Raw genomic sequence first — 57,671 nt, 5'->3', positions numbered from 1 at the left:
GCTTTTTGCGCATCAATTCCTGATGCAAGAGCACCTTTTTTATAATCGATGTAGAGACGAAGTGCCTCTTTCTCCGTTGCTTTATCATTAAGAGCTGCAATAATCATCGATTGCGCTTGTTCAAGTGTTAGGAGTTTACCTGTTTCGTCTTTGAGCATTTGACGGTTCATCTCATAATACTCATTCATCTCTTGTGCCGAAGGGGTAGAGGTGAGAGGTTTTTGCGTTACATAGCTGATTTCATAGCTCGGAGCCGTTTTAAACTCTTTTTGCTGTTTTTCCCAGAATGCTTTTATCTCCGTTTCATCAGCACTGAGTGCGATCATGTCCGGGGTGAGGAGTTTGTAGCTGATTTTATCCGAAACCCCAAGAGCACTGCCGAGGGCTTTCTCTTCAATCGCGATAGCATTTGAGCCGAGAAGATAAAGTGTTTTTTGGATTAACAGCTCTTTTTTCATCGACTCTTCGTACTCTTTAATGGTTAAGTGATTTTGTTTTAGCACTTCGGCATAGACCGTTTTATCAAAGGTGCCGTCTTTGGCAAAAGCAGGCTGTGATTTAATGATATTCAAGAGTTCTTCGTCGGTAACGATCAAACCGTAACTTTGCGCTAGATTGAGGACAAGCGCTTGATTGACCAGCTGGCGAAGGGCTTGGCGTTGAAGTCCGAATTGCTGTGCTTGTTTTTCGTCAAACTTTCCTTGGAAAAGCTGATTGTATTGGTTAAAAAGATTGGAATAGCTTTTTTGCAGTTCTGCCGAAGTGATCGAAACATCTCCCACTTTGGCTACGGCACCTGCTTTGTCTCCGTAGCTGTATTGTCCCCATCCGACGAATCCGGCTCCGATAAAGGCTATAGTGGAGATCCAGATCGTAATGACCAAGTATTTTCGATGGCGCTGCATCCAAGTAATCATATTAAACGATCCTATTGTAAAATTCAGATATTCTATTCAGTTTACCATTAAACTTGGATGAAAATGGCCTATGACTAACAAATGTTATCATATTATAACTCAATTTTAGAGGTTTTCAATGAATAATTCAGAGATGTCGGTGAGAGATTTGAACGTTTTGTGGCATCCGTGCACACAAATGAAAGATCACGAAACAATCCCCATCATTCCTATTGCAAAAGGGGAAGGGATATATCTTTACGATTTCGAGGGGAACCGTATTATCGATGCGATCAGCAGTTGGTGGGTTAATCTTTTCGGCCATTGCAACCCCTATATCAATCAAAAAATTAAAGAGCAGCTAGAGAAGCTCGAACACGTTATTTTGGCGGGCTTTACCCATGAAGGGATTGTTCGCCTTTCGGAGCGGTTGATAAAGCTTTCACCCGATGGGCTAACGCGCTGTTTTTATGCGGATAACGGTTCAAGTGCGATTGAAGTGGCTCTGAAGATGAGTTATCACGCGCATAAAAACAGAGGAAAAGAGAGACGGTTGTTTGTCTCTCTCACGGATAGCTACCATGGTGAAACCTTGGGTGCTCTGTCGGTCGGGGATGTGGCTCTTTACAAAGAGACGTACGAGCCGTTATTGATCCGCTCACTCCAAACGCCATCCCCCCGTAATCAGAGTGTCGAAGCCGCAATGGAGGCGGTTGAACTATTCGAAGAAATGCTGAAGGAGCGGGGGGAAGAAATTTCAGCCTTCATCGTTGAGCCTCTGGTGCAGTGCGCAGGGGGGATGAAAATGTACCATCCCCGCTTTTTGACTGAAGCGAAGCGTCTGTGCGAAGCGTATGGAGTCCATTTTATTGCTGATGAGATCGCCGTTGGATTCGGCCGTACCGGAACCTTGTTTGCGTGTGAACAGGCGAATATCACCCCTGATTTCATGATCCTCTCTAAAGGGCTTACCGGGGGCTATTTGCCGCTATCGGTGGTTTTGACGACTGAGGAAATATATGGGGTATTTTATTGCGATTATAATCCGGTTCGCTCTTTTTTACACTCACACAGTTATACGGGCAATGCTTTGGCATGTGCGGCGGCCAATGCTACCCTGGATCTTTTTGAATCGAATAATGTGATTGAAAATAACCGCATTACGATAGCCTTTATGGCGGAAGAGCTAAAACGCTTTGAGACGATGGAGAGAGTGAAAGAAGTTCGACAGTGCGGGATGATTGCGGCGATCGAGTTGGAGGGATTTGATCCCTCACAGCGTATTGGCCTGAAAATTCACCAACACTGTGTAAAAGAAGGGGTTCTGATAAGACCCTTGGGAAGCGTCATTTATATCATGACGCCGTATGTGATTCAAACCGATGAATTGAAAAGTGTTTTTAATGCGATAGAAGAGGCAATTCTCTTAATCGATGTCTAAACGGGCTTGCGAGTGGTCGAGCATTAAAATTCGGCAGCTCCGCTCCAAAATAGAGAGCTGTCGTACCATAGAATGGATATCACGGCTAAAAGCGTAGACACCGTACCCTCGTATCACCATGATGGTCGTATTGTTTTGCTGAAAATACTGGGGGATTTCACTGACGGCCCGTTCATACCAGTCATCAAATTTTTTGGGATCATAAATCGCAATTTTTCCAAATTCTTTAAATCCGAAATAATCTTTCGGGATGATAATGGAATGGTTCAGTGAAAATGCGGTCGTAAACGGGGGCATCGTAAACGTGATATATTTGGCATCGGAGATCTGACGATAAATTCCCTGATGGATCGAAGCATCAATACTGGCATCTTTCCAACGGTAGTCTTTGTTGTAGAACAGATCGATCAGGCTCTCTTCACTGATGGAATCGAAAACTGCGTTTTTCTTGTTGATTGTGAAGAGATTGGTATCGAGTTTTGCGGAAAATGCGCCATGATAAATGCCAAAAAAATCTTTTCGAAACATCGAAAGGGCAAAAGAAGCAAGCTGACGTTTGACATATTGTTTATCCATGAATAAGATTTTAACATACTTTTAAACAATATGTTAGTGAGGGTAAGCTATTATAGCTCTACTAAAATGCAAAGGCAGTTGTGTGCAAGAAACTCCTCATATCCCCGTTCTTTACCGAGAAGTGATCGAAGCCTTTTCTTCGTGTAAAGAGGGGATTGTCGTGGACTGCACAATGGGGTATGGGGGGCACTCCTCATTATTGCTGGAGAATAACCCTTCTTTATCCCTTGTCGGGATTGATCAAGATCCCACGGCAATCGCATTTTCGTCCAAACGTCTTGAACCGTATGGCAAGCGGGTAACGATTCGGCGGGGACGTTTTTCAGAGGTTGCCGCCGAAGTGATGGCTGAAAACGGGGAGAAAATTTGTGGGATCCTGGCTGATATCGGAGTTTCATCGCTTCAGCTTGATCAGCGTGAGCGGGGGTTTTCGTATGAGAGCGATAGACTCGATATGCGGATGAATCCCGATGCGCCTTTGAGTGCCGACGAAGTGGTAAACACCTATTCACAGAGTGCCTTAGAAACGATACTGCGTGAATACGGTGAAGTGACGAATGCCCGTAAAGTGGCCGAGACGATCGTTTCAAAGCGTCCGTTTTCCTCAGCCAAAGAGCTTTCCAACGCGATTTTTCATTTGATGCCGAAGGGGAAAAAGATTCATCCCTCGACTTTGGTGATGCAGGCGATTCGGATCGAGGTAAACGATGAACTCGGAGAACTGACACGATTGCTGGATGCGGTTGAATCATCAGCAATCAAACATATGCGGGTAGCTATCATTACGTTTCACTCACTGGAAGATCGGATAGTCAAGAATCGGTTTGCGCGCTGGGCGAAAAATTGTATCTGTCCTGATGAAGCGATGCGGTGCACGTGCGGTAACAATCACGCTATTGGCAAGGTGCTTACCAAAAAACCGCTGATTGCTCAGGAGGATGAGCTGCGGGAAAATTCCAGAAGCCGAAGTGCAAAATTACGGGTATTTGAGATCAAAAGGGACTTTTCAAAATGAAAAGGAACTTCTGCCTCAAAGAGGCAAGCTTTTCGAGGAAACATTGGCGATGCCAAGCGGTTCCCTTGTTTTGTGCCATAGCGGTAAGCGCAGGTACAGGGATAGTATTCCTGTACCGTTTAAAATGGAATCTGATATGAGCGAAAAGAACGATATTTTAGAAGAGACGCAACAGATCATCAGCCCCGATGATTCGATGGGGATTCGGTTTTTAGGAAGAATTGCGTTAGGGGTTACTTTTGTATTACTGGTCGTATTTCCGAAGATATTTATCAATACCCAAATTTATTTCAACAGTCGTGAAATCTCTACACTAAGCCATGAACATGATGCGTTAATGGAAGAAAATCGTCTTATCAAAGCAAAAGTTGAATTAATGAAATACAAAAGTCAGGTTGCAGATACTCTTTTTTGAATCTTTAGTCTTTTTTCTGCACGATCTTTTGTTTTTTGTCGCCTAAGAATTCAGATGGTATAATCGCCGACTTAAATTGATACTTTGGAGATACAATGTATAATTTGTTTAAAGACGAAGATACTGGTTTCCAAAGATCGCCGAAAAGCAAATTTTTGGATACTGATGAGATCGATATGATGGCTAAAAATCTTGATATCGTTTCTGTCGTAAATGTATTGACTCAAAACGAGTAGTTGTGAAAAATTTTTTCGTATTCTTGATTCTCGGGGCGCTTTCAATCATGGAGGCGTCTGCGTGGAGAGAATCGAAAAGTTTTACCCTCAAAAAAGATGAATTGGTTAAAATTTTAATCAAGAGTGAGGGACAAGAGCGGGTATTGAATTTTCGATGGACCCTTTATACGGATAAAGGATTGGTAGTTCATGAGAGTTTTGATCGGTTTGTAGGACAACATATTCTGTTTGCAACACATGCCAATCAAAGTTTTCGAAAACGTCTTTTGCCCCCCAAAAGAAGTCAAAAAGATGTCCCGTACGTGATCGTTGTTTTTAAAAAATTTGATGAAGCGAACGCTACGGCACAAATGGATCTTTTTTTGATCGACAAAGAGAACCGAATCGTGTTGGATTATTTAACAAAGAAGTGATTACCGGAATGTTGGAAAACGTAGAAAACCTTATTGCCAAACTGATCGATGAGGTCGAGTATCCTCAAGCCGCTGAACTGTTCCAAAAACTCTCGGGTGGAAAACGGTTACGTGCACGGCTGATCTTAACCATTGCCCCGGAAGCTGCTGACGCACCGTTGCTCGGTGCGATTGTCGAGCTGATTCATGCGGCGAGTCTGCTTCATGATGATGTGATCGATGAAGCCCAGCTCCGTCGCGGTGTTCCGTCTGTGAATGCGACACAGGGGTCTAAAACCGCTATTATGCTCGGCGATATTCTCTATTCCAAAGCATTTAGCTCTCTTACGGCATTTGATCCTGCTATTTCTCGCGCCGTTGCCGAGTCCGTTACCCGTCTCTCGGTTGGGGAGATGATGGACGTGGCGATGGCGGAGCGTTTCAATACCGACCGTGAACTCTACCTCAAAATGCTTTATCTCAAAACGGCCACCCTGATCGAAGCGTGTGGCTACAGTGCCGCGCTATTAGCGGGAAAAAATGAAGAGGCCCATGCCATCTACGGCAAAAACTTGGGATTGGCATTCCAAATCGTGGATGATATTCTTGACATCACTGCCGATGAAGCGACGTTGGGGAAACCATCGCTCAATGATTTTTCCGAGGGGAAAGTGACGCTGCCGTATATCGATTTGTATGAGCGGCTCAACAATGATGAAAAAGAGCGATTGGTTCGTAATCATGCGAAAGTGTTGAATGACGAAGAAAAAGGGTGGATCCGTTCTAAAATGGATGAATTCAGAATTATTGAGAGCTCTTATGCCCATGCCAGAGCATTGTGTGATGAAGCAATCCGCGTTATCGGTGATGATAGTGCTTTGCGCTCCATTATCGAAACCGTGATCCAAAGAAGTCATTGATGCATTTTTTAATCGTTAGTTTTTCGCACAAAAACTCGACGTTGGGGATACGGGAGAAACTTGCATTTGTGGATGAAGCGGCACAGCTGCGTGCGTTGAATACTCTGAATGCCCATACATGTATCAGCGAGTCCATGATTCTCTCCACCTGTAACCGTGTTGAAATTTTTTGCAGTTGTAACGATACGGAAACGGCAAGCGAGGTGCTTTTTTCTTTTTTAGCCAAACATTCGGGACTCACTGCGCACGAGTTGCACGAACGGGCTGATATTTTCGATGATGAGGGGGGAATTCACCACCTCTTCAGTGTTGCCAGTTCGCTAGATTCGATGGTGGTCGGAGAGACGCAGATCTCCGGTCAGCTCAAAGATGCCTTTAAACTCTCTCAAGACAACGGATATTCTGCCCAGAAAATTGCCCGTGCGATGAGCTATGCGTTTAAATGTGCCGCAGAGGTGCGTAATGCAACTAATATCTCCTCTAAACCGGTTTCGGTTGCGAGTGTCGCGATTGCTAAAGTCAAAGAGTCGGTCGGGGATGTAAAAGGTAAAAAAGCGCTCGTGATCGGTTCGGGTGAGATGTCGGTGATTGCTTGTAAACATCTGAGTGCCCAAGGGGTTGATGTTACGGTGATGAACCGAACCTTTGAGAAAGCCGAAGCGATTGCGAGAGAGTGCAATGCCCGCGTTCGATCGTATGAGGAAATGGCCTATGCAATCAATGAAAATGAACTTCTTTTTACCGCTACGGGTTCACTCACTCCGATTATTACCGATGAGATGATCAAACCGACGTCGTTTAATCGATATTGGTTTGATATGGCGGTCCCGAGAGATATCGAATGCGACAGTGATCTTTGGTCTATTCGCCTTTTTTATGTGGATGATCTTAAAGAGATTGTCAGTGAGAACATCGCGCTTCGCGAAGATGAGGCAAAACTCTCCTATGTGATTGTTCGCCGTCATGTCATCGGGTTTTTCGAATGGCTTAAAACTCTCTCGGTTGAGCCTTTGATCAAAAATATGTATCTGCGAGCTTCCGATGCCGCAATGAAAGAATCGATGCGTGTTATTGAAAATGGCTATATTCCGAAAGAGTATGAAAGTGCGGTTCAAAAAGCGACGCTGCAAGCCCTGAAACGCTTTTTGCACCCGTTTGCCGAGCGGATGCGCGACGGTTCGGATCCGATGCGTGTCGATGCCCTGATCGAATCAATGAGTTTTTTAATGAATCAGGAGGAGGGTTCTGACCTTTCCCAAAACTCCTGTACCTATTACCCTAAAGGAAAATAATGCGTTTTACCAAAGCCTATATCCCAACTACCAAAGAAGCACCGAAAGATGCTCAACTCCCTAGCCATATCTACCTTTCGCGTGCCGGATTTGTAACGCAGGTTGCGGCCGGATTGTACAATTTTTTACCGATGGGCAAACGGGTGCTTCGTAAAATAGAAAACATCATTAATGAAGAGATGGCGGCGTGCGATGCTCAAGAAGTCGATCTCAGCTTTGTTACCCCTGCCGAGTTGTGGGAAGAGAGCGGACGGATTGAGAAGTTCGGTAAAGAGTTGCTTCGTTTCCGTGACCGAAAAGAGAACCTTTTCGTCCTCGGGCCTACCCATGAAGAGATGATGGTAAACATCGTTCGTAACCGTGTAACGAGCTACAAACAGCTTCCAATCAATCTCTATCAGATTAAAACCAAATTCCGTGATGAAGCACGCCCGAGATTCGGTCTTATGCGCGGACGCGAATTTGTGATGAAAGACGGTTACAGCTTCCACTCCAGTACCGAAGATCTGGATCGTGAATTTGATGCGATGGAAGCGGCGTACAAACGGATTTTAGAGCGATTGGGTCTGGAATTTCGTATCGTTGAAGCCGACAGCGGAGCGATCGGCGGTACAGGATCGAAAGAGTTGATGGTGCTTGCCGGAAGCGGTGAAGATACCTTGGCGGTATGTGATACGTGCGAATACGGTGCGAATGTCGAAGCAGCCCGCCGTGCGCCTCGAAGTATCATCCCTGAAGCACCGAGTGCCGATTTTGCCCGTTTCAAAACGCCGAATATCAAATCGATCGAAGATTTGAGCAATTTCTTCCATGTGGATTCTTATTATACTCTCAAAGCGGTAGTACAGCGTGCCGTATACACGGAAGGTTCAGAACTGGTATGTTTCTTTATCCGTGGATGCGACGAGCTTCAAGAGGTAAAAGCACGTAACAGTGTCGGGGCGATCGATTTAGTCGATGCTACCGAAGCGGAACTCAGTGATATCGGTTTGGTTCCGGGATTTATCGGGCCGTTGGATCAAGATAAAATCCGCATCGTAATGGATAACGATACTCGGGGTGCTACCACAATGATTTGCGGTGCCAATGAAGCCGATTACCATTTTGTAGGTGTTGATCTGAGTGTGATGAATGAAGCCCATTTCGCCGATCTCGCAAGTGTCCAAGAGGGGGACGGGTGCCCACACTGTAACGGCAAAATTCTCCACACCAAAGGGATCGAAGTAGGGCATATCTTCAAACTCGGAACCGTTTACTCAGCCCCTTTGAAAGCCGAATTTCTGGATGAAAATGGACGAAGCCAACCGTTTATCATGGGAACCTACGGGATGGGTGTCAGCCGTCTTGTTGCTGCGGTGATCGAGCAGCACCACGATGAAAAAGGGTGTATCTGGACCCATGCAACGGCTCCGTATTTAGTCAATGTCATGGTCTCGAATATCAAAGAAGAGAGCCACATGGCGTACGCGGAAGAGCTTTATGCCTCATTGCAAGGGTGTGGGATCGAGACGATGCTGGACGATCGTAAAGAGCGTTTCGGATTTAAAATGTCCGATGCCGAATTGATCGGGTTTCCGTTTACCGTCATTGTGGGTAAAGAGCTTGAGAATGGATTGGTTCAAATCATGGTACGCTCTAGCAGAGAAATGATTACCGTGGACGCGGCGGACGTACTCGGTAAAATTCAGGAATTGTCCCGATGATCTATTTTCTGATCTACCTTTTTTTGGAAGTGATCCTCACGATTGAGATTGCTTCACGGATCGGGGGATTAGCCACCTTCTTAGAGATTGTAGCCAGTGCTATGATAGGAATTTTCATTTTGATGAATTTTCGACACACATTGTCTGAAAATCTTTCTGCCTTGCAGATGCGTCAAATCGATATGCAGGGATTCTCTAATCGAAATCTAATGGGATTATTGGGGGCGATTCTCCTGATTCTTCCGGGGTTTTTGGGCGATATCATCGGAATATTGATGCAATTTTCCCTTTTTGGTTCGCTCATCATTAACCGTTTTTCGCGAAAATACCACACACCAACTCAACCAAAGGATGATCATGTCATTGATGCCGAAATTATCGAGCATACTCCTACTCTCCGCTAGCCTCATGGCGGCAACCGATGCCGATGTTGTCTCATTTTTAAAAAAAGGGATTGGAAACAACCCGAATATCAGCAATTTGAAAATCGATGTGAGCGGTAAGAAAAATCTTCCTGCAATGAGCGGGTGGCAAGCTTACTTTGTTACGATTGAAGCGGATGTGAAACAAGGTGGCGATATCCGTCATATCAACCAAAACGGAACCTATTTTGTCAGCGGTAATATTTTAGCTCCTGAACTGGTTAATCTCAAAACGGGTGAACGGTATAACGATAGTGTAGCTCCTGATTTTAACGATGCATTTTATACGAAATCCAATCGAATCAGCGGAGAAGCAAATGCAACCTACAAAGTAGCGATTTTTTCCGATCCCCTTTGTCCGTTTTGCCGCCGTTATGTCCCCGAAGCACTCTCATACATGACAAAATATCCGAAAACGTTTGCCGTCTATTATTACCATCTTCCGCTTACAAGTCTTCACCCTGCCGCGGTCACTTTGACCAAAGCAGCGATTGCTGCAGAGCAAAATGGTATGGATGATGCCGTTTTAAAGCTTTACAAAGTAGAGGTGAATGCAAATGAAAAAGATGAGCAAAAAATTCTGAGTGCCTTTAATAAAACATTCGGGACGAAAATCGACAGTGATGATATCCGACGCTCTTCCGTGGTCAAGCAGTTTGAATTCGACCAAAAAGTCTCTCAGTCAATGATGGTTGCCGGAACCCCGACCGTCTTTTTTAATGGTAAAAAAGACCCTTCGAAAAACAAATACAAAGATGTAAAAATAAAATAACCAACCACAAAAGTTAGGATGACAATGAAAAAACTTACCATCGCAACCCGCGGAAGCAAACTTGCCCTTTGGCAGTCGAATCACATCAAATCGGTGATCGAATCGAATTTTAGTGATGTTCAGGTCGAACTCAAAATTATTATCACCTCTGGGGATAAGATTTTGGACGTGCCGCTCGCTAAAATCGGGGGTAAAGGGCTGTTTCTCAAAGAGATCGAAGAGTCAATGCTTCGCGGTGAAGCACAGATGGCAGTTCATTCGCTTAAAGATGTTCCGACCGTTATGCCGGAGGGGTTATTGCTTTCGGCAATCACATTACGCGAAGATGTTCGTGATGCAATGCTCAGTGAAAAATATTCGGACATTATCTCACTTCCCCAAGGTGCCATCGTCGGTACCTCTTCATTACGCCGACGTATGCAGCTGGTAAAACAACGTCCTGATCTGGTGATCAAAGATTTACGCGGTAATGTGGATACCCGTATTCGTAAGCTCAAAGAGGGGGAATTCGATGCCATTATCCTTGCTGCGGCAGGGATTAACCGTTTGGGATTTTCGGATTTGGTAGAGTATTTTTACCCAATTCCTCTCGATGAGATGCTTCCGGCTATGGGGCAGGGTGCTCTAGGGATTGAGACGGTCAATGAAGCGTGGGTTTTGGAAATCGCCAAATTTTTAGAAGATGAAAACAGTCGTATCGAAACGACGATTGAACGCGGTTTTGTCGATACACTTAACGGCGGATGTCAGGTTCCGATCGGTGTAAGTGCACGGGTTCAGGAAAACGGTGAGGTGATTGTCCGCTCAACGCTCGGGATGCCCGATGGGTCTGAAGTGATGGGAGATGAGATTGTTGTCTCTAAATCAGAAACTCAAGGTATCGGTGAAGCAATGGCGAAGCGTCTCATTGAGAAAGGAGCGATGGATTTGCTCCATCGTGCCGAAGTTATGGCAAACAAGGCATAACCGGTGACCTTACAAAAAACGATTGATTTATTAAAATCGAAAGATGAATTGCGTATTATTGATACCCCTTTGGATATTGCACTCGAAATCCCTCATTTGGCATACGCCGAAGTAAAAAAAACTGAGGGAGGAAAAGCGCTCCTTTTTACCCATCCGATCGATCGCAAGAGCGGTAAATCATTTGATATCCCTGTGGTGATGAATCTTTTTGGTTCGTATCGCCGTACGGAACTTCTTTTTGGACGTGAGGTGGAAGGGGTTGCGGCAGAGATTGAAAAACTTCTTCACATGAAGCCCCCGCAAGGATTCAAAGAAAAAATCGGGATGCTCGGCGATTTGTTTGCCATGAAAGATATTTTCCCTAAAAAACTTAAAACGCGCGGAAGCTGCCAAGAGGTGGTAAAGCAGGGCAATGAAGTGAACCTGTATGATCTACCGATTTTGACCACATGGGAAGAAGACGGAGGACCGTTTATCACGATGGGTCAGGTTTATACCCAAAGTCTGGATGGCGGACTGGTCAATCTGGGAATGTACCGTTTGCAGGTGTACGATAAAAACCATTTGGGAATGCATTGGCAAATTCACAAAGATTCTTCTCACTTTTTCGATCAGTATCAACGCGCCGGTAAAAAAATGCCGGTTTCCATCGCTATCGGCGGTGATCCCCTTTATACCTGGTGTGCGACCGCCCCATTACCCTATGGAGTTAACGAATTGCTGCTCTATGGGCTCATTAAAAAAGAGTCTCCTAAACTGGTGGAATCGATTACAACCCCTCTTTATATCCCCGGAGATGTTGATTTTGTTATCGAGGGGTGGGTCGATACCGAAAAACTGGCGCTTGAGGGGCCGTTTGGAGATCATACAGGATACTATACCCTTGCTGAGCATTATCCGGTATTGGAAGTGAGTGCGATCACACACCGCAAAAACCCTTATTATTTGGCAACCGTTGTCGGAAAACCCCCATTGGAAGATAAATACATGGGATGGGCGACGGAACGGGTGTTTTTGCCGCTTCTGAAAACTAACGCTGCTGATTTAATCGACTATCATATGCCGGAAAACGGAGTGTTTCACAACCTTATTCTGGCAAAAATGAAACCGCTTTATAAAGGACATGCGAAGCAGTTTATGCATATTTTTTGGGGTTCCGGGCAGATGAGTTTCGTGAAGCATGCCCTCTTTTTTGGAGAAGATGCTCCAAAACTCACCAATTATGAGGCATTAATCACCTATGCCCTGAACCGATTTATCCCTAAATGTCTTTTTATCTCCGAGGGGATTACCGATGCTCTCGATCATTCCAGCCCCGAGTCGTTAGTGGGAGGGAAACTGGGGATTGATTTTACCCCGTCGTATATGCCGATTGCTCCTGAATCGATCGACAGTTCTGTGCTGTTGGGACATGTCCGATCCCTTATCCCTGAAGTAACCGGGTTGACACAGTATATGCGCCACACCGCGAATCCGATTACGGTGATCAGTGTTCAAAAAAAACGCGCGCTTAAAGAGTGTTTTAATGCGTTAGAAGCATTAAAGGGCTATTTACGTATCGTTATTTTTGTGGATGAAGCTAAAAATGATATTCATAACCCTTATATGCTTATTTGGCGTGTAACTAATAATATGGATGCCGCTCGTGATCTATACCGTTCAGAATCCGTTGTGGCGATTGACGGTACCATGAAAACCGATGTGGATGGATTTGAACGTGAATGGCCGGGAGATGTTGAATGTACTCCGTCTGTTGTTGAACGTCTTAAATCACTTTCATTATGGGATTTGGAACTAAAATTAGAGAAGAAATACCAGTTGTAAGGTGTTGTCTCCCTTGTTTGAGGAGAATGACATTAAGGATTTTATTAGAATTAGTAATGTAAGATTGAAAGCTTAAATATTTTATAAATAGGGAAAATTAATTCCATGCGCATGTTTTATGCTACAGTAGCACTTACACTTTTAGCCGGTTCGACACTTCTCAATGCAGCCACATACAAAGGGCAGAAAATTTATATGGACTCTTGTAAAGAGTGTCATGGCGGCGGCCAAGAGTTAGCCGGATCGAAAAAGCAGCGTGTGTGGGAAAAGCTTATGGATGACAAAGGGGAAAAACTGGCCGATATCCACCTCTCGTCAAAAAAAGCGCAAGCATCATGGGAATATTTCAAAGGTCGCAGTTACACAAAAGGGGCAAAACATCTCGAAGATTTTTTGGTCGAGTATGCTGCCGATAGCGGTAACGTTCCCGCCTGTAATTAAATAAACCTCCATCCCTAAGGGGATGATTTTCTTCTAAACCAAACTTCGCTAAAATACCCCACTTTTACACTACTCGGAGATACCATGGAAAAGATGTGGTCCGGACGTTTCACACAAGATGCGTCAACCCTATTAGAAAAATTTAATGCCTCGATCATGTTTGATCAAAAACTTTACCGTGAAGATATCGAAGGTTCCATTGCACACGCACAAATGCTGGCCCATCAGGGAATTTTAACGGACGAAGAGCTTGCTGCTATTGAAGCGGGGATGGCTCAAGTTCTGAGTGAAATTGAATCGGGTGCGTTTGAATGGAAAATCGGCGATGAAGATTTACACATGGCGATTGAAAAACGGCTCACCGCCATTATCGGTGAAGCGGGAAAAAAACTTCATACCGCCCGCAGTCGTAACGATCAGGTAGCCCTTGATTTTCGCCGTTTTGTTCTTCGTAAAAATCGGGAAATTGTTGGACAAATTAAAGCACTTATGGAAGTCGTTGTCGATATTGCTCGCGAACATACGACGACACTGCTCCCGGGGATGACCCATTTGCAGCATGCTCAACCGATTAATTTTGCATTTCATCTGCTGGCGTACGCATCGATGTTCAAACGTGATTGTGAAAGATTTGAGAGCAGCGTCTCGCGCAACAATATCTCTCCGATCGGATGTGCCGCACTTGCCGGAACTCCGCATAATATCAACCGTGAAATGACCGCTAAAACATTGGGATTCGATTCGGTCAGTATTAATTGTCTTGATACCGTCAGTGATCGCGATTTTGCATTGGAAATTTTATTTAACATTTCTACGCTGATGATGCATATTTCCCGCCTTGCGGAGGAGATCATCCTCTGGTCGAGCTATGAGTTTCGTTTCGTTGAGCTGTCCGATCAATATTCGACCGGAAGCTCTATTATGCCGCAAAAGAAAAATCCTGATGTTCCTGAGCTCCTTCGCGGGAAAACGGGGCGTGTATTCGGGAATTTGATGGGGCTTTTGACGGTGATGAAAGGGTTGCCGCTTGCGTACAACAAAGATACCCAAGAGGATAAAGAGGGGGTATTTGACAGTGTGGAAACCGCTGAAATTTCTCTTGAAATTCTCCGTGAGGCACTAAAATCCATGACAATCAAGCCCCAAAATATGGCGCGTGCCTGTAAGCTCGGGCATTTAAGTGCAACCGATTTGGCCGATTATCTGGTTGAACATTGCGGGGTGCCGTTTCGCGAAGCACACCATATTACCGGGCGTGCGGTTGCCCGTGCCGAAGTGCTTGGAATCGATTTGAGCGATATCGATTATGCGGAACTTCATGCTATTGATAGCCGAATCAAAGAGGATGTCATCGCGTATTTGGCGATTGAGCATTCGATGAATGCCCGCGTATCTCAAGGGGGTACAGCTGAAGTACGCACACTAGAGCAGATTATCTATTTTGATCACTATTTAAAAGATATAAAATAAGCCATTTAAAAAGGATTTAAAACTATGAAAATTACCGTGAGTCATCAAAATGAGATGAAATTTGAGGCGAAAACTGAAAAAAGCAGTTTCATCATCGACTGTCCTCAAATTTCTCCGATCGAGTATTTTTTAAGCGGAATTATCACCTGCAGTGCAACGGATGTCGTAATGCTTCCGAAACAACAGGGATATGAGGTTAAAAACCTTGAAGTCTCCGGTGAAGTGGTACGTAATGAGTCTGCACCACGCAAATTTAACACCCTTCATCTCGAATACCGTTTTGACTCCAATGCGGACGATACGTTGGCGGCACGCTGGGTAATGGCAAGCTTGGAGACCTATTGTTCCACGATCAATACGATCCGTGACACTACGGCGATCAGCTATACGATTATCCATAACGGCAATGTGATTCGCGAGAATGAGAAGATGATCAGCGGCGGCGGAAGCAGCGTTGATTTCGGTACGCTTCAAGGGTGTAACGCCTAAAACCCCTCTGCTCTTTTTCCCTTCGAAGTGTGAAGATGGGCTTTGCCCGCTTTCCTCTCCTTTCTTTAAGTTCAATTTAACATTATGATGTTTAACCGGTACGCTACTGTTTTATCTTTAGGTTGTATCAAGGGGATTTTATGTATTCTTAACTGATGCTGTTTTTTATAAGTAAAAACAATGCATTGAGTCAGGTTATGTATAAGCTGCCGCTCAGGCGGTTAAACCACTTTATTTACGATTAGCCTGTTTATGGCAGAAGGAGACGTAAAATGCTTGAGACTATTGCAATTATTCTGATTATTCTGTGGCTTTTAGGGTTCGTTACCTCGTATACAATGGGGGGATTGATCCATATTCTCCTGGTCATCGCAGTCGTGGTGATTCTGATTCGCGTCATTCAGGGCCGGCGTCTGTAGCAATTCTTGGATATTCAGCCAGTTTTTAAAAGAGAGGTGAAAGTGCGATGAATGTGTCAAAAATAATAGGGATTGTGTTAGTGCTAGCGGGTGTCCTTGGATTGGTATATGGAGGTTTCAGTTACACGAAAGATACCCATGAAGCAACCATAGGAGCGATTGAGCTGTCGGTAAAAGAGCAAGAGCGCGTTAACATCCCGGTTTGGGCTGGCGTCGGTGCAATAGCATTGGGCGGTTTACTGCTTCTTTTGGGCAGCAGAAAAAGCTAACAGTCGGTAGCTTTTTAAAAGCAAGGTGAGTTCATGGTTGGAGATGCCCTAGAGGGGACATGCAGTCACCACGAACGGAATTTTATTTTGAATTAAAAGAAGTCTTTCGGATCGGCGTCGGCGAAATGTCCCCATTTGAGCTTCGCTCCGCCGAGGATATGAAAGTGGAGATGCCCCACCTCTTGTCCGCCGTTTTCCCCGATATTACTGATGATTCGGTATCCGCTTTCATCAATTCCGCATGTTTTGGCAATTTCTTGCATAAACGTTGACATTCTCCCCATTACCTCTCCCGGAATATCGTTAAAACTTTGATAATGCGCTTTGGGAATGGCTAAAACATGAACAGGGGCTTTCGGATTGATATCATGAAAGGCGTAAAATTCATCGTTTTCGGCAACGGTATTTGAAGGAATTTCTTTGTTGATAATTTTGCAGAAAATGCACATGCTAAACCTCTTTTTTTATGCTATTGTAACACATGCTTTGTCCCTTGAAGCTAATTATAAAAGAGATTTGACTACAATATCTCTCAAATTGAAAGCACTGTCAGAAATGGTATTAGCATGTTTTAAAGCTTTCAGAAAATCATCAATGGAGACTCTATTTTGCAAGAGTGGTATGACGCTATAAAATCGGCCGACTCGATTGATAAAATCGAAGAGATCCGAATCGCTATTTTCGGAAAAAAAGGGATAATGAACGCTGAGTTCGCCCGTATGAAAGATATCCCTGATACGGAAAAAGGGACATTTGCCAAAGAACTCAATATCCACAAAGAGGGATTGAATGCTCTCTTGGTGGATCGTAAGCTTTTCTTGGCGATGGAGCACTTACAAGCAACAATGAAATCCGAAGCGATTGATGTGAGTCTGTATTCAGCGACGAGTGAACGCGGATCGCTTCACCCCGTAATGGAAACCATGGACCGCATTGTAGAATACTTTATCGCCATGAACTTTTCGGTTCGTACAGGCCCGATGGTAGAAGATGATTTTCATAATTTCGAAGCGCTTAATCTTCCGAAGTACCATCCGGCACGTGATATGCAGGATACTTTTTATTTTAAAGATTCGATGCTGTTGCGTACCCACACCTCGCCGGTACAAATCCGCACCATGCTCTCTACCAAACCGCCGATTCGTATGATCGCTCCGGGTGCGGTATTTCGCCGCGATTACGATATCACCCATACCCCGATGTTTCATCAGGTTGAGGGATTGGTTGTCGAAGAGGCGGGGAAAGTTTCATTCGCCAATCTTAAATTTATCCTCGAAGATTTTCTTAAAACGATGTTCGGAGATGTCGAAGTTCGTTTTCGCCCGAGTTTTTTTCCGTTTACGGAACCTTCGGCCGAAGTGGATATCAGCTGTATATTTTGCGGCGGGGAGGGCTGCCGTGTTTGTTCAAAAACCGGTTGGCTGGAAGTTCTCGGATGCGGTATTGTCGATCCGAATGTTTTTAAAGCGGTCGGATATGAGAACGTTAGCGGGTATGCATTCGGTTTAGGGGTTGAACGGTTTGCGATGCTGATCCACCGTATCGGAGATTTACGCTCTTTGTTTGAGGGAGACACGAGATTATTGGAGCAGTTTAGATGATCGTTACAAAAAATTGGTTAAATGAGTGGATCGATCTTGGTGAAGTGAGCACAGAGCAGTTGCTCAAAACGTTTAACTCCATCGGTTTGGAAGTGGATCGACATGACGTAATCCGAGTGCCGAATGGTGTTGTGATCGGTTACGTAGAGCAATGTGAAAAACATCCTGATGCGGACAAGCTGAACGTTTGTCAAGTTAATGTCGGCAATGAAGTGCGCCAAATCGTTTGCGGTGCGTCAAATGTCCGAGCAGGGATTCATATCGCCTTGGCTACCGTAGGTGCGGAACTACCCGGTGGTTTAAAAATCAAAGAGGCAAAGCTTCGCGGCGTTGAATCGCACGGTATGATCTGCTCCGCTAAAGAGATTGGGTTGCCGAGTATGGGCGAGGGGATTATGATCCTCGATGAGAGTATCGGTACGTTGATTCTCGGGAAAAACCTCAATGAGTACAGTGCATTCAATGATGATGTGATCGAGATTGAGCTCACAGCCAATCGCGGCGATTGTTTGAGTATTCACGGTATCGCACGTGATTTACGTGCTGCCCTTTCCCGTGAACTTCGAGAAATCAACTATAAAGAGAAGCTAGACGGGCGCTTAGGAATCGGGCGGATTTTGCAATTGCATCATGCAGATACCTTTAACACAGATTTGTTATTCGGTGCGGTGGATCTCAAAGAGCTTCATGTCCCTTTTGTTATCGCCTTGCGTTTAGCGATCATTGATGAAGCCTATACAACGGCTGTGGATGCATTGCTGTTGTATGCAACGCAGAGCACGGGGGTTATCTTACGAGCGTATCCGTTTGAAAAGTTCGGTGACCCCGAAAGCAAAGGGGTGATTACCCTCGAGAATGATGAAAACGGTTATGCGGCGTTGTACGGCAAAGAAAAAGTCTCCATTATCGGTGTTTCGCAAGAAAAAGAGTCTCATTTTAGCGCGAATGAAGGGTTGGCCGTTATTGAAGCGAGTTACATCGCTCCGGATATCATTGCCAAAAAAATGGGTGAAAAAAAGATCCCGAGCTGTCCTCATTATTATCGCTCTTCGCGTGGAAGCGAGCCAAAAATCGAGATGGGGATTCGGTACGCTACGGTATTGTTTGAAAAATATTCCGCATCCCAAGTATATGGCGGGAATATTGAGCTCACAACATCGTATGAACCCCGGATTATCAGTATGTGCGAAGAGGAGTTCGAATCGTTTATCGGTCTGAAGATCGATAAAACGCGTATCACCCAGATTTTTAAAAACTTGGGGATGGATATCGGCAAGCTAAAAGGGTCTTCATTCGCGATTTCTGTGCCCAAGTTTCGCCATGATATTGTGAACAAACAAGACATTATCGAAGAGGTTGTCCGAATCGTCGGCATTGACAATATCCCCTCAAAGCCTCTTGTTTTTGCGGAAGCCAATCAAATGAGCGGCGATTTGGCAGAGTATAAAAAAACACGGATGTATCGTCACCGTGCTGCCCAAAGCGGGTTTTACGAGTCGGTTCATTTTGTTTTTAATGAACGTGCACAGGTTGAAAAATTCGGATTTGTCTGCACGGAGTCTTCCAAAGAACTTCTTAACCCGATTACAGCAACTTTTGATACCCTTCGTCCTACGTTATTGGTCGGACTTTTAAATTCTGCATCGGCCAATGTAAAAGTCAACCAGAAAAAGATCGCTTTGTTTGAAGCAGGGATGGTTTTCGACGCGGATCGTCGTGAATCCAAACGTATTGGATTTATTGTTTCCGGTTCTATAGAAAGTGAAAAAATATCCAATGCCGGGAAGCCGTCAGCAATCGATTTTGCCGCTTTTAGCAAGCTGATTGCCGATGTGGCGGGATCATTTGAATTGTTGTCCCATACCCCTTCACACGCTTTGGCTCACCCTTATGTATGTGCGAAAGTGATGATTAACGGTGAGGAAGCGGGTGAACTTTTTCGACTTCACCCGTCGATAGAAGAGGAATTTGATCTGGCACAAACGTTTATGTGTGAGCTAAAAACCGATTGCCTCCCTTACGGGCTTATTGAAGCGCAGCCGTATTCAAAATACCAAGCATCTTTTAGAGATTTGAGCATTCTGATCTCCAAAATGGTGAGCTATGAGAGCATCAAAACCGTCATCGAAAAACACCGATCGGTACAAGTGCGTCGTTTTTATCCGGTGGATCGCTATGTTTCCGAAACGTTGGGGGATCAAATGAGTTTGACGCTCCGTTTTGTGTTACAGTCGGAGGATAAAACACTGGAAGATGAGGATATCACCATGGCGATGGAATCGATTTTAAACGGTCTTAGAGATGAACTTGGAGTGAGTTTGCGATGATGTCTGCCAAGGTTTATCCCGCACAGTCGTTCGGGTTCAAAAGTGATGCGATTGCACCGGATAAATCAATTTCGCACCGCTCGGCTATGTTTGCGGTTTTAGCGGAAGGGGAGAGTCGCATTGAAAATTTTCTCCGCGCTGAAGATACCCTTAATACTCTTAAAATCGTAGGGCACTTGGGGGCTGAAATTCAGGATGACGGGTCGGTGATTACAATTCGTTCCCATGGTATACATGAAACGTCCGAAATCCTTGATTGCGGAAATTCGGGGACAGGGATGCGCCTGTTCTGCGGGCTTCTCTCCTCTGCAGAGGGACATTTTGTCCTCACGGGAGATGAATATCTTAAACGTCGTCCGATGAAGCGGGTAACTGGGCCGCTTCGCTCCATCGGTGCTAATCTTGATGGTCGTAATAACGGCGATCTAGCACCTCTTTCTATTCGTGGAGCATCGCTTAAAGCGTTTGAGTATCTCTCTCCCATTGCTTCGGCACAGGTTAAAAGTGCGATGATCCTCGCTGCCCTTCGCTCGGACGGGGTGTGTACGTTTCGTGAACCGGAACTGAGCCGAGACCATACTGAGCGGATGCTCCGCGGTATGGGTGCTCGTGTTGAAGTAAATGGGCTGGAGACGAAAATCTGGCCTCTTGAAAAACCGCTAAAACCTCTCACTATCCGTGTTCCCGCAGATCCTTCAAGCGCTTTTTTCTTTGCGGTAGCGGCAGCGATTATCCCCGGTTCTTCGGCGATAATTGAGGGAGTAACGCTCAATCCGACCCGTATCGAAGCGTTTAAAGTTTTGGAACGGATGGGGGCAAAGATCACCTATTCCCTTACCGATGAGCGGTATGAGCCGATCGGTACTATCCGAGTCGAACATGCTTTGCTTCATGCCGTAACGGTGGAAGAAAATATTGCATGGCTGATCGATGAACTGCCGGCCCTTTCAATCGCCATGGCGTGTGCCGAGGGGAAAAGTCTTATCAAAAATGCGGAAGAGCTGCGGGTTAAAGAGTCCGATCGTATCAAAACGGTTGTGGACAATCTGAATCTCTGCGGTATCGAGACGGAGGAGTTTCCTGATGGTTATGCCGTGATCGGCGGTGAGCTGAAATCTGCTCTGGTCAACAGCTTTGGAGACCATCGGATTGCGATGAGTTTTTTGATTGCGGGACTTAAATGCGGTATGGAAGTCGAAGACATTGAGTGTATTAATACCTCATTTCCTAACTTTTTTGAACTCTTGGGAATGTGTACAAAGGTGGAGCAATGAAAATTGAATTGGCTGAGAGTTACGGATTTTGTTTTGGAGTGAAGCGGGCCATCAAAATAGCTGAGGAAAATCGAAATTCCGCAACCTATGGCCCTTTGATCCATAATGCAAACGAAATTGATCGGCTAAAAAATGATTTCAATGTTGCTTTAAGTGAAAATTTGGATTCTTTCAAGGCGGGAGAAACCGCTGTTATCCGCACGCATGGTATTCCTAAGCAAGAACTTGGTTTATTGCATGAACGCCATGTGAATGTTGTGGATGCAACCTGTCCGTATGTGACGAAACCCCAGCAAATCTGCGAAGAGATGAATGCGCAGGGGTACGACATCGTGATTTTCGGGGATGAGGCTCACCCTGAGATCAAAGGGGTTAAAAGCTACGCTGAAGACCACGTCTATGTTGTGAACGCCCCGGAGGAAATCGATGCTCTCCGCTTACGTGAAAAAGTGGCAACCGTGGCCCAAACGACTCGAAAAATAGAGGAATATCAGCAAATCATCGGAAAATTGATGGAAACGCATAAAGAGGTGCGTGTTTTCAATACGATTTGCAATGCAACTTTTGATAATCAAGATGCCGTTCGAAAACTTTCAAAAGAAGCGGATGTAATGATTGTCATTGGCGGTAAAAACTCTTCAAACACGAAACAGCTTCACTCTATAGCCAAAGAATATTGCACGGACAGTTATCATATTGAAAGCCAAGAAGACTTGCACCAAGAGTGGTTTTCGGGCAAAAACTTTTGCGGTATCAGTGCTGGAGCATCGACCCCTGATTGGATAATTGACGACGTAATTGACAAAATCAAGAGCCTAACTCACTCCTAATTTCTCCGTTCTAATCTGAAAGCAAGCATTTTTTCGTTATAATCAGCCAATTTTTAGTTACAAGGGAATAGGCATGGCTTTCGATAACGAATCGTTCGAAGAAGAAAATTTTGCTGAGATGTTAGAGGCATCTTTCAAAGAGCAAGAATCTACGCGCATTACAGAAGGTGAAATCGTAGAAATTCAAGAGAGTGACAATCGCGCGTTGGTAGGCGTAGGCGAAAAACTTGAAGGGATTATTTCACTGGATGAAATCCGTGGAGCGGACGGGAAACTTTTGTTCAATGTCGGCGATAAAATTATGGTAATGGTGATGGGTCACTACAATGAGCGCCCAAAAATCTCCTATAAAAAAGTGCTTGAGCAAGAGAAAACGCTCGCATTCATCAATGCACACAAAGAAGATTTCGAGTCTGTCGTAATCGAAGCATTGGTGACGAAGAAAAATAAAGGGGGATACCTCTTAGAAGCGGACGATGTCCATTTTTTCCTTCCACGTTCACTCGCAGCGTTCAAAGAAACCGACCAAGTCGTCGGAAAAACGATCAAAGCGCAAGTCGTTAAAGTTGACCCTGCAGAAGCGTCAATCGTTGTTTCTCGCCGTAAGCTTTTCAATGATGAGCGTAAACGTAAAAAAGAGGTGATCGACGCATTGATGGAAGAGGATAAAGTAATCCAGGGTACCGTCAAAAAGATCACGAGCTACGGTATGTTCGTTGATGTCGGCGGAATCGACGGGTTGGTTCATTACAATGAAATCAGTTATAAAGGGCCGGTTAACCCATCAAAACTCTACAAAGAGGGTGATGTTGTCAACGTAAAAGCGATCGCCTACGATAAAGACAAACGTCACCTTTCCCTCTCGATCAAAGCGGTACAATCGGATCCGTGGCAAGAGGTTGAAGAGGCGTTGGAAGAGGGTGATACGATCACGGTTACCGTCAGCAACATCGAACCGTACGGTATTTTCGTAGACCTCGGAAATGACATCGAAGGGTTCTTGCACATCTCTGAAATTACATGGGATAAAAACATCAAACACCCTAAAGACTACCTCACGGTTGGTCAAGAGATTGATGTTGAAGTTATTGAGATTAACTCTAAAACACATAAATTACGTGTATCGTACAAACGTCTTCAACCGAAACCTTTTGAAGAGTTCACCAAAAAATTCAAAGAAGGTGATACCGTTAAAGGGAGCGTCACTTCGTTGACCGATTTCGGTGCATTCGTCAAAGTTGGCGGAGTAGAAGGGTTATTGCATAACCAAGATCTTTCATGGGATAAAAATGTCAAATGTAAAGATACTCTCAAAGTAGGCGATGAAATCGAAGTAAAAATTGCGAAAATCAATGCAGAGGATGAAAAAATCTCGTTGAATCGTAAATCACTCGAAGAGAGCCCGATTGATCAATTTGCAACGAACCACAAAATGAATGAAGTAGTAAAAGCTACCGTTCGTGATGTAAAAGACTTCGGTGTATTCGTTTCCTTGGAAGGGGGCGTTGATGCTCTTATCCGTAACGAAGATCTTTATCCTTTGACCCCTGAAGAGCTTGAAATCGGTCAAGTTATTGAAGCGGCTATTTTAGTGATCGATGCTAAACGTGATCGTATCCGTCTTTCAGTGAAAAAACTGGAGCGCATTAAAGATCAAAAAATGTTGGATGAAATCAATGACAATGATGCGCACAGTCTTGGTGATTTGATTAAAGACCAATTGAAATAACTTTTATGCGACGCGCTGCATACTGGCTGTTTCCGTTTATAGCGTCAGGTGTAGCCATTTTTATTGTACTGTTATTGATTCAGATTAATCCTGCAGCACCGGAATTGGAAGCTGTTGAGGATGGAGCGCTTCACTCTTCCGAAGCTCCTGATGAACCAATGAATTGGATATCCCGTTTCTCAAAAAGTGAGGAAAAGGGATATTTTTACCCCGTGAATGAAGTGAATTTAAAACTCGATATGGGTGAAAAAAGTACTTCTGTAGAAATGTACAGACTCACGGCGGATCTGAAAAGCTCCTATGAACTTTTTTGTGTCAAAGAAGAGCTAAAAAAAAGTGCACTCCCTTATTTAATGAATAAAGAGGGTGATGCGATGACCCTCTCGGTCGATTCGACCGACCAATCACAACTCGCATCCCTTGTAACGAAATTAAAAACCTACCAAATCACGGCGACTGTATCGCCGTACACAGAGGAAAAGTAATGGAAAAATTTAAAATTGTCGTATGTGACCATATTCATGAAGAGGGACTCAATATTCTTCGCCGTGATGACAAGATTGAGATGATTTTTGCCGCTGATATGGATAAAACAGCTCTTTTGGATGTGATCAAAGATGCGGATGTTGCGATTACACGCAGTTCCACCGATGTAGATGATAAATTTATCCAAGCCGGACGCGGACTTAAAGCGATTGTCCGTGCCGGTGTCGGTGTTGATAATGTTGATATTCCCGGATGTTCAAAAGAGGGAATCATTGTCATGAATGTTCCAACGGCCAATACGATTGCCGCAGTTGAACTCACCATGACCCATATGCTCTCGTGTATGCGTATGTTTCCCTACTCTCACGACCATTTGAAAAATCAGCGTATCTGGAAACGTGAAAAATGGTATGGGTATGAGCTTAAAGGGAAAAAACTCGGTATCATCGGTTTCGGTAATATCGGGAGCCGTGTCGGGATCCGTTCAAAAGCATTTGAGATGGATGTTATTGCCTACGACCCGTATATCCACCCCTCCAAAGCGACCGATGTCGGTGTAAAATATACGAGCAATTTTGAAGATATTTTGGCATGTGACATCATTACCATTCATACTCCGAAGAACAAAGAGACGGTTGGTATGATCGGTGCTGATGAAATCGCGAAAATGAAAGACGGCGTGGTTCTCATCAACTGCGCACGCGGTGGATTGTACGATGAAGAGGCACTTTATGAGGGGCTGAAATCGGGCAAAATCCGATTTGCAGGGATTGATGTATTTAACAAAGAACCGGCAACCGATCATAAATTGCTTGACTTGGATAACATCTGCGTCTCTCCGCATTTGGGTGCAAACACTTTTGAATCTCAATACAATATCGGGGTCGAAGCGGCACAACAAGCGATTGAAGCGGCCAAAGGTATTGCTTATCCACACGCGATGAATTTGCCGATCGATGAGACCAAAATCCCTTCTTTTGTAAAACCGTTTTTGGAAATGGGACAAAAAATCGGATTCTTGGCATCACAAATCAACAAAGCGCCCATTGTCTCGATCAAAGTAAGCGGCCGCGGTGACATTGCCGAATATGTGAACTCATTGGCAACGTTTGTTACCGTCGGTGCATTGGCTGATATTTCAGGCGATACGATCAATTACGTGAATGCGGATTTTGTCGCTTCTGAACGCGGTATCAAAATTGATACGGAGGAGCTTCCCGGCAGTCCGGTTTATAAAAATCTCGTGACGGTTAAACTCACTACCGATAAGGATGTGATCGAGATCAGTGCAACCATGTTCAATGATGATGTGCAGCGTATCGTTGATATCAACGGTTTCGGCGTAGATGTGGAGCCGAAGGGGAATATGATCCTTTTCAAAAATACGGATGTACCGGGCGTTATCGGGCAAGTAGGCAGTTTGTTAGCCGCGCATGAAGTTAACATCGCCGATTTCCGTCTCGGACGCAATAAAAATGCAGAAGCGTTGGCGGTTATCATTGTTGATACTCCGGTCAATGACAAAACGCTTAAAGAGCTCGCTTCACTCGAAGCGTGTATCAGCGTCTCGTACGCACGGCTGTAAGCCCCTTCTTTTTCTAGAGGGGCAAGGCAATTTCAAAGCATGCCCCTTTAGACGTATTGTAGGCTCTCAGCTTCCCTTTGCAGTGTTCTTCGATAATCGTTTTTGACATATACAATCCTAATCCCGTTCCATCTTTTTTTTCTTTTGTACTAAAATAAGGATCAAAAATTTTACCGACCAGATTTTCGGGAATACCGCCCCCGTTATCTTCGATGGTTAAACATGAGATCCCTTCTTTCGTGTGAGATTGAATCCAAATGGTTGCGTTCTTGGTCTCTTTTTCTAAGAAAACATCTTCCGCATTTTTAAAAATATTGAGAAGAACTTGACGGATTTCATTGGCATAGGTGTGAAGTATTTCATCACTTATATCCAGCCGCTCAACGGTAATATTATGGGTATGAAACGTTGGTTCGATGATGTTTAAACTCCCTTCAATGATCATTTTCCATGTCGTATCGGTTTTTTCTTTGTGTTCTTTGAAAAAATTTCTGAAATCATCGATGGTCGATGAAAGATGCTGAGCCAGATCACTGATGGCCTCGAGACGTTCTTCGAAAAAATCTTTTTTATAATTCTCCATGATCACATCGAGCGTCAATGTCGATGAAATCGCCGCGATGGATGCCAGAGGCTGCCGCCACTGGTGGGCGATCATACTGATCATCTCTCCCATCTGCGCAAGGCGTGACTGTTCGAGCATTTGAATTGTCTGCAAACGGTTTCTTTCGACCTCTGTGGCGACACGATACTCGAGCTCTTTGGTTAAGGCTTCAAGCCGTATTTTATTGGTAATATCATGGCCGATGGCACTGTATCCTGTGAGATTGCCGTGAGTGTCCCTTTCATGTTCGATATGCAGGCGAAGCCAATAGGCATGCCCGTCTTTACCCCTGTTTTTAACTTCACCGTCCCAGGATTCGCCGGTTTGAAGTACCTTCCACATGTCGGTATAAAATTGTTTCGGTGTATCCGGATGGCGGAAGAGGGCATGGGTCCTGCCGATTACCTCTTGTTTCGAATAACCGGAGACTTTTTCAAAAGCTTCACTGATAGAGGTGATCAAACCGCTCTCATCGGTCATGGAGACAATGGTATTTTTATCAATCGTCTCTTTGTAATGTTTTAACAGTTGTGTCTGCTGCGTGAGTTCTTGGACTTTTTGGTGCAACTCCTCCTGCAATTTTTTTCTCTCTGTAATGTCTGAGACAAAGGCAACGATTTGCTCCCTCTCATCGATCTTCATCAATTGCAAGCGTGCTTCAACTTCATAGGTTGTCCCGTCTTTCCGGCAATGTATCGTTTCGAAGACCAGCTGTTGGATGGTTTCGTTGAGTAAGGGCTTCAGGAGAGTTGAAAAAGTAGCAGTGTTATAGTTCGGTTTAAGATCCAGCGGTGTTAATTCGCTTATCTCATCGAAGCGATATCCGATATTATTGAGGGCACCGTTATTGAGATAAGTGAACTTTAGAGTCTCTTTGTCAAAAATATAGATTTCATTGATGCTATCATCAATAATATGTCCCAGAGATAAAAGTTTTTTTTCTGTTTTTTTCCGCTCGGAGTAGTCTTCGTATATGACGAGTAAATCACCGTTCGGAAGTAACCGGACCTCATTTTTACGCCACCCTTGAATCCTGCCGTCTTCATATAAGCGGGGTTCAAGGATCTCAGGTTGACCGGTTTTAAATACCCGCTTCATAGCTTCGAGCAATCCGAATGCCGCAACTTGAGGGAAAAGTTCTGTGATCCGCTTTCCGATCATCTCGGATCTCTCGATGTTTTCGGTTTGTTCTACTCTGGAATTGAGATCCAGAAAAATAAAATCTTCACCATCGAGAGTGGGGCGAAAGATAACAATATTTGAGGGGAGGGCATCCATCAGATATTGGTACATATTGATGGGAGAAAAAATCATGATTTTATTTCCAATGCTTTGAATTCACGAATCAAGGTCATCTGGCGATTGGAAAGATATTCGGACATCCCTTTATGTTTAAGTTCGTTGAGTTCAAACAATACTACGACATGAAAACAGCGCTCAAACTCATCAATCCGGTAGACGGTTACAGGGGTATTAATGCTGAGCGGGGCATGTGTGGTCGGCAAAACCATGGAAATATTGGCGTTTGTCCCTGTTTCGAAATGGGGAGGAAGGGCACTTAGCTCGAGCTTGATCGAAACGATTGAAATATCGAGAATGCGGATCTCGCCCGAAAACTTTTTATCATCAATAAAAAGGGTCACCTTCTCGTTTCCTTCCGGTTCAAGACGGATGTATTTACGGTCGTTGCCGCTTCTTGGGATAAATTGCATATCGGTAAAGGTGATCATCTGTTTGTCAAAATCAATCTCTTTGACCGATTTGCACAATACGGCGGAGGGGAATACCTCCGAGCTGATCGTCGTGTTTTTGACAAGTTTGACAATTTTGAGCTGCGAGTAGGAGGTTTTGACGACTACCTGTTCATCATCCATGTGGACGATGACGGTCGGATTGGTGATGGTCAACCCGCGATAAAAGTTGTGAAGTTTGACTTCGGCATTGTTTTCACTGACGATTTTCATAAATTTGAGTACGGTTTTTTTGTCCTGTAAAACTTTATCCTTATCCACGGAGTTTTTATCGAATAATGCCAGAAGATTGAGTTCGGTTACGTCATCGAAAGAGACAATCGCGGAATCGTTATGATGGGGGATTTCTCGATATTTCATAATCAAATGACGATTTTCGTCGTGACAATTGACCATTTTCGTGTGAAAAAGTTTCCCCGGATCGGCAGATGCTTCTTCATACCATGTACGGTGTTGATTCGAAGAGAGAAATCCCTCATGCTCTTTGAGCATCGAATCCATCGTAGTGTATTTGCTCAGAAAATCCTCTAACGTTTCAACGCCGAAAAAATCGAGAAAGCGCTGGTTGACGATGACAGGGTGAGCGTTTTGAAACATGATGAGAAGATTGTTCTGGTAGTTAAAAATATCGTTTATTTGCGCGTCGTAGAGATGTTTGTTTTTTTCATTTTGGATTGTTTTGACGGCATCGTAGAGTGCTTCAAGGAGCTGATCGACTTTTGCCGGTTTCGGAAGATAGCGGAAGACACCGACGTTGATCGCTTCGAGGAGATACTCTTTTTCATTGTAGGCGGTAATGTAGATGATTTTGGTATCGGGTTCTTCGGATTTAATCTTTTTAGCCATCTCAATCCCGCTCATGTGCGGCATGTTGATGTCCGTGATGACCAGTCTGGGTTTATGTTTTTTAAACATTTTATACCCTTCCAGCCCATTTGCCGCACTCACTATATTTGGGAATATTTTTCCCAGCAATTGCTCGATATTGGCGCGTAAGCCCGGATTGTCTTCGACGTATAATACCCTTATGTTTTCAGAAAGGGTTTGTATTTTGTGCAATTTTTCGTTCAACATACCTTCTCCTGTGATGTGGGAATAAAGATTACAATCGACAGAGATGAGTAAAATATGAGTTTATTTATACCCCTCTTTTCGCTTGAGTAAAAACCGTTTACTCTTTAAACGTTAAGGTAAAACACGCCCCTTTATCTTTGTTTTGGAGAGTAATGGTTCCTCCGAACTGCTCTTCAATAATCAATTTTGCCAAATACAAGCCGATTCCTCTCCCTACCCCTTTTTCTTTGGTCGAAAAATAGGGTGTGAAGAGTTGATTCAGATGTTCGGGAGAGATACCCCCTGCGTTGTCGCAGATATGAAGCTGTAGGGTGTTGGGCAGGTGCTCAACGCGGCATTCAATCCACGGATTTTCGATTTCATTCCCGATCAGGGCATCGTATGCATTGCTGAGAAGAATCAAGATGACCTGTTTGAAGGCATTCGGGGAGCCGTGAAGGGTTCCCGTCTCTTCGCTCAAGATGAGGTCAATATTGTGAAGTTTTACGTGAGGAAGGAGCTGGTCGTGCACCTCTTGGATCGATTGGGTGATTGAAAAAGGGGTTGGATTCTGCTCGGGCTGGAAAAAGTTTCGAAAAGCATCGATGGTTTCACTCATGAAACGGATTTGTTCCATGCCGATTTGTTTGATTTCACGCAGAGATTTCGGGTTGATGTTTGTTTCATCGATGAGTTCCGAGAGGCCGCTTATGAGGAGAGATAAGGCATTGAGAGGCTGATTCCATTGGTGGGCGATGGCACCGATCATCTCCCCCATCATGGCCATTTTTCCTTGTTGAATGAGCAGCTGGTTTTGGCATTTCATGGCGCGGTTTGTGATTTCGAGCTCAATCATGGGCCCCAACTCTTTGTAGAGCTCTGCTGCTAGGAGGTGAGAATCACTCCAGGGGATACTTTTTCCCCGCTGCTCCTGGGTGAAGGTTTCAAACGATTTGCGGGGACTGATCCGCTGAGTGGGATCGATCGTCGCGGCTTTGTCGGGGTGTCCCGCCCATTTGAGGGTTCGTACCCATTCTCGGCGGAACCAGATGATTTCGGTGCGGGGATGGTGGGTAATGATAATGCTCAAGACCCCGGAGATGGCTTCGGGGAAGGGGGTGCCGTTTAAAACAGCCCCAATCGATCCCGATGCATAAAGATCGTTTTCATGCATCGGATCGATCTGCTCAGAGAGCGCTTTGATCTGAGAGGTTTCTGGAACCGTTCCATACACCGAAATTTCGTCGTTTTGAAACAGACATACCCCGTCGCTCTCGAGTGCATCCATCCATACCTCCCCTAATGCACTGAAGGATTCATGGATAGATGCGTGATCACAGAGGGTTTGAAAAGCGTGTTTGAGCGTTGAATAGCGGTCTTTGAGACGGAAGAAGGTTTGGGATGCTTCGTTGGCAATTTTTTCTTGAATCAATGCATTAAAAATACGGATGAACATTTCGCAGTATCGGCGGATGGTATAGGCCAAGGGCAAAGGGCAGGAGTGATGGCAGGCAAAAAGACCCCATAATTTTCCCTCCACAATGATCGAGAGGCTCATCGACGAAGCAATGCCCATATTGCGCAGGTATTCGAGATGGATGGGGGAAACACTGCGAAGCGAACTCTGGCTCATATCGATCGGATAGGGGAGGAGGCTTTTGAGCGGCACGGGGGTGTAGGTCGCATCCGGGATATAGCGGATCAGGTTGGTGCGATAGAGCTCTCGGGCTTGTACGGGGATATCGGAAGCGGGGAAATGGTGATCGAGGTACGCTTCCATCTCGGGTATTTTGGCTTCGGCAATGACGCTTCCGTTGTACTCGTCATCAAACCGATAGGCCATGACACGGCCAAATCCACTCAGACGCTGCAGGGCAAGTGCTCCGAGATGGCATAACGCTTCCGTTGACGATGCTGAGGTCAGGATGATCGCTTCATTGATGACCGATTGGGCCAAATAATCGGGGAAAAGATCGGGATTCATGGCAGGTTCGGCTTCGAGGATGAGACAGGAAGCGTTGCGATGCAAAGAGACGATAAAACGGGTCGTATCGTGGCTTTTGGTAAGGAATAAAATGGCAGGCAATGGAGAGGGGACTTTGTGCTGTTCTTGAACCCACTGACTCATAAGAAGGGAGAACGCCGAGAGGGGTTGTCCGATAATATCCTCTGTGGATAAGGCAAAAAAATGATCGATATTGCTGCTTGCGGCGACAATGTTCTCATTGGCAGGGTCAATGGCCAGAAAAAAACCATGGGGCTGAATGGCTGAGGGGATATGGATGGGCTCTTTGTCGCATTCGTTTAAATCGTTATCGGTGTGTATCATGGAAGATCCTCTCGAGTATTTCAAAAGCATCGAGGGCACCCGATACAATCTCATCTTTGATGGGTTTTTCGGCATAGCGTTCGAGTAAATCGCGAAAGCGTTCCCATTCGCTATCGGTCGTTTCACCGTATCCGAGCAGATAGCGCATTGGAAGGTGCGTATCGCTTTTTTGGAGGAGAGAAGAGAGAAACTGTCCCCCTTTGCGGGAACCCTCCAATACATACAGAAGTCCGATCGCTTTTCCGGCCGTGTCAATCGCATCGAAGAGAAAGGGATCCCCAGATTCGGGGGTAATGCCCAGTTGGAGCAGATCATCATGGAGCACATCGGCACGGCACCGTTTGAGTGTATCGAACCCCTCGGTTTCGGGAATCAGGGCAACGAGTTTGCGTTCCGCTCCCTCTGTAAAAGGGTAGAGTTTACTCAAAAGCCATCGATAGGGTGATTCTAACGGCTCTCCGTCTTTCAGAGCGCGCATAAACGGATTCTCTTCGATACGCTGATGAAGGGGACGGGTTGTATCGGCTAAGGTCTGCTGCAGAGTGGGCACCATGATATTCCTTGGCTCCAAAAAAGATTAGTGAAAATCATAGTAACACATTTTGTCCCTAAAAAGGATGAAAGAGGTTGAGAGCCTCTTTTTCTTTGTTAAATTAGAGGTGTCCCGGAAGGGTGACACGGAACCAGCTCCCATCCTCTGCGGGTTGAATCTCTATCGTCCCACCCAGTTTTTCGGTAACGATTTTGCGGGCAAAATAGAGTCCGTAACCCTGACCGGAAAGAGGTTTTGTGGTAAAACCCGGCTCAAAAAGACGTTGGGAATACTCAACGCTGATCGCATCGCCATTGTTTTTGATGTCAATTAAAACGTCATTATCGACTCTGTTTGCGTCGATACGGATGTATTTGATCGGCTCGTCGGACTGGGCAATCGAATCGATGGCATTTTCGACGATGACCAGGAGTATGTGCATCAATTCATCCGTGTGGCACTTGACGCAAAGGGGTTCGGGGATATCGATGCCGATATGTATGTCCAATCCCTCCGATCGATCCCCAACCAAAGCGATGACATGCTCAACGGATTTTTGGACATCTGCCCCTTCCGATGCGGAGTGCCTGGCATAGAGCGCATACATGCTTTCCAGATTGGAGGAGAGGCGATCGAGTAGGGTTTCGCACCTCTGAATGGCTTCAATCGCCGAATCATTGGCACCGATCAATCTGCGAATTTTGAGAAGATAGGTTGCAATGGTGTTCAAAGGGCGGCGCCACTGATGGGAGATGAACGAGATCATCTCTCCGATCTGAGCCATTTTCGAAATTTCGAGCACTATCTCGTCTTGTTTTTGTTTCTCCTCTTCCATGATTTTAAGGGAGGTATAGTCGACGGCGCTTACGACAACCCCTTCGACGGTTCCGTCTTTATGATAGCGGGGATTATAGGTAACAATCAAATAGCATCGGGGAAGACCCGGAAAATCGAACCACGATTCGTATTGAAGGGTTTCTCCCAAAAAAGCGCGGTCAAGATTGGGTTTGACAATGGTTTCAAAGACTTCGATTCCCAAAATATCGGATACATGATACCCTATGATTTCGTCTGAGTCTTTTTGATACCGGCGGCTGTACGCTCCATTGACCGCGCGGTAGATATACCCGGTATCTACGTACGAGAGTAAATTATCCGTATGATCGAGTAAATCAATCAGATGATCACGACGCATCCGTTCATGGATAGTTTTCATACGAGCCTGTACCCCACTTTTGCAATCGATTCGATACCTATTGGGGGGAGTTTTTTGCGAAGGTTGCGAATCGTACACTTCAGTGCATTTCGGGTTACGGAGGTCCCTTCGGAGAGCATCTCTTCGAGATAATCGTAGGCGAGTACTTTGTTCTTGTTTTCGATCAGCAGTTCGAGTAACAAAATCTCTTTGTTTGTCAATGAAACGGATTTTCCTTCAATCGAGCCTGTTTTCGATTCATAATCGTAATAGGCTGCTCCTATCCCGTCGATGCAGATTGAACCGGTGGAAATGTTTGTTTTTTGGAAAATACGTTCAAGGGCATCGTTTAATTTTGCGTACGTAATCGGTTTTATCAGATAGTTTTCGAGCTTTAGAGTAACGGCTTTCAATAGGTAGTCTTGATGGGAATGGGCGGTTAGAATGATAATGGGGATATCCGGATCCTTGAGACGTATTTTTTGGATGAGTTCGAGTCCGTTCATTTTCGGCATTTCGATATCAACAATCATGATGTCAGGAGTTTCCTCACGGTAGCGGGTCCATCCTTCTTCTCCGTCATAGGCGCTGAGGACATCCGTAAAGCGCTTTTGGAGAAAAAAAGCGATGTTATCGTTGCTTTCCCTGTCGTCTTCGACAATTAATACGCTGCTGTCCGTTTTTCTCATTCCTGTTTCCCTTTTTAACGCCTCTTTTATCATCCTTAAAACTTCACCACACTTTTCCTACACCAAAGTAGGATAGTATTGAGGGTAAATATTGTATCCAAAATCGATTGCTTTAAAATCGAAAATTTATATTCAGAAATTTGAATTTCTAATAGTAAAGACGAAATGTATTATGCCATTTAAAAAAAAAGTTCTTATCGTCGACGATGATCCCTCTACCCGTATGCTCAGTAGGCAAGTACTTCAAAAACTTGATTTTGTTGATTTTTTGGAAGCCGAAAACGGAGAGGAAGCGATTCAAATTGCTCGGGATGAACAGCCTGATCTGATTCTCATGGATGTGGTTATGCCTGGGATCGACGGGTATGAAGCCTGCAGGAGGATCAAGCAAGATTCGATGAGGCAACAATCGACCATTATTATCTTCTTGACCGCGGTGAGAACAGAAGAGATGGAGGATAAAATTATCCAGGCGCAGGGCAATGATCTGCTGCACAAACCGCTGGATGCGAGCGAGCTCTATTTCCGGGTCAAAAATTATCTGACTTTGATGGCTCCTGAAGAGAAGGAGAGGGCGCGTGATTTTTCGGCGGATGAGCCTTCTGCTGTATGCGCGGATAAAGAGGGTATCGACTTAGGGGAAGGTTTTTATTACGAAGCCCATTCAAAAAGATTGGTGAAGGCCAAGCAGTACATTCCGCTCATGCAGCAAGAAATTTTGCTTTTGGAAGCTTTTATTAAGCATCAGCATCACGTCCTGTCGTATGAGCAGCTTTTACAGATCATCGGTAAAAACGGCGACAGTACGATTGCCAATCTCCGGACGCTGATTAAACTGCTGCGACGCAAAACCTATCGGGAACTTATTCGGACGCTCCCCTCGGTCGGATATCAGTGTGTGGTACGACGCCTCTGATCTCTTCTCGTATTACGGTAAACGGCGCATCCCCTTTTTTCTTTCCTGTACGTTAAAACTCATATTTTACCCATAAAAAAGTATTACAATGGAGTGAGAAAATTTTTGGCTATCATGAAAGGGGGCATCAATGACAGATTTATCACAATCAGCTCTTATACGTACTGCCTTGCAGGTTCCTCCCTGTACCCTCCTTTTTACGTTAAGCGGGGAAATAGCCAGGAGATTGACCCCCTCTTGCAAATGGGTTTTGGATAATGAGGGGTTGCGAAAGGCCGTGATCGAAACGGCAGAGTCTAAAAATCCTCTTTACCGTGTTACCGAGCTGCAAACGCTGAGCGGTGAAAGCGAATATGTGATGGTGCATGCACTTCTTTTAGACCCGGTGGACTCCTATCCATCTGCTTATGTGATCGTTTCCATCATGGATATGGGATGTATGGAACAGTATCAGCATGACGTGCAGCTTTTGGATGCGGCGGTCGAAATGATTGATGAAGCGGTCGTGATTACCGATGCGCACAATAAAATCATCCGGATCAACGGCGCTTTTCAAAAAGTGAGCGGATATACACTTTCGGATCTGTACGGGGAGAATCCGAAATATCTCTCGGCCGGGATCACCTCTTCGCAAACCTATTCGGAGATGTGGCATCAGCTTTTGAATCGGGGTAAATGGGCCGGTGAAGTATGGGATCGGCGTAAGGATGAAACGGTTTATCCCAAATGGCTCACGGTGAGTGTTCTTCGTGACAGGGAAGGGTTGATCACCAATTATATCGGTGTTTTTACCGATATTTCCGATCAAAAAGAGGCGGAGAAAGTCATCGATACGTTGGCCCATTATGATGCCCTGACGCAGTTGCCGAATCGGCGCTATCTGAATGAGCAGATAGCCTTTCTGCGGCCGAAGGCCGAAGCGATGGATCAGCACGTCGGTGTTTTGTTGATCGATGTGGACCGATTTAAACGGATAAATGATTCGCTGGGACATACGGCGGGCGATCGTCTCTTGCTTGAGATTTCGGAACGGATACAGCGTACCGTTCGGAAAAATGATCTCGTCGGGCGACTGGGAGGGGATGAGTTTCTCGTTGTCCTCCCTTCTGTGCAAGAGTGCTCCGATGCGGTGGGGGTGGCCGAAAAAATCATCGAAGCGTTTATACCGCCGTTTGTGATCGATGGGAACGAATTGCATGGATCGGCGAGTATCGGCATTAGTTTTTTCCCTACCGACGGGGAGAGTGCCGATGCGGTGATCCAGCATGCCGAGCAGGCTATGTACATGGCAAAAAAACGGGGGGGAAACGGGTATGAGATTTTTGTCTCTTCGTTGAACGAGACGACACTGCGTCGGCTGATGATCGAAAATGATCTTCATCGCGGGATCAGCCATGATGAGTTCAAACTGGTATTTCAGCCCCAAGTGGATCCGAATACCAGGAATATCGAAGCAGTGGAAGCGCTGATCCGATGGCACCATTCGACCAAAGGGGTTATTTCTCCCGTAGAGTTTATACCGATCGCGGAAGAATCGGGGGCTATTTTGGAACTGGGTACATGGGTTATTCATGAAGCATTGAGCAGTTTAAAACGATGGCTCGATGCAGGGCTAGGTCCGATACGGATGGCGATCAATGTCTCCGCAAAACAGTTTGCCCACCCCGATTTCGTCGGTGTGGTGAGCAAGGCGATTCGAACCTACGCGATTCCGAACCATCTCGTTGAGTTGGAGGTGACCGAAAGTGCCGTGATGGAAGAGCCTTTACGTGCGATCCAGATATGCGAAGAGCTTAGGGCAAACGGTATTGAATTTGCAATCGATGATTTCGGAACGGGATACTCTTCGCTGGCCTATCTGAAACTTTTTCCGGTGAAGCGGCTCAAAATCGATAAAACGTTTGTGGATGATATCGGTAAAGACTCTCAGAGTTCAACCCTGGCAGAGGTGATCATCGCGTTGGCAAATGCTTTGGACCTCGAAGTGATAGCCGAGGGGGTCGAGACCCAAGAACAGCTTGCTTTTTTACAAGAACGGGGATGTGATTTGATCCAAGGGTATTACTACAGCCCCCCCAAAGATGAAGCGACGATTGTCACCTATCTGCGCAACGGTATCGGAGTGAAACAAACGTAGGATCGTAGGAGAGATCAGATGGTAAACTCATTTATTACTCATAAAATTATTGTACTATCATTTAATATTATATAAAAGCTGTAAGAATATTTTCTAGATTGCAAGGTTTTAAAAAATGAATCAGGTCCCTTTCGAAGCAGAAATTCCGCAAGGAAAACTTATTTTATCCCGTACCGATGTGCAGGGCAGAATCACGTATGCCAATGATACTTTCGCCCATGTATGCGGTTATCAGGTGAATGAACTGGTGGGTAAACCGCATAACATTGTCCGTCATCCGGATATGCCCCGCTCCATTTTTAAGCAGATGTGGAATACCCTTCTTGCCGGAAAAGAGTGGAGCGGGATCGTTAAAAACCTTCGCAAAGACGGGGGATATTATTGGGTCAAAGCGACCGTTGTTCCTCTCTCTGAAAATGGAAAAATTATCGGATTTAAATCGAGCCGTGTCTATGTTCCTCCCATGAAACGGCAAGAAATGGAAAAAAAATATGCCCTGATTCGCAAGGCGGAAGAGGGTGAAGTACCCTTTACGATCAATCTTACGCAGAGTGAATGGCGTAAAATACGTACCCATGCGGATGAAAAAGGGATTACGTATCAAGAGCTCGTAAAACAGCTGATCGGAAATCTGGCGGATTGATTGCGGCTTTTTTAAAGTAACCGTATAGGGATATTTGAAATACAGGTATGATAGAACTGATGAGAATGAGAGAACAGGATTGCAGTGTATGAAAAGATTTTTAGTATTGATTCTCTTGCTAAACCATTATGTGTGGGGGGATATTCCGATATTTATCCTACATTCGTATCATGAAAGCTATCCATGGACACAAAAACAGCATTCCGGTTTTGTATCGGCTTTAAACAACAATAAAAAGATTTATCCTCTCTGTTCAACGGAGTATTTGGATACCAAACGCCGGGCTTTTGATGCGGCGTATGCAAATGAAGTGGTCCATTATATGAAGAGCAAATATAAAGGGTACCGCCCGAAGCTTATTTATGTGACCGATGACAATGCCCTCCATTTTATGCTGCATAACAAAGAGAAGCTTTTTCCCGGAGTACCCGTCATTTTTTCGGGGATCAATGATATATCCAAAAAGGAGATCTTGGATAAAAACTCCTTTACCGGTATCTATGAAAAAAAAGAGATTATTCCCAATCTAAAGCTGATTCAAGAACTGTTTCCGACAGAGAATGAGGTCCTTTTGATCGGTGATGGTTCAACGACGGCTCGCGCGATTCATCAGGATGTTAAACGCGATAGTAGGAGTGTGAAGGGGATAAAGGTACACTATGCCAATGCGCAGCGATTAGACGAGGTTTTGGTCACGCTCGGAAGATTCAAAGGCAAAGCGGTTGTACTGACCACGATCGGGGGATTTCTGACACAAGAGGGGAGGTTGATCCCTCTGGAAGAGGTGATCACTCATATCAAGAAGTCCGGTCATTTTGTTATCTTAAGTCTTGAAGACACCTACATCCAAGAAGGGGTACTCGGAGGTTATGCGGTCGATGGGATCACTCAGGGGAGCGAAGCGGGGAAACTGGCTTTGGAAATCCTGTCCGATCCGGAAGCACCGCTTCCATCAGGGGATCAAAAGAGCAATGGGTGGATTTTTGATGCAGAGACGCTTCAATCGCAGAAGATCGTTTTACCTGAAGAGATCCGAATGCAGAGCCGGCTTTTGAACACACCGGAGACATTTTTTCATAAACATCAGGAAGTGTTGATCCATCTGCTGTATGGATTGAGTGCTCTTGTCATCGCGGGGAGTATCACGTTTAGCTGGTATCTGTATCGGAGCCGAAAAATAATCAAAGAGCGGCAAAACACCCTTTTAAACCTCTCGGAGAGTTTGAACCGGGCACAGCAGATTGCTCATCTGGGGAATTGGGAGTGGGATATCCAAACCAATGTTCTTTGGTGGTCGGACGAGATTTATCGGATTTTCGGGCTCGAGCCGCAGCAGTGTCAGGCGACGTACGATAAATTCTTGGAACGGGTCCATCCTGAGGATCGAGAGAAGATTCAAGAAGCGGTTATGGATGCCCTAAAGCATCATACCCACTACTCACTGATACATCGTATCATCAGAGAGGATGGTACAGTACGTCATGTGATAGAAGAGGGGGATGTTATCTGCGATGCTGAGGGGAATCCTCTTCAAATGACGGGGATTGTTCATGATATTACAGCAGAATATGAACGAGAAGAGGCATTGCTGCTCCAATCGAAAATTTTTGATGCGGTACAAGATTCGATTCTGGTTCATGATGCGGAGGGGAAATTTATCTACCTGAATGAAAATGCCTGGAAAACGCGGGGTTACACACACGATGAGATGATGAAGATGTGTGTTAAAGAACTGGACGCTCCCGAATACACCCACGGAAACCCCGAAGAGATGAGAGGGTTGATGGAGCAGATGCATCAGGATGGATGGATAAGAGTGGAGGTGGAACATCTCTGCAAAAATGGCGAGCGTCTCCCCGTCGAAGTGTATGCGCGTGAGATTACTTTGGGCGAAAAAACCTATGTTTTAAGTTCGGTACGGGATATACGGGAGCGAAAAAATGCCCAAAATAGATTGGAAGAGTCGGAAAAGAAATACCGCGATTTGGTCGAAAATGCAATGATCGGGGTCTACCGCTCCGATCTTTCGGGGGATATTCTCTACGTCAATCGGGCATTGGCTCGGATGCTTTCGTATGATACGCCCGATGAGCTTATCGGAAAAAAAAGCCTCCTGAGATATCCTGATCCGAAGGATCGGGAAGTATTTATTCAGCAATTACTGCAAAAACGCCATGTCACTAACTATCAGATCGAAATGTTGGATAAAAAGGGTGAGATTGTTCCCGTTATAGTGAGTGCATCGATCGAGGGGGATATTTTATCGGGGATGATCATCGATATGCGTGAACTTAACAAATCGCGCGAAATGATTGATAAACTTTCAAAAGTTATCGAGCAGATTGATGACTCGGTCGTGATCACCGATAAGTATGGGAAAATCACCTATGTCAATCCGGCATTTTCGTACCATACGGGATATACCAAAGAGGAAGTAGTGGGCAAAACTCCGAGACTTTTAAAGTCAGATCAGCATGATGAAACGTTTTATCAACACTTGTGGACGACGATTCTGGATGGAGAGGTTTTCCGGGGTACAATTATCAATAAAAAGAAAAATGGGGAATTGTATTACGAAAAGAAAACCATTTCCCCTCTTAAAGATGATAAAAACAATATCGTCAGTTTTGTTTCGAGCGGAAAAGATGTAACACAAGAGAGTATTATCCATCAGGAGATTCAACGTATCGCAATGAGCGATAATCTGACCGGTATTTACAACCGTCACAAATTTGAAATCCTTTTTGCGTTGGAAAGTGAGCGTTCACGGCGTTTTTCACTTCCTCTTTCGATGTTGCTGATCGATATCGATCACTTTAAATCGGTCAATGATACCTATGGACACGATGTCGGTGATGAGGTACTCAAACATTTGGTAACGATCGTACAGGAAAATATCCGAAAAATCGATATTTTTGCACGATGGGGGGGAGAAGAGTTCTTGGTATTGAGCCCGGGTACCGATTTACAAAATATGCAAATACTTGCTGAAAAACTCCGCTCAGCGGCTGAAAACGGTATTTTTCCTGAGGTTGGAAAAGTGACCATCAGTATCGGGGTCAGTGCGTTTACACCGGAAGATACCTTTACCAAACTTTTCAAGCGGGCGGATCAGGGGCTCTATAACGCAAAAGCAGAGGGAAGAAACCAAGTCGGTGTTATAGCCCCGTTTTAGCCCCTCTTCGCGATAACCTTCTGAGACGTAAAATCTATGGAGGAGTGATTCGGACATTCTCTATCTATCGGATATCCGTTTATGTCACGATAAACGTGATCTATCTTCTTTGACTTAAAACGCATACAAACTATTTTAAATATATTTTATTTCTTATATAATCTATCTAATTCATATAGCACTCATAAAAAAGTATTACAATAGAAGTGAGAATTTTTTTGCCTATTGCTATTTTTGGGAAGGGGATAAGATGATAAATCCAAAAGAACGTTTAACCAAGTTCTCTCAAAGCGTATGGATGACAGTGGGCGTGTTTTTGGCTTTTGCTTTTATTTTTATTCTTTATCTCCGTTCAGAGAAACAAATTAATGAGATGAATGAATTACGATTGAATGCCCATTTATTGGCGGATGAATTACATCAAACTTCCAACGATCTTAGCAGTATGGCACACAGTTATGTGATCACCGGTGATCCCCTCTACCGAAAAAACTATTATAAAATCCTCGATATCCAAGAGGGGAGAGAGCGCCGTTTTGTTGAATACCATAATCTTTACGGGGAGTTGGTCTCATCAAACGGCGAAAAGGTGAACTCGAAGACTATCCCCGCGATTACGTTAGTGGAGCTGATGCGGCAAGCCGGTTTTTCCAAGGAAGAGTTGTTCAAATTGCTGGAAGCCAAGGAAAAAGCGGATGTGCTAAGCCGTATCGAGAGGGAGGCGATGAGGTTGGCAGATTCGATTACCCCTCGAAGTGAAGCCAACGTTCACAAAGCTTCTGCGCTGTTGCATAATACGGGCTATGCTCAGGCCAAGAGTGCCATGATGCAACCTTTGAGCGAATTTTATGAGATGATTGACAAGCGGATGCTGGAGGCTATTCGTTTGGGCAAACTGATGACCACACTGTTGCTCAGCGGGGTTATCTTGCTGGGTGTACTTTTGCTCTACATGCTTTGGCGTACCCATCGTACACTCTATTCTACTCTGGGGAGCGGGGTAGATGCGCTGCATGCCCATATCGTTCGAATCGGGAGAGGGGATTTTACCTCTCCTATCGTCGTAGAGAATGGGAAAAACAGTGTGCTGGGATGGCTTGCGCTAACACAAATGAAACTGAAACGGATCGAGAGCAAGCACAACAAAGCGGAAGCCCGAAATCGGCGTCTTACCAAGTTTTACGCTGCTTTAAACCAGTGTAATCAAGACATTGCACGGTGTGTCAGCGAAGCAGAGCTGTTTCCGCAAATCTGCCGTGATGCGGTAGAGTATGGCGGGATGCAGATGGCTTGGATCGGCATGGTGGATGAAGAGAATAAATGTATCGTGCCGATTGCCTCCTATGGGATCGGTTCCGAATATTTGGACAAAATCCGGATATTAATGGATGAAAATGACCCGTCCGGTCCCTGCCCGACGGTGATGGCATTTCGTGAAAATCAGCCGCACTGGTGTCAGGATTTTCAGCACGGTTTTTCCAATGCACCGTGGCATGCGTGGGGTGTAAAATTCGGTTGGAAAGCTTCTGCCTCATTGCCTTTGCAGCGCAACGGCGTTACGATAGGTACGTTGACCCTCTACTCTACCGAAGTGAATGCTTTCGATGAAGCTGCACGCAATTTGTTGGAAGAAATGGTTATGGATATTAACCATGCCTTGAAGAGTTTTGAGCGCGAAGCACGACGTAAAGAGGCTGAAATAGCGCTCCATCGCAGTGAATCGAATCTGAATCGTGCGCAATCCATTGCCAGTATCGGCAGTTGGTATCTCGATGTTCTGACCAATCAGCTGGAGTGGTCAAAGGAAACGTATCGGATGTTTCATATTCCTCAAGAGCAAGCTATAAATATGGAGCTATGGGCCAATCTCATTTACCCCGCTGATCGTGAAACGGTGTTGCAGGGGTGGAAAAATTCTCTTGATCATGAAGGTATCTACTATGATATCGAACATCGTATCGTGATTGAGGGAGAGATACGCTGGGTCAGGGAACGGGCCCAGATCGAAAGAGATGCGGAAGGTCGGCCGTATGCCGGGATCGGTACCGTCCAGGATATTACCGAACGCAAACATTCAGAGAGTGAACTGCGTAAACTGTGGCAAGCAGTGGAACAAAGTCCAAGTGCGATTGTTATCACCGATCTTGATGGGAATATCGAGTATGTCAATGCCGCTTTCACTCAAGCGACCGGCTATACTTCAACTGAAGCTATCGGTAAAAACCCGCGGATGCTCCATTCGGGTAAAACCCTTTCCAGCACGTATAAAAATATGTGGGCTTCTTTGAGTCGAGGAGAAAATTGGAAAGGGGAGTTTATCAACCGGCACAAAGACGGGGCCGAATACATCCAAGCCATCCATGTCTCACCCATTCGACAATCAGACGGAAGTATCACCCATTATATGGCGATCGAAGAGGATATTACCGATCGAAAGCGTGCGGAAAAGCGGATACATTATCTGGCCAACTTTGACCCTCTTACGGGGTTGCCTAATCGTCTACAGCTGGAAGAAAGGGCGAAGTTTGCACTTAGCCTGGTAAAGAGAAATCAGGGAAATTTGGCCGTGATGTTCATCGATATTGATCATTTCAAGGATATTAACGATACCTTGGGACACAGTATCGGGGATCTTTTGCTGATCGAGTTGTCTAAACGTATTCAGCGTGTTCTTCGAGAAGAAGATATTATTGCGCGGTTGGGGGGAGATGAATTCATCGTATTGCTGCCCGGCACCGATGCTTCTGGAGCTGAACAGGTATCCCAAAAACTGCTGGATGCCGTAACTCAGCCGTTTATGATCGAACATCACGAATTGACCGTAACGGCCTCGATCGGTATATCCCTTTATCCTGAGGATGGGGACACGTTGGAAGTTCTTTCCAAAAATGCGGATATTGCGATGTATCGTGCAAAAGAAGATGGACGGGACAATTACCGGTTCTTTATCGAAGAGATGCAAAGTCGTTCGAAACGTAATCTGCAATTGGGAAATGCGTTGCACCATGCATTGGAACGCAACGAATTAGAGGTATTTTATCAGCCGCAAGTCTCCTTGCATAATGGGCGTATCATCGGAGTAGAGGCATTGTTGCGCTGGAAGAATCCTGAATTCGGTAATGTTTCTCCTGCCGAATTTATCCCGATTGCCGAGAATAGCGGATTGATCTTGCCGATTGGAGAATGGGTATTGCGTACCGCTGTTCAACAGGCCAAGGATTGGATAGATAGCGGTCTTTCCCCGATTGTGATGGCGGTCAATCTTTCCGCAGTGCAGTTTCGGCATCCTGCTCTTCCGAAACTGGTCACGGATATCCTGAATGAAGTAGGTTTGTCCTCAGAGTATCTGGAACTTGAGTTAACAGAAGGGGTGGCGATGCATGACCCGCAAGCGGTCATTGCCGTTATGAAGAATCTGTACGATCGCGGTGTCCGTATGTCGATTGATGATTTCGGTACGGGCTATTCCTCTTTGAGCTATCTCAAAAAATTCAAAGTCTATAAACTCAAAATCGATCAATCGTTTGTTCGGGATATTAGTACCGATTCCGAGGATAAAGCGATCGTCGGTGCCGTTATCCATATGGCACGCAGTCTTGGTTTGAAAACCATCGCTGAGGGAGTGGAAACACGCGATCAGCTTGAGTATCTTCGTAATGAGGGGTGTGATGAAGTACAAGGGTATTATTACAGCCCTCCTCGTGAGGGGGCAGTCATTACCGCCTATCTAACCAAAGGCTTTTTTGAACTCTCCTGATCTAAAAGAGCGTTATATAGTCTCCTTTTAGCCCCTCTCCGCTATAATCAAATAATTAAACCCTCTGAATAAATGGATTGCTTCACTATGTTCGCAATGACGAATCTCCGTCACTGCGAGGTTTTGTAAAAACCGTGGCAGTCTAAAAAATATTTATTCAGAGTTATCAATTAAAGTTGAGCTGGATTTACCCACAGGGGGCACAATGCCCGCCTTCGCGGGAATGACGGATAAGGTGGAGTAGGGATGAGTACAGAAGAGATCGGGGCACTGTTACAGGATAAAAGCAAGCTTCTCTCCGAAATTTATTTTGAGCTTCAAGCGGCTTGTGAAGCGAAGTACGGTCCCGATACCCTTGTCATCATCGAAGTGGGCTCTTTTTTTGAGGTCTATGAAGTTAACAATGAGTTTATGAAAATCGGAAAGGCAAAAGAGGTCGCCGAGTTTCTCAATATACAGCTCACCCGCAAAAACAAAACGATTTTAGAGAACTCTATCCAAAACCCTCTCCTCGCGGGGGTTCCCACCGTCTCCATCGAGCGGTATCTCAGCCGTTTGGTGCAATCGAAAAAATACACCATCGTCCTCGTCCGCCAGCAGGGTGAAGTCCCCCATATCCGCCGTTATATCTCGAACATCATCTCTCCGGGGACGAATTTCGACTACATTGCCGAAGCAAGCGAGAACTATATCGCCTCGCTGTTGATCGATCAAAACAACGGGGTCTATTCGATCGGCTACTCCGCGATTGATGTCGGGACGGGAAAAACGCTCATCAACGAGATCCACGGAACCCGCGAAGACAAAACGTATGCTTTGGATGAAGTATTTACATTGCTTCAAAGCTACCAAACCTCCGAGGTGGTCGTGACATTCTGCGCGGGAGATATCGATCGCGATGAAGTGAGCCGCTATCTGGAGATCAAAAATCATCACCGAACTTCGATGAACGAGAAACGTCTGCGGATCGATTACCAAAACGAACTTTTTGAACGGATATATCAGATACGATCCCTTCTCAGCCCTATCGAGTATCTCGATTTGGAGCGGTACCCTTACGCCTCTGAATCGCTTTGCATCCTCATCAACGTTATCATCGATCATGATGCGGGGATTATCGAGAAGATGAACCGCCCGACCTTTTTAGGGACCAATCGCTATATGTATTTGGGGAACAATGCGGCGGAACAGTTGGGGATCATCTCGCGTGACTCGGACGAAATGACGCTCCTCAAACTCATCGATAAAACCTCCACGGCAATGGGGAAACGGCTGTTGCGAGAGCGTCTTCTCAACCCCATCTGTGATGTTAAGCTCCTCGAAGAGCGGTATGATCTGATCGATAAAATGGGCGATCACATTGCACCGCTGGAGACGAAACTCAAAGAGGTGTACGATCTGGAACGGATTTTACGCCGTTTGAAACTGGGGAAACTCCACCCCTTTGAGCTGGCCTATTTTTACGCGTCGCTGAATGCGGCGGAGTCTTTGTTTGCCGATGCCGATCGGCTAAAGATAGGGTACGATAAAGCGAGTGCGCAGGAGTGCGCTCATTGTGCCTCGGAGTTGCGCCGCATCTTTAATATCGAAGCGTGTGCCAGATTTCGACGCGATCAGGTGGATCAGAACCTCTTTAACGAAGGGATTGACCCCTCTATCGATGCCCTCGAAGCGCTGCAAAACAACAACCTCTCGAAACTGAATGCGATCATCGAACATATCGATACCTTTTTCGAATCGGGGGGATCGTATGCCTCTATCGGATGGCTGGAGAGCGAGGGGTATCATTTGCTGATGACCCGTAACCGTTATGTGAGTGTCGAAGAGGCGCTCCATAACAGCTTTTTTACGCTGGACGGTCAGCACTATTTTTTCCGTGATTTTCAGATTCGTAAACTCAAAACAGCGGTCAAACTCTCTTCGACGTTGCTGGATGAACTCTCCATCGAAAATGCGGGAGCCAAATCTCGGATGATCGCACAGGTGAAAGAACGTTACCGAGAACATTTAGAGGAGATCGAACGGCGCTTTTCCCACGCGATCGAACATTTGATCTCGTTTCTCGCCGTTGTCGATGTCAGTCTCAGCGGTGCGAAGTGTGCGAAGCAGTATCGTTACGTCAGACCGATGATCGTCCCCTCCCCAAAAGCGTTTATCGAGACGGTGGGATTGCGCCATCCGTTGATCGAATCACGCGAAGAGAACGGCATTTTTATCCCGAATGACTTGTTCTTAGGTTCGGTTGATCAACACATCTATGAAGAACATTCGACGATCGAGAACGGTGAAGATGTTAAAGGGGTTCTTTTGTACGGCATCAACTCCAGCGGGAAGTCGTCATTGATGAAGAGTATAGGACTCTCCGTCGTGATGGCGCAGGGGGGATTTTTCGTTCCGTGTGCTACTATGCGGTTTGCCCCCGTTGATAAACTCCTCACCCGCATCGTCTCCAAAGATAACCTTTACAAAGGGCTATCTACGTTTGCCGTTGAGATGTTGGAGTTGCGGAATATCTTTAACCGAGCCACCGAAAATACCCTCATCTTAGGGGACGAAATCAGCCACGGCACCGAGACCGAATCGGCTCTCGCTATCGTCGCGAGCGCGATCCTCAAACTCCGGGAAATCGGAAGTATGTTTATCTTTGCGACCCATTTGCATCAGCTTTCAAGCTTGAGTGAAATCCAAAAAGCCAAAGAGATCGTGTTACTCCATCTGGGGGTCTATTACGACGAGGCGAGCGATAAACTGGTGTATGATCGAAAGCTCAAAAGCGGAAGCGGTTCGACGCTGTACGGGTTGGAGTTCGCCAAATCGCTCCACATGGACGAAACCTTTTTGAAAAAGGCGTATGAGATTCGGGGACGGATTACCGATAAAACCCACGAAGCCTCGATGTTGAAACGGGAGAAAAAGAGCCGCTACAACAACAAACTCTTTTTGACCAAATGCGCGCTGTGCGACGAAGCGGTCGATGAAGTGCACCATATCGTTCCGCAGGCGAATGCCGATGACGGCGGCTCCATAGGTCATTACGGGATGAATCACCGCTACAACCTGATTCCTCTGTGTTCGAAGCACCACAGGCTCGTGCATGAAGGGAAAATCGCCATTCACGGGTTTGTGATGAGTGAAGAGGGATTACGGCTCAGTTACAGTGAGACGACTGAAAAATAAAGTGGTATAATCATTCAAAAAGGAGAGGGAAATGACAAGCGTACAATCGGTTTTACACAAACGGTTCGAAAAGGCGCAAAAGCATTACGAAGCGTTGCGTGATTATTGTCATTTGATCGAAAAACTCTCCTCCGTGAAAAATATTTTCGAAGTCGATATTTTTGCGGCAATGATTCCTGAAGAAAAAGCGATTTTGGATGCCTATCTCAAACGATTTGCGTCGTTGCAGGATTTTTTAGGAGCGAAGATATTTCCGCTCTTGATCGAAATCAGCGGTATGGGAACGGTCAAGATGTCCGAAGTGCTGTTTATGATGGAAAAAGAGGGGATTATCGACAGTTTCGATAACTGGATGGAGTTGCGGGAAATTCGAAATGAACTCGAACACGATTATCCCGACGAGCTCCAGGAAGCATTGAATGATTTGAAATTTTGCGTCGATCATTTCGGACGGTTGGAGAGCTATTATCTGAATGCCAAAGCGTTTGCGGAGAGATTCATCTCATGAGACTTCCCGAAACGCTCAAATCCCCTATACTCAAAGCAATATATGAATCGTTCGGGAATGTCGAAATCTATCTTTTCGGCAGTCGTACCGATGATACGAAGCAAGGCGGTGATATCGATATCGCGATCCGAACGGATATGACACGCGAGCGTTTCCGTAAACACAAGATAGCGTTTGTCACCATGTTGATGCGGATGGGATTTGATTTGAAAATCGATTTGGTTCAGTACAACGATTCGATGGATACATTGTTAAAAAGTGAGATTCAGAGTAAGGGGATAAAATTGGTATGAGTGTCTTATTGGAATTTGCGATGTTTCCTACCAGTGGAGAATGCCGTGATGGGTCATCGGTATCCCATCAGGTTGCTAAAATCATCGATATGATCGATCAGAGCGGTTTGGCCTATCAGCTCACTCCCATGGGGACGATTGTCGAGACGGCAAGCGTTAAAGAGGCCCTTCGTGTCGTGGAGAGGGCGTATGAGCAGTTAGAGGGGTGCGAGCGGATCTATTCGACGATCAAACTCGATATCCGAGAGGGAAAACTCGGACGGCTGGAAGGTAAAATCGCTTCGGTCGAGGAGAAAATCGGCCGAAGGGTGAAGCACTGATCCTACGCCATCACTTTGTGAAGCGGGCGGGAATAGGGCTGAATCAGCTGTGAATAGATTTTCGGAATGTCGAGGATCGAGATCATCTCGTTTCCGAAATCTTCCGCACGGTCGGGGATAATGACCGCTTTGGTCAGTGAGTTTTCATTTTTCAAAACGTTGCTGTAGTGGCTGATCGAGCGAAGCGGCACTTCGGGGCTGCTGTAGATCGCATCGACCGCAAGGCCGAGATACACGACCTGTTTTTCGATGACCGCTTTTACGAGGATGATCGTATCGCGCTCTTTGTCGTATTTTTTCTCCATCCCGAGCAATTTGGCCAACGAGATGACACTCACCATCCGCTTATCATAACTGATGACTCCCAGATTGTATTCGCTGGCATGGAGGATAGAGGTAAGCTCTTGCTGTACGAGGGAACAGACGACGTTTTTGGATTCGATCGCAAAGAGGGACCCTCCGACGAAAAAGGTTGAAATTTCGCAGGTCTCTTCGGTGCCGTTTGGTTTGGGATAGGCATACACACGCTGTGCGGGGGCCTCATTTTCAAGCGATTGAATCTCACCGATAGGGCGGTAGAGAAGGGCGATAATATCGTTTTGATACCCGTCGCTTTGTTTGTATTCGCGGTATCCGTTTGAGCAGGTTGCCCCGAGTGCGTAATAGACGCCGTTGAAAGGGAGAATCTGCGCATCACTGCACCCGGGTGCAAGATTCGTGAGCGATTCGGGGAGGCTCAGAAGTGTTCCTGTGCCGATTTCCGGAGTCGTAGAGGAGACGACGCGGCCGCGACGATCAACAAAGAGGGCAAACATCCCCTCCGGTACGGCATGGTTTTCATCTTTCGGGAGGGTATCGTGCAGCATCGCTTCAAATTGAGACTCCGCGTCAAAGACGATTCCGATTCCCCCCACATTTTCTTCCTCGCCGTTACGGATACAGGCGTTATAGATATAGGTCGCGCGGTTATCATAGTAGGGGCTCGGCTCGAACGGTGATACGACATACTCCTGCGTAGTGACCAGATTCAGCGTTTGATGCGCCCAGTTATAGCCGATTTTTTTCCCGATCAGCGAGCTGTTTTCGGGGCTGGAGACGGAGACGATCGTTCCGTCACGGTCATAAATGAACATTGTGCTGTAAACGGTATAGAGACCGTTTATGTAGTTTAAAATGGCATCCATTTTTTTACGGTTATCCTCGCTGAGGGTCGGGTGCGATAAGCATTCGCGAAAGGTTGTTGTCAGCGCCCACCATCGGCAGTCGTTCGCCCGCTCGTAGAGGTTGCGGTCCATGATATCGATCGCGAGGGAGGATTGGAATTTCAGTTCTTCAAGATACTGGATCATCATCGCCCGATTGAGATCGGCGACGGTGTGATCGAAGATCCGTTTGGTCTCTTCTCCGGTTTTCGATATTTCACTCAGGAGCGCTTTGGTAAAAGGGCTTTCATGACCGGTTGCGTTCGCGATTTTGACGTTCCCGTTCCAGACGGTAATATCGAGTTCGCTCTGGATTTTTTTGGCTTTGTTTAAGATCTCTTCGAGCTCTTGCGGAAAATAGGCTTTTGCACCGGCGACGGAATCGAACAATTCGTTTTTTAAAAATGTGGATCGGGAGGAGGAACGAAATGCCAAATGCAGAGGGACCATGGCATGGCCGATCCATCCCGAACCGTTGTATCCTTGATATCCGGTTGTCGTGACCGCTTTGTACAGATATTCGAAACCGGCGTAATAGGTTTGATGATCTGCGTTATTACGCGGCTGTAAATACGATCCTACCGGTACGTGATGCGCAGAAGACGAGGCGATGACGCTCCCCTCAGAACTGAGGAGTTCAAGGGCGATATAGGGATTTTCTTGGGTTAATTTTCGAAAAATACTTTGCAGCTCGTTTTCGAATCGAAAAATGAGGCACAGTACCCCAAGAGGCTCCTCGTTTTCAGGATTGCAGACACGGTAGGAATAGATGAGGGAGGGCTTGTTATGGGTCAGATCACTGGAACGAAAGGTTTCCACATACCCTTGATGGGTACGTAACGATTCTTGAAGCAATGGATCTTTGGATACGGTGACCGGATTGGCAGTGTCAAGCTGTACGAGCACTTTTCCTTTCGTATCGAGAAGAATGATGTTTTCATAGACGCTGTATTTGGAAACGTATTCGGAAAACCGCTCGGCTAGAGCCTCTTTTTTCTTGATTTTCGTTTCGCGCATCTCCTCAGAGATCGACATATCGGTTGAGCGCAAAAAGAGGAGATAGTCACGAATATCATCATCGGTCGCAAGAAAGCCGATGTCGGCGGTACGTTCGAAAAGGTTCCGGATCAGGATATCAATCGCCGTTTGGGCTTTGGATTCGAGTTCATTAAGACTTTTGTTAAATGTCTCTTCGATGAGGCGCATCAGAGGCTCATCGAGCAGATCTTCGAAGGCTTTGCGTGTTTCACTCGTATCCATACCGATATTGGACATGGAACCCAGGAGGGTAAGCAAATCCCATTTTCCCGAGAGGGTACTCATATTTTTTTCAAAATTTTGGACATCGGACATATAGCGGATCAGATGGTTGCGCTGCATAAGAATTCCTGTGCAATAAAGATTTGGGTTAAACGTTGGTGACAGTATAAAGAGGTATGGAAAAAAATCAGGAGGAAAATTGATCAAAAAATAATCATTTTTTTGTCGATTACGATTTGATTACGATAAAGATGATGAATTAATGGGCTTTGTGAGAATACGATCGAAACAGCCCTCTACGAAGAGCAGCTGAGTCTGAGATTTTTAAATTCGTGGGGAGTGGGGAGGCTAAAGTGTTCAAAGTCATGGTGTTCGTCATAGGGATTTTGGGCAATCGTTAAAAGGTCGTTGACGAGGGTAAAATCCCCCCCCTCAGAAGCATCAATCGCCTGCTGGAGGATATAATTTTTGAGAGTATATTTGGGATTGGTGCGGAGCATTTTTTCCTGCCGCACTTCCGTGGAAGCGGTGTTGAGCTCCAGCCTCTTGTCATACCGATCACACCATTCGTCCAGCTGATTCGGAGCCAGTGTCAGGGCCAAAAGTGCTTTTCGGTCTCCCTCATAGCGGCTTAAGGTCCGAAAAAACGGGGTCATGTCGACCCGTCCGTTTTCCAGGACCGTGAACAAAGAGCGAAACAGATCGCTATCGTTTTCATCTACCCCCTCCAATCCCAGTTTGGCACGCAAAAGCTCCATCAGGCGAGCCGTAAAATACTCCCCGTATTTTTCCAGTTCGGTTTTGAGTTTTGTTTCGGTCACCAACGGCGAGAGAGCATGGGCGAGACGCTCCAGATTCCAATACCCGATACGTGGCTGATTGTCGTAACTGTAGCGCCCCTGTGTATCGGTATGGTTACAGATATATCCGCTCTCAAACGTATCCATAAAGGCAAAGGGGCCATAATCTATCGTGAGGCCGATGGCCGACATATTGTCGGTGTTCATGACTCCGTGGTTGAAGCCGACCGATTGCCATTGCGCAATGGTATGTGCGGTGCGTTTGACGATCTCTCTGAACATTTTGAGATAGCCATCTTCTTCGCCTGCAAATTGAGGAAACGATTCACGGAGCAAAAAGTCAGCCAAATGTTCGAGCTGATCGTGTCGATGGGTGTGAAAGAAATATTCAAAGCTTCCAAACCGTATCCACGAGCGAGAGAGTCGTAAAACGATCGCACCGCGCTCCCATCTCTCCCGTGCCACTTTTTCATCGGAGGTGATTAGGGCGAGTGCTCGGCTGGTCGGAATCCCCAGCGCATGCATCGCTTCACTCATCAAATATTCACGGATAGAGGAACGCAATACCGCACGACCGTCTCCCTGACGGGAATAGAGGGTCTGCCCGGAGCCTTTTAGCTGGAGATTCCACCCCTCTGCCGAACCCAAATTGATCGCCCGTCCATCGCCGAGCCGCGGTACATAATACCCGAACTGATGACCGGCATAGCACATCGCATAGGGGCGTGATCCTTCCAGAAGAAGGGTACCGTTGAGGAGAGCCTCGAGCTCATCCGTCTCTAATTGCGCAGGATCAACGCCCAAGAGTTCAGCCGCTGAGGGGTTAACGCTGATCAGGGTCGGATTTTTGAGCGGAGTAGGGATCACTTCATGGTAAAAAATCGGGTCAAGGGATAAATAGGGGGTGTTTAGGGTTAGGTCGGTTAATTTCATATCAGAGTTTTACCGCAAAAATGTAAAACCCTGAGGCGTATCTTAAAGCAGTTCGATTTTTTTAGGATTCCAATAGAATTTTTTTCCCATTACCTTCTCGCTGTAACCGGATACGGGGTACTTTTCCCTCAGGGGTAAGGGCATATTCCTGACGGGTTTTGGGATCGATAAAAAGGATCCGGTTATGGCCGTTATAGATCCCATGATGGGTAATGACACCGTGAAGATCGGCCTCATAGCGTTGGTTCAGTTCCGTGTGGAGTGCGTGGAGACGGGTTTGAGCCTCTTGGAGCTCTTCACGAATATTTTTGAGATTTTCGGCTTCCGCTTTGTATTGCGAAACACGGACCAGATCGGCTTTCATCGGCGCAGTTTGGTTTTTTTGAGCATTGAGGATACGTTGCTGGAATTGTTTAATCCGGCTATTGTTCTCTTTAAAGGAGCGTTGACGTGAAAGGTATCCTTTTCTTTCTTCGTCCAAGTGGGCGGTTTTCGCCTGAATATCGAGCTCTAACGCGGATATTTTATCGTGGTAGGTACTGATGGAATACGGATCGATGATGAGGTTGTTTCCTTCCCCCTCGATACGGTTGATAGTGATGGATTCGAGTGCGGTGATACGAGCATTCGAATACAGGATATCGACAAAAACCTCGCGTGCGACAATCTCTCCTCCCATCATAATGTTTACATGGACAACATCCGCTTCAACTTTTCCGGCCTCCAGGATGTTGATATTTGCTTCTTTGGCTTTGAGGTTCCCCCGATGGAGATGAATCATCGCATTTTCGGTCACAGTGATATCCGATTTTTTATGCGTTTGGGCTCCGATCGTGAGTTCGCAGGCTTGAATTTTGGCATGACTGCCGACGGTGCCGCTGACATCGAGTTTTTGGATGTCAATTTTTACCCCTGTCCCGACAGAGTCTTCCGAAGATATGTTTTGCTTGATTTTGAGGGATATCTCTTTGTCTTTTCCTGCTTCAATAGAACCGGTTTTTTTAAAGCTTGCGGAATCGATCTGGAGTTCTTGAGAAATGGTAAATACCCCTTTTTCCCGCTCAACATAACCTGAGACTTGGGCATAAAAACGGATACTCTCCGCGTCTTCTTCACGGCTGATCGTTTTTTCATCGGTGACGATATACGAGGCGTATTTGATTTGGGGCTCAGCAACGCCGATATGGTTTCCATCGCATCCGCGTCCGTCACGCCCCTGTTTAGGAAAAATATATTCCAGAATCAAATCTCCGGGATGAACCCCTTCGATCAGATTTCTATCCTTTTTGTCTTTTTTGTAGTGCAGAATAATCGCATCGTCGGTCGGAGGAACCGGGGGAAAAAACTCACCGATAGAGAGACGGTAGGGGGATGTGAGAGGACCCTCTTTTTGGATTTTTAAGAGGAGACGGTTGATTTCTTTATCAAGATCACGATCATAGATGCCGATGAGCAATGCATGGCGGAGCTGTTTGCGTACGATCGCCTCTTTGATCCACTCTTGAACCCCTTTTTTGAGAGGGATAATGGATCTTGGATCAATGATGGCGACCATTTTTGTTTTGTATTTATCGGCGGCGATACTCATTCGCAGATCGAGATAGGGATGGGGACGGTATTCTCGAATCTGAATTTGGTACTCTTGTCGGAGTGAGAAAGTATTCGAGCGAAGTTCAGCTTCCGAGGCACATTCCAGCAGATTTTGTTCTTCTAGCGTCTGCCACTCCGCACCCTCGTTCTTTTGGAAATAGGTTTCATAGGAGAGAAGATCAAAGTCAACTTCATCCACCGTCATGCGGCGGTCATTTGCGGCAAGAAGGAGATCCCCCATCACATCGGTAGAGAGTTTAATGACGGGGGTAAAAGCTGACACGTTTTTTATGGCTCCATTATCGACACCGCTTTACGTTCATGGAAATTGAAATGACGTTCCAAATCAGAATTATGAATCAGTACGGGTACAACCACGAGAGAGGCGATGACAGCCGCTATTGTACCAAAAATCAAGGAGACTCCAAGCCCTCCGAACACAGCGTCACTTGCCAACAGCGTTGATGCGAGGATAATGGCCGCTGCAGTGAGAAAAATCGGTTTGGCACGGGTAGCGGCAGCATAGGCGATCGCCTCTTTTTTATGCATCCCTTTGTCCATCATGAGTGATTTCGTAAAATCGATCAGCAGCAGCGAATTACGTGAACTGATACCGATGAGGGCGATAAATCCGATCAATGAGGTAGCGGTTAAGAAGAAAGTATCCGCGGTAAAGAGATCCATAATCAAATGGCCGAAAATTACCCCGATGATCGAGAGAAAGCTTCCGAGCAATACAATACCGCTGAGGATAAAACTTTTGTAGTAAATCACCATCAGCAGGAAAATGAGAACCAATGCCGCGATAAAGGCACCGCCAAGATCGACGAACGTATCCAAGGTCACTTCCATCTCGCCGTCCCATAACAGCTCGTAGCGTTCATGGCTTTTCTTATCGATCAGTTCGAGATTAAAGAGGCCGATTTTATGGATTTCGTATTCATCACCAAACGTATCGAGGATCATATTGCGGGCATCCATCAGAGGATACACCTGCGAGACCATATCGGTTTCGGCGACAACGTTGGTCATTTGGTGGAGGTTTTTCGACATGATCATTGGATTGGACTTGACTGCAACGATATCGACTACTTCGGTGATCGGTACCATCATCCCCATTTGGTTGAGGAGTTTGAGTGAGGAGAGTTTCATCTCTATGGCGAGCTTGTCGCGTGACGCGAATTTTTTCCCTTCCGGTGTCAGGGTGAGGAAAATCGGGATTTGATCGGTTGCACTCTGGGAGTTTTTGACCGCTATCCCCATCCCTTCGAAGGCAAGATAGAGGATATCGTTGACGTGTTTGACATCCAGTGCCGAGCGGGTGATTTTGTCGGTATTGACCTGTACTTCAAATTTATCGTAAATCTCATCTTGCATAATATCGATATCGACAAGTCCTTCTGTTTTTTGAAAAACGCCTTCGATACGGCTGCTCAAATGACGGATGCCGTTACTGTTATTACCGTACACTTCTGCAACGATCGCCGCCATGGTCGGAGGACCTGCAGGAGGTTCGACAAATTTGATGTTGGTTTTCGGATAGAGATCGCCGCACTCTTTTTGGATAATCGGGCGAAGGCGCTGTACCATCATGTAGGAGGGCTCGTCGCGATCATGCTTTTTGGTCAGATTGACCACTACTTCAGCAACGTTTTCATTGTTTTTAAAATGGGACCCTTTAATCAGTCCGGCGAAATCGAGCGGTGATCCCGCTCCTAAAAAGACTTCGGCATCCAGCGCTTCGCTTTCATGCTGCAAAATCCCCACGACGCATTCACTCACTTGGCGGGTTTGTTCAATCGAACTCCCATTGGGCAAGTCGAGATAAATACTGTAGGTGTCGTTGTTTTTACCGGGGAGCATTTTGGCTAAAACCAGTTCAGTCGGGATGAGGGCAACGGCCAAGATAAACGCGATAAGGGTTCCCCATAAAATCCTCTTTTTTTTGGAGGGAGAACTGAGTACGTTGAGAAGATAATTTTCAAATTTTTGGTACATTAGTGAGCTTCTCCGTTATGATCGGGTTTTTTAAGGAGTCGTACCGCCAAATAGGGGGTAAAAATGTAGGCGACAAAAAGCGACGCTACAAGAGCGACGGGGACATTGGCCGGGATCGGTTTCATGAACTGTCCCATCATTTGCCCGACAAATGCCATCGGTACCATTGTGAGGATAATGGCGAGTGTTGCGATGTTCGTCGGCGCTCCGATCTCGTCGGTTGCTTCGATCATCAGCTGATCGGCATCCATGTCGGCTGCACCCGGAGCGTGGAAATGGCGATGGATGTTTTCGATGACGATGATTGCCGCATCGACGAGGAGCCCCAATGAGAGCAAGAAGGCAAAAAGGGTGATCCGGTTAACGGTTTGTCCGGTAATGTAGGCGATAAAGAGGGTAATCGCCAAGATCGCCGGAACGGTGAAGGTGACGATGAGCGATTCGCGCCATCCCAATACAAAAATGAGCAAAATCGCGATGATGACGATTGAGAGGAGTAGGTGGAAAACGAGTTCGTTAACCGCTTCGTTGGCCCGTTCGCCGTCGTTTCGGGTAATAACGTAGCTGATCCCCTGAGATTTCATCTCCTCTTTGTATTTTTCGAGTTCTCCTTTTACGGCATCGGCAATGATGACGGCATTGGTCCCTTGGAGTTTGGAGACGGTAAGGGTAATTTGATCTTTGAGGGGTGAGAATTTCCCATCTTCCCCTTTGACGCTCACGAGGGCCGATTTGAAATTTTGGATATCGCTTCCTGCCGTTATTGTGGCAACGTCGCGTAGATAGATCGCTGAGCCTCCGTATTGGGCAACGATGATATTCCCCACATCTTCGACACTCTCGATCGCGTTGCGTACGCCGATCATGACGATTTCATTGTTTTGCGTCTTTCCTTTGATTTCGGGGACGTTGTAGGCAAGCGACTGTGTTGCTTGGACGATTTGCCCCAGGGAGAGGTTGTAGCCTGAGAGGCGGTTTATATCGACCAACACATTGTACTGGTGTTTTTTAGCCCCGAG

General features: G+C 45.7%; 47 protein-coding genes (2 of these 47 running past the window's edge). 33 read left to right on the top strand and 14 right to left on the bottom strand.

Annotated elements, in window-relative coordinates; all coding sequences use genetic code 11:
- On the bottom strand, window positions 1-917 hold the 5' portion of the coding sequence (locus WB308_RS08365; protein ID WP_424190798.1) for a SurA N-terminal domain-containing protein. It extends 550 nt beyond the left edge of the window; only the first 917 of its 1,467 coding nucleotides appear in the window; it begins with the start codon at window positions 915-917; its stop codon lies off the left edge, out of view.
- A gap of 118 nt (window positions 918-1,035) precedes the next feature.
- Between WB308_RS08365 and WB308_RS08360 the strand changes: the two genes are divergently transcribed.
- On the top strand, window positions 1,036-2,337 hold the full coding sequence (locus WB308_RS08360; protein ID WP_424190797.1) for an adenosylmethionine--8-amino-7-oxononanoate transaminase: 1,302 nt from the start codon (window positions 1,036-1,038) through the stop codon (window positions 2,335-2,337).
- On the opposite strand, the gene WB308_RS08355 is transcribed toward WB308_RS08360, so the two are convergent.
- Window positions 2,323-2,913 (bottom strand): class II aldolase and adducin N-terminal domain-containing protein, encoded by a 591-nt coding sequence (locus WB308_RS08355; protein WP_424190796.1) that lies wholly within the window; start codon window positions 2,911-2,913, stop codon window positions 2,323-2,325. The genes WB308_RS08360 and WB308_RS08355 overlap by 15 nt on opposite strands.
- A gap of 82 nt (window positions 2,914-2,995) precedes the next feature.
- Between WB308_RS08355 and rsmH the strand changes: the two genes are divergently transcribed.
- The 16 genes from rsmH (at window position 2,996) to WB308_RS08275 (ending at window position 15,958) form a co-directional block, all read left to right on the top strand.
- Complete coding sequence (gene rsmH / locus WB308_RS08350) at window positions 2,996-3,928, top strand: 16S rRNA (cytosine(1402)-N(4))-methyltransferase RsmH (RefSeq protein ID WP_424190795.1); 933 nt, start codon at window positions 2,996-2,998, stop codon at window positions 3,926-3,928.
- A 136-nt stretch (window positions 3,929-4,064) separates the two neighbouring features.
- A complete protein-coding gene (locus WB308_RS08345; protein ID WP_424190794.1) occupies window positions 4,065-4,343 on the top strand; it encodes a hypothetical protein in 279 nt (92 codons plus the stop codon).
- Window positions 4,344-4,438: 95 nt separating this feature from the next.
- The gene (locus WB308_RS08340; RefSeq protein WP_424190793.1) at window positions 4,439-4,579 is read left to right on the top strand and encodes a hypothetical protein; all 141 of its coding nucleotides are present in this window, start codon (window positions 4,439-4,441) and stop codon (window positions 4,577-4,579) included.
- A 2-nt stretch (window positions 4,580-4,581) separates the two neighbouring features.
- Complete coding sequence (locus WB308_RS08335; protein WP_424190792.1) at window positions 4,582-4,992, top strand: hypothetical protein; 411 nt, start codon at window positions 4,582-4,584, stop codon at window positions 4,990-4,992.
- 11 nt (window positions 4,993-5,003) lie between these two features.
- Window positions 5,004-5,891: a polyprenyl synthetase family protein gene (locus WB308_RS08330; protein WP_424190825.1), complete on the top strand. Its 888-nt coding sequence runs from the start codon at window positions 5,004-5,006 to the stop codon at window positions 5,889-5,891.
- Complete coding sequence (hemA, locus tag WB308_RS08325) at window positions 5,891-7,183, top strand: glutamyl-tRNA reductase (protein WP_424190791.1); 1,293 nt, start codon at window positions 5,891-5,893, stop codon at window positions 7,181-7,183. The genes WB308_RS08330 and hemA overlap by 1 nt, the downstream gene beginning before the upstream one ends.
- Window positions 7,183-8,886: a proline--tRNA ligase gene (locus WB308_RS08320; RefSeq protein WP_424190790.1), complete on the top strand. Its 1,704-nt coding sequence runs from the start codon at window positions 7,183-7,185 to the stop codon at window positions 8,884-8,886. The genes hemA and WB308_RS08320 overlap by 1 nt, the downstream gene beginning before the upstream one ends.
- Complete coding sequence (locus WB308_RS08315) at window positions 8,883-9,290, top strand: FxsA family protein (protein WP_424190789.1); 408 nt, start codon at window positions 8,883-8,885, stop codon at window positions 9,288-9,290. Before WB308_RS08320 ends, WB308_RS08315 begins: the two co-directional genes overlap by 4 nt.
- Window positions 9,244-10,080 carry a DsbA family protein gene (locus tag WB308_RS08310; RefSeq protein ID WP_424190788.1) on the top strand — a complete coding sequence of 279 codons (837 nt, stop codon included), beginning with the start codon at window positions 9,244-9,246 and terminating at the stop codon, window positions 10,078-10,080. The genes WB308_RS08315 and WB308_RS08310 overlap by 47 nt, the downstream gene beginning before the upstream one ends.
- A gap of 24 nt (window positions 10,081-10,104) precedes the next feature.
- The gene (gene hemC, locus WB308_RS08305) at window positions 10,105-11,046 is read left to right on the top strand and encodes a hydroxymethylbilane synthase (protein WP_424190787.1); all 942 of its coding nucleotides are present in this window, start codon (window positions 10,105-10,107) and stop codon (window positions 11,044-11,046) included.
- A gap of 3 nt (window positions 11,047-11,049) precedes the next feature.
- Window positions 11,050-12,870: a menaquinone biosynthesis decarboxylase gene (locus WB308_RS08300; protein WP_424190786.1), complete on the top strand. Its 1,821-nt coding sequence runs from the start codon at window positions 11,050-11,052 to the stop codon at window positions 12,868-12,870.
- 105 nt (window positions 12,871-12,975) lie between these two features.
- Window positions 12,976-13,311, top strand: coding sequence for a c-type cytochrome (locus WB308_RS08295; RefSeq protein ID WP_424190785.1), 336 nt, complete (start codon window positions 12,976-12,978; stop codon window positions 13,309-13,311).
- 84 nt (window positions 13,312-13,395) lie between these two features.
- On the top strand, window positions 13,396-14,781 hold the full coding sequence (gene argH, locus WB308_RS08290; RefSeq protein ID WP_424190784.1) for an argininosuccinate lyase: 1,386 nt from the start codon (window positions 13,396-13,398) through the stop codon (window positions 14,779-14,781).
- Window positions 14,782-14,805: 24 nt separating this feature from the next.
- On the top strand, window positions 14,806-15,270 hold the full coding sequence (locus WB308_RS08285) for an OsmC family protein (protein WP_424190783.1): 465 nt from the start codon (window positions 14,806-14,808) through the stop codon (window positions 15,268-15,270).
- A gap of 272 nt (window positions 15,271-15,542) precedes the next feature.
- Window positions 15,543-15,689, top strand: a complete 147-nt coding sequence (locus WB308_RS08280) for a lmo0937 family membrane protein (protein WP_424190782.1) — start codon at window positions 15,543-15,545, stop codon at window positions 15,687-15,689.
- A gap of 74 nt (window positions 15,690-15,763) precedes the next feature.
- A complete protein-coding gene (locus WB308_RS08275; protein ID WP_424190781.1) occupies window positions 15,764-15,958 on the top strand; it encodes a hypothetical protein in 195 nt (64 codons plus the stop codon).
- 92 nt (window positions 15,959-16,050) lie between these two features.
- Here WB308_RS08275 and WB308_RS08270 read toward each other — a convergent pair whose 3' ends face one another.
- The gene (locus tag WB308_RS08270; RefSeq protein ID WP_424190780.1) at window positions 16,051-16,407 is read right to left on the bottom strand and encodes a histidine triad nucleotide-binding protein; all 357 of its coding nucleotides are present in this window, start codon (window positions 16,405-16,407) and stop codon (window positions 16,051-16,053) included.
- A 159-nt stretch (window positions 16,408-16,566) separates the two neighbouring features.
- Between WB308_RS08270 and pheS the strand changes: the two genes are divergently transcribed.
- The 7 genes from pheS to serA all read left to right on the top strand — a co-directional run bounded on the left by pheS (window position 16,567) and on the right by serA (window position 25,790).
- Entirely contained in the window at window positions 16,567-17,559 is a 993-nt protein-coding gene (gene pheS, locus WB308_RS08265) for a phenylalanine--tRNA ligase subunit alpha (RefSeq protein ID WP_424190779.1), read from the top strand.
- Window positions 17,556-19,886 carry a phenylalanine--tRNA ligase subunit beta gene (gene pheT, locus WB308_RS08260; RefSeq protein ID WP_424190778.1) on the top strand — a complete coding sequence of 777 codons (2,331 nt, stop codon included), beginning with the start codon at window positions 17,556-17,558 and terminating at the stop codon, window positions 19,884-19,886. The genes pheS and pheT overlap by 4 nt, the downstream gene beginning before the upstream one ends.
- The gene (gene aroA, locus WB308_RS08255; RefSeq protein ID WP_424190777.1) at window positions 19,883-21,160 is read left to right on the top strand and encodes a 3-phosphoshikimate 1-carboxyvinyltransferase; all 1,278 of its coding nucleotides are present in this window, start codon (window positions 19,883-19,885) and stop codon (window positions 21,158-21,160) included. Before pheT ends, aroA begins: the two co-directional genes overlap by 4 nt.
- Complete coding sequence (locus WB308_RS08250) at window positions 21,157-21,990, top strand: 4-hydroxy-3-methylbut-2-enyl diphosphate reductase (protein WP_424190776.1); 834 nt, start codon at window positions 21,157-21,159, stop codon at window positions 21,988-21,990. Before aroA ends, WB308_RS08250 begins: the two co-directional genes overlap by 4 nt.
- A 73-nt stretch (window positions 21,991-22,063) precedes the next feature.
- Entirely contained in the window at window positions 22,064-23,719 is a 1,656-nt protein-coding gene (locus tag WB308_RS08245; protein WP_424190775.1) for a 30S ribosomal protein S1, read from the top strand.
- Between the two features lie 5 nt (window positions 23,720-23,724).
- Window positions 23,725-24,204, top strand: coding sequence for a hypothetical protein (locus tag WB308_RS08240; protein WP_424190774.1), 480 nt, complete (start codon window positions 23,725-23,727; stop codon window positions 24,202-24,204).
- Complete coding sequence (gene serA, locus WB308_RS08235; protein WP_424190773.1) at window positions 24,204-25,790, top strand: phosphoglycerate dehydrogenase; 1,587 nt, start codon at window positions 24,204-24,206, stop codon at window positions 25,788-25,790. The genes WB308_RS08240 and serA overlap by 1 nt, the downstream gene beginning before the upstream one ends.
- A gap of 13 nt (window positions 25,791-25,803) precedes the next feature.
- On the opposite strand, the gene WB308_RS08230 is transcribed toward serA, so the two are convergent.
- From WB308_RS08230 to WB308_RS08205, 6 genes are all read right to left on the bottom strand, one after another.
- Window positions 25,804-27,708, bottom strand: a complete 1,905-nt coding sequence (locus tag WB308_RS08230; RefSeq protein WP_424190772.1) for a PAS domain S-box protein — start codon at window positions 27,706-27,708, stop codon at window positions 25,804-25,806.
- Entirely contained in the window at window positions 27,705-29,219 is a 1,515-nt protein-coding gene (locus WB308_RS08225; RefSeq protein WP_424190771.1) for a response regulator transcription factor, read from the bottom strand. The genes WB308_RS08230 and WB308_RS08225 overlap by 4 nt, the downstream gene beginning before the upstream one ends.
- 97 nt (window positions 29,220-29,316) lie before the next feature.
- Complete coding sequence (locus WB308_RS08220; RefSeq protein WP_424190770.1) at window positions 29,317-31,527, bottom strand: ATP-binding protein; 2,211 nt, start codon at window positions 31,525-31,527, stop codon at window positions 29,317-29,319.
- Window positions 31,511-32,080 (bottom strand): biliverdin-producing heme oxygenase, encoded by a 570-nt coding sequence (locus WB308_RS08215; RefSeq protein ID WP_424190769.1) that lies wholly within the window; start codon window positions 32,078-32,080, stop codon window positions 31,511-31,513. Before WB308_RS08215 ends, WB308_RS08220 begins: the two co-directional genes overlap by 17 nt.
- Window positions 32,081-32,180: 100 nt before the next feature.
- Entirely contained in the window at window positions 32,181-33,275 is a 1,095-nt protein-coding gene (locus WB308_RS08210) for an ATP-binding protein (RefSeq protein ID WP_424190768.1), read from the bottom strand.
- Window positions 33,272-33,943 carry a response regulator transcription factor gene (locus WB308_RS08205; RefSeq protein ID WP_424190767.1) on the bottom strand — a complete coding sequence of 224 codons (672 nt, stop codon included), beginning with the start codon at window positions 33,941-33,943 and terminating at the stop codon, window positions 33,272-33,274. Before WB308_RS08205 ends, WB308_RS08210 begins: the two co-directional genes overlap by 4 nt.
- Window positions 33,944-34,115: 172 nt before the next feature.
- Here WB308_RS08205 and WB308_RS08200 point away from each other — a divergent pair, with 172 nt between their 5' ends.
- The 9 genes from WB308_RS08200 to WB308_RS08160 all read left to right on the top strand — a co-directional run bounded on the left by WB308_RS08200 (window position 34,116) and on the right by WB308_RS08160 (window position 48,869).
- Window positions 34,116-34,859: a response regulator transcription factor gene (locus tag WB308_RS08200; protein WP_424190766.1), complete on the top strand. Its 744-nt coding sequence runs from the start codon at window positions 34,116-34,118 to the stop codon at window positions 34,857-34,859.
- Window positions 34,860-34,989: 130 nt separating this feature from the next.
- Window positions 34,990-36,996 carry a putative bifunctional diguanylate cyclase/phosphodiesterase gene (locus WB308_RS08195; protein WP_424190765.1) on the top strand — a complete coding sequence of 669 codons (2,007 nt, stop codon included), beginning with the start codon at window positions 34,990-34,992 and terminating at the stop codon, window positions 36,994-36,996.
- A 115-nt stretch (window positions 36,997-37,111) separates the two neighbouring features.
- Window positions 37,112-37,639 carry a PAS domain-containing protein gene (locus tag WB308_RS08190; RefSeq protein ID WP_424190764.1) on the top strand — a complete coding sequence of 176 codons (528 nt, stop codon included), beginning with the start codon at window positions 37,112-37,114 and terminating at the stop codon, window positions 37,637-37,639.
- A gap of 88 nt (window positions 37,640-37,727) precedes the next feature.
- A complete protein-coding gene (locus tag WB308_RS08185) occupies window positions 37,728-40,814 on the top strand; it encodes an ABC transporter substrate binding protein (protein ID WP_424190763.1) in 3,087 nt (1,028 codons plus the stop codon).
- 250 nt (window positions 40,815-41,064) lie between these two features.
- Window positions 41,065-44,571, top strand: coding sequence for a sensor domain-containing phosphodiesterase (locus WB308_RS08180; RefSeq protein ID WP_424190762.1), 3,507 nt, complete (start codon window positions 41,065-41,067; stop codon window positions 44,569-44,571).
- A gap of 246 nt (window positions 44,572-44,817) precedes the next feature.
- The gene (locus tag WB308_RS08175; RefSeq protein ID WP_424190761.1) at window positions 44,818-47,748 is read left to right on the top strand and encodes a MutS-related protein; all 2,931 of its coding nucleotides are present in this window, start codon (window positions 44,818-44,820) and stop codon (window positions 47,746-47,748) included.
- A 31-nt stretch (window positions 47,749-47,779) separates the two neighbouring features.
- Window positions 47,780-48,256, top strand: coding sequence for a hypothetical protein (locus WB308_RS08170; RefSeq protein WP_424190760.1), 477 nt, complete (start codon window positions 47,780-47,782; stop codon window positions 48,254-48,256).
- Window positions 48,253-48,549, top strand: a complete 297-nt coding sequence (locus tag WB308_RS08165) for a nucleotidyltransferase domain-containing protein (protein WP_424190759.1) — start codon at window positions 48,253-48,255, stop codon at window positions 48,547-48,549. The genes WB308_RS08170 and WB308_RS08165 overlap by 4 nt, the downstream gene beginning before the upstream one ends.
- On the top strand, window positions 48,546-48,869 hold the full coding sequence (locus tag WB308_RS08160; RefSeq protein WP_424190758.1) for a thiamine-binding protein: 324 nt from the start codon (window positions 48,546-48,548) through the stop codon (window positions 48,867-48,869). Before WB308_RS08165 ends, WB308_RS08160 begins: the two co-directional genes overlap by 4 nt.
- 2 nt (window positions 48,870-48,871) lie before the next feature.
- Here WB308_RS08160 and WB308_RS08155 read toward each other — a convergent pair whose 3' ends face one another.
- The 5 genes from WB308_RS08155 to WB308_RS08135 form a co-directional block, all read right to left on the bottom strand.
- Window positions 48,872-51,451, bottom strand: coding sequence for a chemotaxis protein CheW (locus WB308_RS08155; protein WP_424190757.1), 2,580 nt, complete (start codon window positions 51,449-51,451; stop codon window positions 48,872-48,874).
- Window positions 51,452-51,627: 176 nt separating this feature from the next.
- Entirely contained in the window at window positions 51,628-53,064 is a 1,437-nt protein-coding gene (locus WB308_RS08150) for a protein adenylyltransferase SelO (RefSeq protein ID WP_424190756.1), read from the bottom strand.
- Window positions 53,065-53,125: 61 nt separating this feature from the next.
- A complete protein-coding gene (locus WB308_RS08145) occupies window positions 53,126-54,937 on the bottom strand; it encodes a flagellar assembly protein A (protein WP_424190755.1) in 1,812 nt (603 codons plus the stop codon).
- Window positions 54,938-54,942: 5 nt separating this feature from the next.
- Window positions 54,943-56,652, bottom strand: a complete 1,710-nt coding sequence (locus tag WB308_RS08140; protein WP_424190754.1) for an efflux RND transporter permease subunit — start codon at window positions 56,650-56,652, stop codon at window positions 54,943-54,945.
- Window positions 56,652-57,671 carry the 3' portion of an efflux RND transporter permease subunit gene (locus WB308_RS08135; RefSeq protein WP_424190753.1) on the bottom strand. Its footprint extends 570 nt past the window's final position, so 1,020 of the gene's 1,590 nt are visible here — the last part of the coding sequence; the start codon falls outside the window, past its right edge; the stop codon is at window positions 56,652-56,654. Before WB308_RS08135 ends, WB308_RS08140 begins: the two co-directional genes overlap by 1 nt.

Origin of the sequence: Sulfuricurvum sp. (assembly GCF_049587615.1) — a bacterium.
Classification (GTDB): Bacteria; Campylobacterota; Campylobacteria; order Campylobacterales; family Sulfurimonadaceae; genus Sulfuricurvum.
This window is presented reverse-complemented; position numbering and strand designations above follow the sequence as displayed.

Coding starts and splice junctions, on each gene's coding strand:
- WB308_RS08360 (WP_424190797.1), top strand. CDS start 1,036: ATGAATAATTCAGAGATGTCGGTGAGAGATTTGAACGTTTTGTGGCAT.
- WB308_RS08310 (WP_424190788.1), top strand. CDS start 9,244: ATGTCATTGATGCCGAAATTATCGAGCATACTCCTACTCTCCGCTAGC.
- WB308_RS08165 (WP_424190759.1), top strand. CDS start 48,253: ATGAGACTTCCCGAAACGCTCAAATCCCCTATACTCAAAGCAATATAT.
- WB308_RS08320 (WP_424190790.1), top strand. CDS start 7,183: ATGCGTTTTACCAAAGCCTATATCCCAACTACCAAAGAAGCACCGAAA.
- WB308_RS08230 (WP_424190772.1), bottom strand. CDS start 27,708: ATGATTTTTTCTCCCATCAATATGTACCAATATCTGATGGATGCCCTC.
- WB308_RS08205 (WP_424190767.1), bottom strand. CDS start 33,943: ATGAGAAAAACGGACAGCAGCGTATTAATTGTCGAAGACGACAGGGAA.
- WB308_RS08340 (WP_424190793.1), top strand. CDS start 4,439: ATGTATAATTTGTTTAAAGACGAAGATACTGGTTTCCAAAGATCGCCG.
- hemC (WP_424190787.1), top strand. CDS start 10,105: ATGAAAAAACTTACCATCGCAACCCGCGGAAGCAAACTTGCCCTTTGG.
- WB308_RS08200 (WP_424190766.1), top strand. CDS start 34,116: ATGCCATTTAAAAAAAAAGTTCTTATCGTCGACGATGATCCCTCTACC.
- WB308_RS08270 (WP_424190780.1), bottom strand. CDS start 16,407: ATGTGCATTTTCTGCAAAATTATCAACAAAGAAATTCCTTCAAATACC.
- WB308_RS08160 (WP_424190758.1), top strand. CDS start 48,546: ATGAGTGTCTTATTGGAATTTGCGATGTTTCCTACCAGTGGAGAATGC.
- WB308_RS08195 (WP_424190765.1), top strand. CDS start 34,990: ATGACAGATTTATCACAATCAGCTCTTATACGTACTGCCTTGCAGGTT.
- WB308_RS08295 (WP_424190785.1), top strand. CDS start 12,976: ATGCGCATGTTTTATGCTACAGTAGCACTTACACTTTTAGCCGGTTCG.
- WB308_RS08285 (WP_424190783.1), top strand. CDS start 14,806: ATGAAAATTACCGTGAGTCATCAAAATGAGATGAAATTTGAGGCGAAA.
- pheT (WP_424190778.1), top strand. CDS start 17,556: ATGATCGTTACAAAAAATTGGTTAAATGAGTGGATCGATCTTGGTGAA.
- WB308_RS08215 (WP_424190769.1), bottom strand. CDS start 32,080: ATGGTGCCCACTCTGCAGCAGACCTTAGCCGATACAACCCGTCCCCTT.
- WB308_RS08210 (WP_424190768.1), bottom strand. CDS start 33,275: ATGAAAACTATCCATGAACGGATGCGTCGTGATCATCTGATTGATTTA.
- WB308_RS08180 (WP_424190762.1), top strand. CDS start 41,065: ATGATAAATCCAAAAGAACGTTTAACCAAGTTCTCTCAAAGCGTATGG.
- WB308_RS08250 (WP_424190776.1), top strand. CDS start 21,157: ATGAAAATTGAATTGGCTGAGAGTTACGGATTTTGTTTTGGAGTGAAG.
- WB308_RS08345 (WP_424190794.1), top strand. CDS start 4,065: ATGAGCGAAAAGAACGATATTTTAGAAGAGACGCAACAGATCATCAGC.
- WB308_RS08185 (WP_424190763.1), top strand. CDS start 37,728: ATGAAAAGATTTTTAGTATTGATTCTCTTGCTAAACCATTATGTGTGG.
- WB308_RS08245 (WP_424190775.1), top strand. CDS start 22,064: ATGGCTTTCGATAACGAATCGTTCGAAGAAGAAAATTTTGCTGAGATG.
- WB308_RS08190 (WP_424190764.1), top strand. CDS start 37,112: ATGAATCAGGTCCCTTTCGAAGCAGAAATTCCGCAAGGAAAACTTATT.
- WB308_RS08355 (WP_424190796.1), bottom strand. CDS start 2,913: ATGGATAAACAATATGTCAAACGTCAGCTTGCTTCTTTTGCCCTTTCG.
- WB308_RS08220 (WP_424190770.1), bottom strand. CDS start 31,527: ATGATACACACCGATAACGATTTAAACGAATGCGACAAAGAGCCCATC.
- WB308_RS08155 (WP_424190757.1), bottom strand. CDS start 51,451: ATGCAGCGCAACCATCTGATCCGCTATATGTCCGATGTCCAAAATTTT.
- hemA (WP_424190791.1), top strand. CDS start 5,891: ATGCATTTTTTAATCGTTAGTTTTTCGCACAAAAACTCGACGTTGGGG.
- WB308_RS08140 (WP_424190754.1), bottom strand. CDS start 56,652: ATGTACCAAAAATTTGAAAATTATCTTCTCAACGTACTCAGTTCTCCC.
- aroA (WP_424190777.1), top strand. CDS start 19,883: ATGATGTCTGCCAAGGTTTATCCCGCACAGTCGTTCGGGTTCAAAAGT.
- WB308_RS08240 (WP_424190774.1), top strand. CDS start 23,725: ATGCGACGCGCTGCATACTGGCTGTTTCCGTTTATAGCGTCAGGTGTA.
- WB308_RS08150 (WP_424190756.1), bottom strand. CDS start 53,064: ATGAAATTAACCGACCTAACCCTAAACACCCCCTATTTATCCCTTGAC.
- WB308_RS08280 (WP_424190782.1), top strand. CDS start 15,543: ATGCTTGAGACTATTGCAATTATTCTGATTATTCTGTGGCTTTTAGGG.
- WB308_RS08175 (WP_424190761.1), top strand. CDS start 44,818: ATGAGTACAGAAGAGATCGGGGCACTGTTACAGGATAAAAGCAAGCTT.
- argH (WP_424190784.1), top strand. CDS start 13,396: ATGGAAAAGATGTGGTCCGGACGTTTCACACAAGATGCGTCAACCCTA.
- WB308_RS08225 (WP_424190771.1), bottom strand. CDS start 29,219: ATGTTGAACGAAAAATTGCACAAAATACAAACCCTTTCTGAAAACATA.
- WB308_RS08170 (WP_424190760.1), top strand. CDS start 47,780: ATGACAAGCGTACAATCGGTTTTACACAAACGGTTCGAAAAGGCGCAA.
- WB308_RS08315 (WP_424190789.1), top strand. CDS start 8,883: ATGATCTATTTTCTGATCTACCTTTTTTTGGAAGTGATCCTCACGATT.
- serA (WP_424190773.1), top strand. CDS start 24,204: ATGGAAAAATTTAAAATTGTCGTATGTGACCATATTCATGAAGAGGGA.